Below are 56,967 nucleotides of genomic sequence, written 5' to 3' on the forward strand. Positions count from 1 at the left end.
CGCGATCGTGAAATCGCCGGGGAGCACCGCGCCGGGCAGCGCCACGACGACCAGGTCGCCCTCGGCGAAGTTGCGCGCGCCGCAGATGATGCCCTGGGGCTGGGCGTTGCCGACGTCGACCAGGCAGTACCGGATGGGCTTCTTCAGCCCGGTGAGCTCCTCGATGTTCTCGACCCGGCCGACCACCAGCGGCCCGGTGACGCTCGCGGCGGCGTCGGTCAGCTCCTCGACCTCCAGGCCGACCTTGACCAGGGCCTTCTCGAGGCCGTCGGCGTCGAGGTCGGCCGGCAGTTCGACGTGCTCGCGCAGCCAGGAAAGCGAAACGCGCACCTCAGGCCTCCCATCCGAACGCCCGCGCGTACCGCACGTCGCCCTCCACCATGTCGCGCATGTCGCCGGCCTCGTTGCGGAACATCAGCGCCCGCTCGATGCCCATGCCGAACGCGAAGCCGGAGTACTCCTCCGGGTCGATCCCGCACGCGCGCAGCACCCGCGGGTTGACCATGCCGCAGCCGCCCCACTCGACCCAGCGCGGGCCGTCGCGGTGCTGCGGGAACCACAGGTCGATCTCGGCGCCCGGCTCGACGAACGGGAAGTACGACGGGCGCAGCCGGGTGCGGGCCTGGTCGCCGAAGAGCCCCTTGACGAAGTTGTCCAGGGTGCCCTTGAGGTGGCCCATCGTGATGCCCTTGTCCACGACCAGGCCCTCGACCTGGTGGAAGACCGGGGTGTGGGTGGCGTCGAGCTCGTCGGTGCGATACGTGCGGCCCGGGCAGACGATGTAGATCGGCGGCTTGCGGCTCGTCATCGTGCGCGCCTGCACCGGTGAGGTGTGGGTGCGCAGGACGATCCGCGAGTCCTCCTGCTCGTGCGGCGCTCCGGCCTTGACGAAGAAGGTGTCCATCATCGAGCGCGCCGGGTGGTCCGGGTGCATGTTGAGGGCGTCGAAGTTGTACCACTCCCACTCGACCTCGGGACCCTCGGCGACCTCGTAGCCCATGCTCACGAACAGGTCGCCGACCCGCTCCATGATCTTGGTCAGCGGGTGCTGGGCGCCGAGCGGGCGGCGGGCGGTCGGCAGCGTGACGTCGACCGCCTCCTCGACCAGCACGCGCTGCTCGCGCTCGGCGGTCAGGGCGGCCAGGCGGGCGTCGAACGCGGTCTGGACGGCCACGCGGGCGAGGTTGACGCGCTTGCCGGCGTCGGCCTTGCCGGCCGGGGGCAGCGAGCCGATCTCCCGGCGGGCCAGCGACACCGGGGCGCGGTCGCCCAGGTGCTGGTGCTTCAGCGCGGCGAGCGCGTCGAGGTCGCCCGCTCCGGCGAACGCCTTGTCGGCCGCGGCGACCGCGTCGTCGAGCGCGCCCTGGTCGAGCAGCGCGGCCTGTTTCGGATCGTACGGATCATTGCGGTACGTCATCGGACTCTTCCCACGGGAGATTGGCCACGGACAGTGTAGAGAGGTCCGCCCGCCGGTCGTGGGAAGGTGTCAGGAGGTCGTGCGTCCTGTCCGCCCACCGTCACCGGCGGGCCGCATAAACAGGCTCATCACGTCACTCCCTCATCGCTTTCGCGGAAGAGTACAAGCATACCGCCGCGGCCGCAGCCAGATTCAGGCTCTCGGCGCCGCCGTAGAGCGGCACCCGCACGCGCAGATCGGCGTCGAGCTCCTTGGGCAGCCCGTGCGCCTCGGACCCGAACAACCAGGCACTTGGCTCACCCAAGGTCGGCACCTCGAACAGATCCGCGTCGCCGTAGCCGTCGGCGGCCAGGACCTGCAGGCCCGCCGCTTGCAACGCGGTGACCGTGGCGGCCGTGTCGCGGGCCCGGACGATGTCGACGTGGAACAGGCTGCCGGCGGACGAGCGCACGGCCTTGCCGTTGTACGGGTCGACGGAGTCGCCCGCGAAGATGACGGCCTTGGCGCCGGCGGCGTCGGCGGTGCGCAGAACGGTGCCGGCGTTGCCGGGATCGCGGATGTCGACGCAGACGGCGACCAGCCGGGGCTGCGAAGCAAGCGCTTGTTCGAGCGGCACGTCGCGCTGCCGGCAGACGGCCACCACGCCTTGCGGCTGCACCGTGTCGGCGAGCGCCTGCAGCGCGGCGTCATCAACCAGGGAGGCGTCCCACTCCGGGTGGCGCTTCGAAAAGTCGGCCGTCGCGAACAGCTCGGTCACCACGCCGGCCTTCAGGGCCTCGCGGACGGCCTGCGGGCCCTCGGCCAGGAAGCGGCCGGTCTCGTCGCGGTCCCGGCGGCGGTGCAGGCGCCGAGCGGCAACGACCCGGGGCGTTCGAACGGTGAACACCCCGGGTCGCGACCGATCGTCGTCAGGCGGCGGCAACGGCCGTCTTCGCCACCTGGACCAGGCCGCTGAAGGCCTTCTCGTCGCTCACGGCGAGCTCGGCCAGGATCTTGCGGTCCACCTCGACACCGGCGAGGCGAAGGCCCTGGATCAGGCGGTTGTACGTCATGCCGTTCGCGCGGGCCGCGGCGTTGATGCGGGTGATCCACAGCTGGCGGAAGTCGCCCTTGCGGTCGCGCCGGTCCCGGTAGGCGTACTGCATCGAGTGCAGCACCTGCTCCTTGGCCTTGCGGTACAGCCGCGAGCGCTGCCCGCGGTAGCCGCTGGCGGTCTCCAGGACGGTGCGGCGCTTCTTCTGGGCGTTGACCGCCCGCTTTACGCGTGCCACGGTTCTTTACTCCTCAGGCAAGACCGGCCTCGGGGGCGGTGCCCCGTCACAGGCCGGTCGAAAGTCAAGAAAGGTCAGGGGGAGAGCGCCGCTGGTTACCGGCCGAGGAGCTTCTTGATCCTGCGGGTCTCCGTCTTGGCAAGCTCGACGTTGCCGCTCAGGCGCCGCGTCTGCTTGCTCGCCTTGACCTCGAGGTGGTGGCGCTTGCCGGCCGGCTCGGCGAGGAACTTGCCCTTGCCGGTGACCTTGACGCGCTTCCTCATCCCGGAGTGCGGTTTGAACTTCGGCATGCTGATGTTGCCCTTCAGTAGCTCCGGCGCACAGCCAGGCATCCGCATGGTGCGGAGCCGCCCGCACGACGCGGTGGTGGACATGATGGTGCGACGCCCCGGGCCGCTCGTCGCGGCCCGGGCGTTATGGCACCCCCGGATCCTTGGTGCGATCCGGGGCGCCGGGGCGGCCCTGGTCAGGCCGTAAGTATCAACCCTGGTCGGCGGTGACCGGCTCGGGCAGGTCGGCGACTGGTTCGCCCTCCGGACCCGCGCTGCCGTCCGCCTTGCCATCGCGACGCTCGGTCGCGGCGGCCTTCACGTTGCGGTGCGGTGCCAAGACCATGATCATGTTGCGGCCGTCCTGCTTCGGCGCGGCCTCGACGAAGCCCAGCTCCGAGATCTCCTCCGAGAGCTTGCGCAGCAGCCGGAAACCAAGCTCCGGGCGGCTCTGCTCGCGGCCACGGAACATGATCGTTACCTTGACCTTGTCGCCCGCCTTGAGGAACCGCACCACGTGACCCTTTTTGGTCTCGTAGTCGTGCGGATCGATCTTCGGGCGGAGCTTCATCTCCTTGATGACGGTCTGCTGCTGGTTACGCCGGGCTTCCCGGGCCTTGAGCGCGCTCTCGTACTTGAACTTGCCGAAGTCCATGAGCTTGCAGACGGGCGGGCGTGCCATGGGCGCAACTTCGACCAGGTCCAGGTCCACGTCGGCGGCCAGCTGGAGTGCGCGCTCGAGCGGGACGATGCCCACCTGCTCACCCTCCGGGCCGACCAGCCGGACCTCACGTGCCCGGATCTGCTCGTTGACGCGTGGCTCGACGCTGATGTGGCCTCCTCGATAGGTATTTCAACTCTGCGGTCGTCCGCACCCCAGGTCCGGCGGGGAACGCCAAAAACCCCCGCCGCGCATGCGCAGGCGAGGGCCGTTCGATCGCCGCGGCCGGTGGAGGCCACTGCGATCGGACCGGACCCGGCCGCCGTGTCAGCTGCGCGGGTGGGGGCTAACGCCCCGCTTCGGACATCCCGTTGTGGGCGGGATGCGGTCGACGAGAACTACTCTACCACGCTCGGTGTCAAGCTCGCCGTGTGCAGGGCCCGCAGCCGCTTGGCCGCCTTCACGGCGTACTGCTTGTCGGACATCTGCACCGCCATGACCGCGACCTTCTCGTCGTCGTGCAGGTCCAGGGTCAGCCAGGGCGCCCCGCGGCCGAAGGTGACCGCCCGCACGACCTCCCACGGCAGGTCGTAGCTGCCGATGATGTTGCGCACCCGCACGCCCTGCGCGTCGGCCTCGACCTTGGGCCGGGTCATCAGCAGGATGCCGGCGGCCGCGCACAGCCCGAGGCCGATCATGGCCGCCTGGTCACCGCGCTGGAAGTAGCCGGGACCGTCGCCGGTCTTGCCGTGCAGCCCGAACGCGATGAGCGTGAAGACGACCACCACGACGGCCGCCAGAACGTACGCGATGACCCGGGCCCGCTGGGGCCGGGCGACGACAGGGGCCGTGACCGCTGCTGGTGTGCTGCTCACGGCCCCCAGTCTGCCACTACAGCCGGCAGGCGTGGATTCCGGTCACCAGGATGGCGCGGGCGCCGACCTCGTAGAGCTCGTCCATGATCCGGTGCACCTCGGCCTGGCGGACCATGGCCTGCACGGCCAGCCAGCCCTCGCGGTGCAGCTTGGAGATGGTGGGCGACTCGATGCCCGGGGTGAGCGCGACCGCCGCGTCGAGGGCGTCCTCGCGCACGTCGTAGGCGAGCATCACGTACTGGCGGGCCACGAGCACGCCCTGCAGCCGGCGCAGCAGCTGGGCCATCCCGGCCGGCTCCTCACCCGCGCGGCGGATGAGCAGCGCCGAGGACTTGAGGATCGGCTCGCCGAGCGTCTCCAGCCCGGCCTGGCGCAGCGTCTTGCCGGTCTCCACCACGTCGGCGATGACGTCGGCCACGCCGAGGCGGATGGCGTTCTCCACGGCGCCGTCGAGCCGGATGACCTCGGCCCGCACGCCGTGCTCGGCGAAGTAGCGCTCCATGACGCCCGGGTAGGCGGTGGCGATCCGCAGCCCCTCCAGGTCGGACGGGGCGGAGCCCTTCACCGAGCCGGGCACGGCGGCGAAGCGGAAGGTCGCGCGGCCGAAGTCGAGGTCGAGCACCTCCACGGCCGGGCTGCCCGCGTCGATGAGCAGGTCGCCGCCGGTGATGCCGAGGTCGAGGTCGCCCGAGCCGACGTAGGTGGCGATGTCGCGGGGCCGCAGGTAGAAGAACTCGACGCCGTTGGGCTCGTCGCGGCAGAGCAGGTCCTTGGGGTCGGAGCGCTGGCGGTAGCCGGCCTCCTGGAGCATCTGGGTGGCGGGCAGGGCGAGGGTGCCCTTGTTGGGCACGGCGATGCGAAGCATGTGCGCTGGTCTCCTGGCTTTCGAGTGGTCGCTACGGGAAGGACGGGACCGAACTACAGATGTCGGTAGACGTCTTCCAGCGACAGCCCTGTCGCCAGCATCAGGCATTGCACCTGGTACAGCAGCTGCGAGAGCTCCTCCGCGGTGCGCTCCGGCCCCTCGTGCTCGGCGGCCATCCAGCTCTCGGCGGCCTCCTCCACGACCTTCTTGCCGATGAAATGCACACCCTTCTCCAGCGCCGCCACGGTGCCGGATCCCGGGGTGCCGGCCGCCGCCTTGTCGCTCAGCTCGGCGAACAGCTCGTCGAAGGTCTTCACGGGCAGGGATTCTCGCAGGCCTGGGGCCGGAAACGGAATCGCTTTGATGACAGGCGTGTCGCCGGTCACCCAAAAAGAGCCGGTCACCCGACGGAGAACTCGTGATCGTCCACCCATTGGACGCTGCCGTCCTTCTCAGAGACGAAAAACGCCTCCACGGTGTACCGCCCTGAGGGCAGCGAAATCTGCACGCGCGCCTCACCCAAGGATGGGGCACCGGCGGTGAGCTGCACGGACTGGTCGTAGACGATCGCGCCGGCGGCGTCGCGGACCCGCACGCGGACGGTGCCCTCGAAGACCACTCCGGCGACGTACGCCGTGAAGGTCTTCCCCACCACCGCCCCCTGGTCCGGCTCGATGACCCAGACCGGCGCCTGCAGCTCGGACAGCGTCCCCTGCCGCAGCAGCCCGCTGGTGTCGACCGTCCCCCACAGCCGGGCCACGGGCTGCCCGTCGACGAGCAGCCGCACCCCGTCGCTGTGCCCCATCGAGGTGTACCGCGCGGCGGCCAGAACGGTGTACACGAGCTGCTGGACGGCGAGCTTGGCCTCCGCCGGGGCGGTGCCGACCCCGCCGAGGTCCACGGTGACCTGGCTGCCGGAGATCGCGACCCCGTGCACCTCGACGGTGGCCGGCCAGAGGCTCTTGTAGTCGGGATCCTTGGCCTTGCCCTGCAGGGAGAGCGTCACGGCGGCCTTGAGGCGGCCCGCGTCGTCACCGGCGGTGGCGGGGAGGAACTCGCGGTACAAGCGGCCGTTGCGGGTGAAATAGGCGGGCAGGTCGACCTCCTGCGGCGCCGTCCCGCTCGGCGGCCGCACGCTGGGGCTGGTGGGCGGCTCGGACCGCGACGGGCTCTGGGAGGACCCGGGCGGCAGGGTGCGGTGCTCGTCCCCGGAGGTCTGGACGACCACCACGCCGATCGCGATCGCGGCGGCCACCGCGGCGGCCGCGGCCAGAGCCGTGCGCAGGCTGCGCTGCCAGGTGCCGGCCGCGGTGCGCCGCCGGATGTTCGGCAGCGCGTCCGGCGACGTCTCCACCTCGTCGGCCCGCGCCCGCAGCGCCTCCCGCAACCGATCTTCGGCGCTCTGCCCGGGCCTCACAGCGCCGCCTCCAGGCTCTGCCGCAGGGCCTGCATGCCGCGGGAGGCGTGGCTCTTGACCGCGCCGCGGCTGACCCCCATCGCGTCGGCGATCTCGGCCTCGGAGAGCTCGGCGTAGTACCGCAGCACGATCGCCTCGCGCTGGCGGGTGGGCAGGCGCCGTACCGCCTCCAGGACCTCCCGGTGCCGCAGCAGGCTCAGCGCGCCGGTCTCCGCGCTCGCCACGATCAGGGGTCCGTCCGGGCCGCGGGCGATGTGCCGCTCGGCCACGCCCCGCTTGCGCAGCGCCGACCGGGCCCCGTTGAGCACGCTGGTGCGCAGGTACGCCAGCGCCTTGTCCGCATCGCGCAGCCGCCGCCACCGGCGGTGCAGCGCGACGTACGCGTCCTGGACCACGTCCTCCGCGACCCCCTCGTCGTGCAGGAGCAGCACCGCGAGGCGCACCAGCCCCCGGTAGTGCGCGGTGAACAGCGCCCCGATCGCGTCGTCGGCGCTCCACCGGCGCGCGTCGTCCTCGCGCGTCGATTCGTCTGGGGTCGCTGCCCGCACCCGATTACCGTCCCATGCCGCGGCGGTGGCTTCGGCCATCACACCCAGACGACGCGCGGGTCCGCCCATCGGTTTACCGGGCTGATCACCTGGTTACCCTGAGCGTCGTGGATACGGAGCCGAAGTACACCGACGAAGAGTGGGGCCTGCTCGTCGGGCTCCCCCAGTCCGTCCTGATCGCCGCGTCCCAGGCCGAGGCCGACGGCACCCGGCGGACCCGCGAGGAGTGGACGGCGGGCATGACCGCGATCGCCGACGGCCGCGGCTCGTCCAGCGAGCTCGTCAAGACCGTCGCCGCCGAGGTGGTCAGCCGCCAGGGTGACGTCACCGACGGCGAGGACCCGCCGGTCATCCAGTTCCCCGACCGCGACGCGGGCCTGGCCGACGTGATCTCGCGGGCCCGGGAGGCCCACGAACTGCTGGCGGGCAAGGCCGAGCACGCCGACGCCGAGGCGTACCGCTACTGGGTCGTCACCGTGGCCGACGTGGTGGTCGGCGCGGCCAGCACCGGCGGCGTGCTGGGCATCGGCGGCGAGCAGGTCACCCCGGCCGAGCGCAGCTTCCGCGACGAGCTGGCGGCCGCGCTCGAGGTCTGAACGACGCCAAGGAGGCCGGGAGCGCGCGCTCCCGGCCCCCTCTGCGCATCAGTTCAGGACTTGGCGACCAGGCGCAGCGCGACCGCCGCGTCCAGGGCGGCGATCGAGGCCGCGTAGCCCTTGTCCTCGGCGGAGTCGGCGAACCCGGCCCGGGCCCGCGCCTGCTCGTAGCTGTCGACCGTGAGCACCCCGTGCGCGACCGGCGTCGCGCAGTCCAGGGCGACCCGGGTCAGGCCGTCGGTGACCGACTGGCAGACGTACTCGAAGTGCGCCGTGTCGCCCCGGATGACCACGCCGAGCGCGACCACCGCGTCGAAGCGGTGGGCCAGGCCCTGCGCCAGCACCGGCAGCTCGACCGCGCCGTCGACCCGGGCCACCGTGATGTGGTCCACGTTCGACGCCTCGCCGGCCTCGATCGCCCGGTTCAGCATGTGGTCGACGAGCTCGCCGTGCCACCGGGTGGCCACGATGCCCAGCGTCAGCCCGCTGCCGTCCACCCGCTGCAGCACGGGCGCCCCACTTCCAGCCATTACGCCAGTCCCTCCGCGACCTCGTCGAGCTCGTCCAGCAGGTGCCCCATGCGGTCCCGCTTGGTGCGCAGGTAGCGCACGTTCTCGGGATGCGGCCGGGTGGGCAGGGGCACGCGACCCAGCACGGACAGACCGTACCCTTCCAGACCGGCGCGCTTGGCCGGATTGTTCGTGAGCAGCCGCATGGTTTTGATCCCGAGGTCGACCAGGATCTGGGCGCCGGTGCCGTAGTCGCGCGCGTCGGCGGGCAGGCCGAGGTCCAGGTTGGCGTCGACGGTGTCCCGGCCGAGGTCCTGCAGCTGGTACGCCTGCAGCTTGTGGATGAGGCCGATGCCCCGCCCCTCGTGGCCGCGCATGTAGAGCACCACGCCGCGGCCCTCGGCGGCCACCATCTTCAGCGACGCCTCCAGCTGGGGGCCGCAGTCGCAGCGCACCGAGCTGAACACGTCGCCGGTCAGGCACTCGGAGTGCACCCGGACCAGGATGTCCTCGCCGTCGCCGAGGTCGCCGTAGACGAGCGCGATGTGCTCGCCGTTGCCGAACTGCTGGGTGTAGCCGACCGCCCGGAAGACCCCGTGCTCGGTGGGCAGCCGGGTCTCCGCGACCCGCTCGATCTGCTGCTCGGTGTGCCGGCGGTAGGCGATGAGGTCCGCGATGCTGATGAGGGCCAGGTCGTGCTCGGCGGCGAACGCGCGCAGGTCCGGCAGGCGCATCATGGTGCCGTCGTCGTTGACCATCTCGCACAGCACCCCGGCCGGGCGCAGGCCGGCCATGGTGGCCAGGTCGACCGCGGCCTCGGTGTGCCCGGCCCGGCGCAGCACCCCGCCGTCCTTGGCCCGCAGCGGCACGATGTGCCCGGGGCGGCTCAGGTCGTGCGGCTCGGTGGACTCGGCGGAGAGCAGCTTGATGGTGCGGGCCCGGTCGGCGGCCGAGATGCCGGTGGTGCCGCCGAAGCGGGCGTCGACGGTCACGGTGTACGCGGTGCCGCGGCGGTCCTGGTTGGTGCGGTACATCGGCGGGAGGTCGAGCCGGTCGGCCTCGGCCTCGGTGATCGGCACGCAGATGTAGCCCGACGTGTAGCGGACCATGAACGCGACGAGCTCGGGGGTGGCGAACTCGGCCGCGAAGATCAGGTCGCCCTCGTTCTCGCGGTCCTCGTCGTCCACCACGATCACCGGGCGGCCGTCCGCGATCTCCTTGATCGCCCGCTCGATCGGGTCGAGGTTGGTGATGGGGGCGCTCATGACCGGGCCTTGCCCAGGAGCTTCTCCACGTACTTGGCCATGATGTCGACCTCCAGGTTGACGCGCTCGCCGACGCCCTTGGCGCCGAGCGTGGTGAGCTTGAGCGTGGTCGGGATCAGCCCGACCGAGAACGTGTCCTCCGTGACGGCCATGACGGTCAGCGAGATGCCGTCGACCGTGATGGAACCCTTCTCCACGACGTACCGCCCCAGCCCCTCGGGCAGCGCGAACGTCACCGTCTCCCACTGGTCGCCGGACTCCCGGGAGAGGATCTCCCCGACGCCGTCGACGTGGCCCTGCACGATGTGCCCGCCGAGCCGGGTGGCCATGGTCGCCGCGCGCTCGAGGTTCACCGCCGACCCGGACCGCAGCGCGCCGAGCGTCGAGCGCTTGAGCGACTCCCCCATCACGTCGGCCGTGAAGACCCCGTCGGCGTTGTCGACCACGGTCAGGCAGACCCCGTTGACCGAGATCGAGTCGCCGTGGGCGGCGTCGGCGGTGACGGTCGCGCCGCGGATCGCGAGGCGGGCGGAGTCGCCCAGCTCGTCGATCCCCACGACGGTCCCGAGCTCTTCGATGATGCCGGTGAACACTGCTCACGCACCTTTCACAGTCGCCGTCAGGCGCACATCGGGCCCGATCCGGGCTAGGTCGACAACGTCGAGCGTCAAGGCCTCGGCGATGCTGGAGATGCCCGCGAAGCCCAGGGCGGCCGGACCGGCCCCGAGCAGCTTGGGCGCGAGATAGGCGACGACCCGGTCGACCAGGCCGGCCGCCAGGAACGCCCCCGCGAGGGTCGGGCCGCCCTCCAGCAGCGCCACCCGCACCCCGCGCGCATAGAGTTCGCGCAGCATGGCGCTCAGGTCGGCACCGGGCGTGACCCAGGTGGCGGCCGAGCGGTCCAGGATGCGGAAGGTGCCGCCGTCGAGCTCGGCGCCCCGCCTGCCGGTGACGACCACCCGCAGCGGCTGGCGCTCGGCGGGCACGCCCTGCGGTGAGCGGACGGTGAGCTGGGGATCGTCGGCCAGGACGGTGCCGATGCCGGCGATGATCGCGTCGACGCCGGCCCGCAGGCGGTGCACGTCGGCCCGGGCGTCCGGGGACGTGATCCACTTGCTGGTGCCGTCGGCGGCGGCCGAGCGGCCGTCCATGGTGGCGGCGAACTTCCAGATGACGTAAGGGGTGCCGCGGGACACCGCGGTGAGCCAGCCCTCCATCGCGTCGTGGGCGGCTTCGTGCAGTACAAGACCGATTTCGACGACGACCCCGGCGGCGCGCAACGTCTCGGCTCCCCCGGCGGCGACCGGATTGGGGTCGGCCACCCCGACCACGACCCGGGCCACCCCGGCCTCGACCAGGGCGCGCGAGCAGGGGCCGGTGCGGCCCGTGTGGTTGCAGGGCTCCAGGGTGACGTAGGCCGTGGCGCCGCGGGCCCGCTCGCCCGCCGCCAGCAGCGCCCGGACCTCGGCGTGCGGCCCGCCGGCCGGCGCCGTGCGCCCCTCGCCGACGATCTCGCCGCCGGGCGCGACCAGCACGCAGCCGACGTTGGGGTTGGGGCTGGTCTCGCCGAGGCTCAGGCGCGCCAGTTCGATGGCGCGTCGCATGAACGTCTCGTCGTCTGCCATGGCCCTCTCCCGCGTGGTCCGTGATCACACGCGGGGGGACGCCGACGACACCCGGGAAAAGCGCCCAGGAAGCGCGCAGCGACCCTCCGGAATCCCCCGAAAACGGGTGACACCGGATCCCGCGCGCTGAACTCCCATCCGGACTTTGACCGTCGGCCCTGGACTCACACCAGGTCCACCGGTCGATGGCTTCGACCGGGTCGCGGGCTTCCGCCCCCGTCAGGGGCGGTTACCGCCGGTTCGGAATTTCACCGAGCCCCGCCAGCGCGTGGTGGGTACTTAAGCTGAGTCTGACACACATCCGCCGGTCCTTACCTTCTCCGTTGCGGGATATGTGTCACAACCCGGCGGCGCTGCGCCGGTCGACGGCCACGTAGTTGCCGTTGTGCTTCTTGGCCACCTTCTTCATCTCGGTGGCGATCGAGATGACCTCGCGGGGGTCGGTGAACTTGCCGCTCTCGGGGGTCGCGACGGCCACCCCGATCGACAGGGTGACCAGGTTCGGCTGCTGGACCTCGCCGGTGCGGGAGACGACCTCGATGTAGCCGCGCTCGGCGTCCACCGGGTCGTAGAGCGCGTCCGCGGCCTCCTCGAAGGCCAGGATCGCGTTGGTGGTGAGGTCCTTGAGCTGTTCCGGGGTGCACACGACGAGGAAGTCGTCGCCCCCGATGTGGCCCAGGAACGCCGGGGGCAGCCCGATGTCGACCACGGCCCGGTGCAGCGCCCGGGCCAGCGCGATGATGAACTCGTCGCCGCGCTGGAAGCCGTACACGTCGTTGACCGGCTTGAACCGGTCGATGTCGACGTGCGAGACGGCGAAGTCGGTGCCGGCCCGGGCCCGGTCGGTGATCTCGCGCAGGATGCGGCTGTTGCCGGGGAGCCCGGTCAGCGGCGACACCTCGCGGTTCTCCTTGTTGCGCCGCAGCGTGGAGTGCACCCGGGCGACGAGCTCGGTGGTGTCGAACGGCTTGACCAGGTAGTCGTCGGCCCCGGCCTGCAGGCCGATCACCTTGTCGGCGGTCTGCCCGCGGGCGGTCAGCAGGATCACCGGCATCGAGGCGGTCATCGGGTCGGCCCGCAGCTTGCGGGTCAGCTCCAGCCCGTCCAGCTGCGGCATCATCCAGTCCACGACCGCCAGGGCGGGCTTGTGCTCATGGATGAGGCCGAGCGCGGTCGCCCCGTCGTTGGCCACCAGCACCTCGAAGCCCTCGAGGTCGAGGTTCACCTTGATGAACCGGGCGATGTCGACGTCGTCGTCGACCACGAGGATCACGTCGCGTTCGCCCACTGCCGTCCCGTCTGTCAGGTCATCCGTTCGTGTCGCGGCGCTCAGCCGCCGGCGGCGAGCCCGCGCAGCTTGCGCACGGCCGCGGCCGGGTCGTCCGCCGCGTAGACGGCGGTTCCGGCCACGAACGTGTCCGCCCCCGCCTGCGCACACGCCGCGATCGTATCTTCGGCCACGCCGCCGTCGACTTCAATGCGCAATTCGAGATGACCGGTGTCGATGTGGCGGCGGGCCGTGCGGACCTTGTCCAACAGCTCGGGCAGGAAGGCCTGGCCGCCGAAGCCGGCCTTGATGGTCATGATCAGCAGCAGGTCGAAGTGCGGCAGCAGCTCCAGGTACCCCTCGACCGGCGTGTCGCGGTCGATCGCCAGCCCGGCGCGGCTGCCGGCCGAGCGCAGGTCCTTGGCGATCGCGACCGGGTCGGTGGCCGCCTCGGCGTGGAACGTCACGTTGTAGGCCCCGGCCTCGGCGTAGTCGGTCGCCCAGCGGGCCGGGTCGGCGATCATCAGGTGGCAGTCGAACGGCAGCGTGGTCGCCGCGCGCAGGCTCTTGACCACCGGCAGCCCGATCGTGAGGTTCGGGACGAAGTGGTAGTCCATGACGTCCACGTGCAGCCAGTCCGCGGCCCCCTCGACGGCGCGGGCCTCCTCGCCCAGCCGAGCGAAGTCCGCAGCGAGAATCGAGGGCGCGATCACCAGGTTGTCCGACACAGGCGTGATGCTATCGGCGAACTTGGCCCGCCCGCCGCGAACCCCGGGGCATTCCTGCGAGAATGTCAGGTATGGATGTCGTCGAGGCCATCATCAGCGATCACGTCCGGTTCGAGCAGTTGCTGCGCACGCTGCGGGCCCGCGACACCGACCCCGAGGGGGTGCGGGCCCGGCGCACGGCGGTCCGGGCCGAGCTGGCGGACCTGCTCGTCGGGCACGCGACGGCGGAGGAGTCGGAGGTGTACCCGAAGCTGCGCGAGCTCTTCGGCGGCGGCGACCACGTCGAGCACGGGGCCGACGAGCACGTCGAGGGGCACGTCAAGCTGCTCGTCCTGCTCGACGTCGACGACGTGCTCGCGCCGGAGTTCGACCGGGCGCTGGGCAAGCTGTCCAACTCCCTCGCCCACCACCTCGACGAGGAGGAGCGCACGCTGCTCAACGACGCCCGGCTGCAGCTGGACGCCGCGACCCGGGCGGCGCTCGGGCAGGCCTGGCTCGCCGAGCGGGACCGGCTCATCGCCGCCGGCTGCGGCTCACGTTCCAGCGTGGCCGCGCTGATCCCGCACCAGCGCTCCAGCTCTTTCTCTTAGGCCTTTCGCTTCAGAAGAGCCACGAACATCGCATCGGTACCGTGCCGGTGCGGCCACAGCTGGACCGTCGGGCCCGTACCGACCTCGGGCAGGCCCGGCGGCAGGTAGGGGCGCGCGTCCATCAGGTCCATGTCGATCGACGAGCGGCGGGCCGCCTCCGTCACCGACACCTCGGTCTCGGCCTGGTGCGGCGAGCACGTGACGTACGCCACGACCCCGCCCGGCCGCACCGCCCGGAACGCCGACTGCAGCAGCTCCCGCTGCAGCCGGGTCAGCGGCGGCAGGTCCGACGGCTGGCGGCGCCAGCGCGCCTCGGGCCGGCGGCGCAGGGCTCCCAGGCCGGTGCACGGGGCGTCCACGAGCACCCGGTCGAACCCACCCTCGGGCAGGTCCTGGTCCTTGCCGACGTCGCGGCCGTCGGCGTTGATCGTGTAGACCGGCAGCCGCTCCGTGGCCTTGGCCACCAGCGCGGCGCGGTGGTGGGCGACCTCGACCGCGGTCACGTGCGCGTCCCGCTCGGCGGCCAGCGCGCCGAGCAGGCCCGCCTTGCCGCCGGGGCCCGCGCACAGGTCGAGCCAGCGCTCGTCCGGCCCGGCGAGCTCGGCGTTGGCGAGCACGGCGGCGACGAGCTGGCTGCCCTCGTCCTGCACGTGGGCGCGCCCGTCGCGGACGGCCGCGATGCCGCCGGGGTCGCCGCCGCCGGACAGCACCACGGTGAACGGCGAGTACCGCCCGACGGTCGCCCCGCGCAGCGAGCCGGCCAGGTCGGCCGCGCCGAGCAGGCCGGGCCGGGCGCACAGGTGCACCGGCGGCGGCAGGTTGTCCGCGTCCAGCGCCAGCTCGGCCTCGTCGAGGGAGCCCAGCGCGTCGGCGAAGGCGTTGACGATCCACGCCGGGTGGGCGTGAGCGAGCGCGGCCCGGCCGATCGGGTCGGCGGGCGCCAGGCGCTCGATCCAGGCCGCGCGGTCGGACTCGGCGACCCGGCGCAGCACCGCGTTGGAGAAGCCGGCCGCGCCCGGGACCAGCGAGCGGACCAGGTCCACGGTGGTGGCCACGGCCGCGTGGGCGCCGACGCGCATGTGCAGCAGCTGGTACGCCCCGATCCGCAGCGCGTCGCGCACCGGCGGGTCGATGCGCTCCATCGCCCGGTCGGCCGCGGCGGCCACGATCGCGTCGAGGGTGCCGGTCTGGCGCAGCGTGCCGTAGGTCAGCTCGGTCGCGAACGCCGCGTCGCGCCCCGACACCCCGCTCTCGCGCAGGATGCCGGGCAGGACGAGGTTGGCGTAGGCGTCGTCGCGGTGCACGGCGGCCACGGCCTCGTACGCGGCCTCGCGGGCCGGGTCGATCGCGGGCCGTCCGCCGCGCGGGGGCCGGGCGAGCCGGTCGTCGCGCCCACCGGCGGGCCGCTGACCGGGGCCCCGCCGAGGAGCCGAGCGCATCAAGACACGAGCTCCCCGGACTCGACCCGGGCGCCGCGGGCCCACGCGTCGGCCGGCATCGCCTTCTTGCCGGGCGCGGTGACGGTGCCGAGCACCACGGGGACGGTGCCGGTGCCGACCAGCACCCGGTTGCGCTCGACGACGAGCTCGCCGGGGCCGGGCGTGGGCGCGGGCGTCTGGCCGGCGATCACGGTCGCGGCCGTGAGCGGGGTCACGGGGCCGAGCTTGAGCCGGTCGCCGCGGAACGTCGTCCACGCGCTCGGGGCGGGGGTGCAGGCGCGCACCCGCCGGTCGACCGCGAACGCCGGGTCGGCCCACCGCACCTGCGCGTCCTCGACGGTCAGCTTGGGGGCGGTCGAAATGCCTTCATGCGGCTGCGGTACCGCCGACAGGGTCCCCGCCTCGATCCCGTCCAGGACGCGCACGAGCAGCTCCGCCCCCGACACGGCGAGCCGCTCCAGCAGGTCGCCGGAGGTGTCGCGGGCACCGACGGCCTCGGTCAGCGTGCCGTAGACCGGGCCGGTGTCCAGCCCCTCCTCCAGCAGGAACACGCTCGCGCCGGTGACCTCGTCGCCGTGCAGGACCGCGTGCTGGACCGGGGCCGCGCCGCGCCACGCCGGCAGCAGCGAGAAGTGCAGGTTCACCCAGCCGTACCGCGGGATGTCCAGCGCGCTGCGCGGGACCAGGGCGCCGTAGGCGACGACCGGCGCGCAGTCGGGCTCCAGCTCGCGCAGCCGCTCCTGGAACTCGGGCTCGCGCGGCTTGGCCGGGGTGAGGACGGGGATCTCCCGCTCCGTGGCCCAGGCGCTGACCGGCGACGGGACCAGGTTGCGGCCGCGGCCCGAGGGCGCGTCCGGGCGCGTGACGACCGCCACGAGCTCGTGCTTCGAGTCGGCGATCGCGTCGAGGGCGGGCAGGGCCACCTGGGGCGTGCCCGCGAAGACCAGCCTCATCGGATGCCGAACAGCCCGTGCGGGCTCGCCTTGACCACCGGCGGCGCTTCGGGGTTGTACCACTCCGCTGCCCGGATCTCCTTCATGGCCTGCTTCCGTCGCTCGGGATCGAGGCGGTCCACGAACAGCACCCCGTCGAGGTGGTCGGTCTCGTGCTGGGCACAGCGGGCCATCAGCCCGGTGCCGACGATCTGGATCGGGTCGCCGTGCTGATTGAACCCCTTGGCGATGACGTTCTGCCGCCGCTTGGTGTCGACGTACACCCCGGGGATGGACAGGCAGCCCTCGGGGCCGTCCTGCTCCTCCTCGTCGGGGAACTCCAGCACCGGGTTGACCAGGTGCCCGACGACGTCGTCGACGTCGAAGGAGAACACCCGCAGCCCGACCCCGATCTGCGGCGCGGCGAGCCCGGTGCCGTTCTGCTGGTGCATCGTCTCCAGCAGGTCGCTGACCAGCTTGCGCAGCTCCTTGTCGAAGTCGACGACGGGGTCGGCCTCGGTGCGCAGCACTGGATCGCCGAACAGGCGGACGGACTGGACGGTCAAGCGGCACCCCAACTGAAGATCGGACTGAAGGTCAGTCGAATTCGAGCCTGTCAAGTCTAGAACCCGCGCCGCGGTCGGACTCATCGCCCCAGTGCGGACTCGAGCACGGCCGGCAGCGGCGGTGCCCCCTCGCGGTTGTCCACCTCGACGTGCGGCACCGCGGGCGGCCGGTCCGGCGGGATGGCGGCCAGGAACTCCGGCCACCGCGCCAGCTTCTGCCCGTCCCGGTGCGACCCGCGCGCCAGCAGCCGGCGGCGCAGGGTGGCCGGGTCGGAGCGGACCCAGACCAGCGTCACCGGGTCGCCGCCCAGCGCCTCCACGAACGAGGCCCACCGCGAGGGGTCCGAGATCTGCCCGGTGAACGGCCCCGAGAGCAGCACCGGGCAGCCGTGCGAGCGGATCTCCCGGGCGGTCGCGGCCAGCCCGCCGTACTCGTGGACCTTGATGTTGGTGTCGTACCAGGGGCCCTCGCGCTCGCCCGGCGGACGCCCCGCGGCCTGCAGGGTGGCCGCCACGAAGTCGCCGTACAGGGTGTCCTTGTCCAGCAGGGCCGGGGTCGGGGCGAGCAGCCGCAGCAGCAGGCTCGCGACCGTGGACTTGCCGGCGCCCGGCGGGCCGGCGACCACCCAGGCCGGGGCGGTCATGCGACGAGCAGCTGGTTCGTGGCCAGCTCGCGGTACAGCGGGCTGGTCTCCAGCAGCTCCTCGTGCCGGCCCACGGCGGCGACCCGGCCCGCCTCCAGGACCACGATCTGGTCCGCGTCGACGACGGTGGACAGGCGGTGGGCCACCACGATCATGGTGCGGTCGCGGGCCACGGTGTCGATCGCCTCGCGCAGGGCCACCTCGTTGCGGGCGTCCAGGTTGGAGGTCGGCTCGTCCAGCAGCAGGATCGGCGGCGCGGCCAGCAGCGTACGGGCGATGGCCAGCCGCTGCCGCTCGCCGCCGGACAGCAGCACGCCGCCCTCGCCGACCTGGGCGTCCAGGCCCTCCGGGGTGCGGCCGACGATCTCCGTCAGGTTCACCGCGGCCAGCACCGAGAGCATCTGGGCCTCGGACGCGCCGGGCATGGTGAGGCGGAGGTTCTCGCGCAGGCTGCCGGCGAGGACGGGGGCCTCCTGCTCGACGTACCCGAGCTGGGCGCGCAGGGCCGTGCGGGGCAGGTCGCGCACGTCGACGCCGGCCACCCGGACGGTGCCCTCGGTCACGTCGTAGAAGCGCTCGACCAGCTGCAGCAGGGTCGACTTGCCGGCGCCGGACGGGCCGACGAGCGCCGTCCGGGTCCCGAAGGGCACCGTGAACGACACGTCCCGCAGGATCGTCTCCGGCGAGGCGGCGTAGCCGAACGTGACGCGCTCGAAGACCACCGCCGCCGGTCCGCCGGCCGGGGTCGCGGTGCCGGTGTCGGCCTCCAGCGGCACGGCCAGGATGTCCTCCATCCGCTGCAGCGCGCCGAGGCCGGTCTGCAGCTGGGTGTACGCGTGCAGCGCCTGCCCCAGCGGCATGACCAGGAAGAACAGGTAGAGGACGAACGCGACGAGATCGCCGACGCTGATCGTGCCGGCGGCGACCCGGGCGCCCCCGACGCCGAGCAGCAGCAGGAACGCGCCCTGGATGGCGGCGATGCTGGCCGGGCCGACGAGGGCCTGCAGGCGGGCGATGCGCACGCCGGCGCGGTACGCCTCCTCGGCGCTCGTCTCGACGGCCGCGATCTCCCGGTCCTCGGCGTTGCTGGCCCGGATCGTGCGGGCGGCCGACAGCGCGCGCTCCACGGCGCTGGTCATCTCGCCGATGCGCTCCTGCGCCGCCTCGGAGGCGGGCCGGACCCGGCGGGAGAAGATCACCGCGATCGACAGGCCGACGGCGAGGCCGAGCCCGGCGGTGAGGAACAGGATCGGGTCGAGCAGCAGCATCGCCACCGCCGCGCCGACCACCATCACCGCGCCGGTGACGGTCTCGAACAGCCCGGAGGTGACCACGGCGCGCAGCAGCGTGGTGTCGGCCCCGACCCGGGAGAGCAGGTCGCCGGTGCGGCGCGCGTCGTACTCGCTGATCGGCAGCCGCAGCAGGTGCCGGGTCAGCCGCCGGCGCGAGCTGAGCACCAGCCCCTCGGCGGTGCGCTGCAGCAGGTAGTCGCGGATGGCGTTGATCACGGCGACCGCGGCCAGCACCACCACGAGCAACGCGACGGTGCCCCAGACGGTGCGCGAGGCCTGCAGCCCGTCGAGCACCTGCCGGGTCAGCAGCGGCTGGGCGAGCGTGGTGACGGACCCGAGGAGGGAGAGGACCCCGACGACGACGAGGGTGGCCCGATGATCACGGAGGTAGGGCAGCAACGACCGCAACGAGACGCGTGGCGAGGCGGACACGAGTTCAAAAGTAGCCGGTCGCGCCAGAGCGTCCCGCCGCATGAGGTCGAGCGGGCTCGGGCGGCCTCGCGCGAGTGGCCGGCCACGTCATGGCGTCCCCGTCACACGAGGTCGAGCGCGTTGGGCGGCCTCGCGCGAGGAGTCGGCCGCGTCATAGCGTCCCGGCCACACGAGGTCGAGCGGGGCCGGGCGGCCTCGCGCGAGGAGCCGGCCGCGTCATGGCGTCCCCGCCACACGAGGTCGAACGGGGCCGGGCGGCCTCGCGCGCGTGGCCGGCCGCGTCATGGCGTCCCCGCCACACGAGGTCGAACGGGGCCGGGCGGCCTTGCGCGAGGAGCCGGCCGCGTCATGGCGTCCCCGTCACACGAGGTCGAGCGGGTCGACCTGGATGCGGACCGGGTCGGCGGCCTTGCGCACCGAGCGCGCCCCCGCGGCCGCCTTCAGCGCGTGCGCCAGCGCCTTTCCCGCCGAGCGAGCGGTGCGGACGAGCATCCGCTCCTGCCCCTCGGTGGCCGGCACGGGGCCGAGCACCTCCGCCCCCGGCGGCAGCTCGGCCAGCGCCAGCAGCTCCGCCACCGCCGCGGGCGCGCCGGTCAGGGCCGCGATCCGCGCCGCCGGGGGAAAGCCCAGCTCCCGCCGGTCCGCCAGCTCCCGCGCGGCCAGCCACGCCGGGTCGAAGCGCAGGAGCGCCTGCACCGCCGCCAGTCCCCCGTCGGCGACCACCACCACCGGCGCGCCCGGGCGGGCCAGCGCCGCCGCGGCGAACCAGCGGCGCAGCGCCTCCTCGGTGCCCCGCAGGTCGGCCCGGGTCAGGAAGGCCCACGTGTCGAGCAGCAGGACCGCGCCGTAGCCGCCCTCGGCGAGCGGTTCGGCGCCGGGCGTGGAGACGACCAGCGAGGCCTCCCCCGGCACCGACGTCAGGATCTCGTCGCGGCCCGACGTGCGCACCGGCGTGTCCGGGAACGCGCGGGCCAGCTCCTCCGCGGTACGCCGGGCGCCGATGACCGCCGCGCGCAGGCGGTGGCTGCCGCACTCGGGGCAGGCGTGGCCGGCGTCCGGGCGCCCGCACCAGCGGCAGACCGGCACCCCGTCGGCGGCCGGCAGCGCGAGCGGGCCGGCACAGTGCGCGCACCGCGCCGGGGTGAAGCAGTCGGCGCACGCGACCGCCGGCAGATAGCCGCGCCGGGGCACCTGGATGAGCACCGGGGCGCCGCCGGCCAGCGCCTCGCGGGCCGCGCGCCAGGCCACGGTGGGCAGCCGGGCGGCCGCGGCCTGCGGGTCCCGGCTGCGCTCGTGCTCGCCGACGAACACCACGCGCGGCATGGCCCGCCGCAGCTCGTCCCGGGTCGCGCCGACCTCGATCGCCCAGCGGGTCTCCACAAGCTGTTGAGCCTCCGCGGTACGCCCGAAGCCCCCGACAATCGCCGCACACCCCTCCTGCTCGGCGCGGGCCAACAACACCTGCCGGGCGTGCGGATACGGCGCCCGCTGCTCGGCGTGCAGGTCGTCCCCGTCGTCCCAGATGGCAACCAGGCCCAGCCCGGCGACGGGGGCGAACGCGGCGGCGCGGGTGCCGATCACGATCCGCGCCGTACCGCGGGCGGCAGCGAGGAACCGCCGGTACCGCTCGGCCGGGCCGACCGCCGCCGACAGCGCCACGTGATGCCCCGGCCCGCCGAGCACCCGCAGCAGCGCGGCGTCGAGCCGGTCGAGGTCCCGGGCGTCGGCCACCACCACGAGCGCACCGCGCCCGGCGGCGAGACTGGTCGCGGCCGCCTCGGCCAGCCGCGCCGGCCAGTCCTCGCCGGGCAGCGCCGTCCACACCGCGCGGGGCTTCCGGTCGTCGGCGATGGCCCGCAACAGCGCACTCCCGGCGTGGTACCGCGCCCAGCCCGCTCCGTCGTGTCCCGTGTCCGGGCGTGTCACGACGTCCGTGCCATCGGCAGCGACCGGCGCGGTCAAGGCCGCGAGCCACGGCGGCGCGACGAACGGTTCGGGCGCGGGCGCGGGTGGCGCTGACTCGACCCGCTGGTGGCGGGGCGGGATGGCGAGGCGGAGGACGTCGGAGAGGGTGCCCGCGTACCGGTCGGCGATCTCCCGGGCCAGCCGCTCCACCTCCGGCATCAGCACCCGCTCCGGGGAGACGACCTTCTCGAGGTACGACAGCCGCCCTTCGTGCGTCGTCTCGGACCCCCGGGCCAGCACGAACCCGTCCACGACCTGCCCCGAGAAGCGCACCTTGACGCGCGTCCCGGGCTGCGCGGCGGCCGCGGCCTCGGCGGGGACCAGGTAGTCGAAGGGGCGGTCCAGGTGCGGCAGCGGGCTGTCGACGCAGACCCGCGCGATGGGCGAATCGTCGGCCGCGCGTTTCGGCGGGGCGGCCTTGCGAGCGGCGCGCGCCTTCCCGCCGGCGTTTCCGGCAATGCGCTCGGCGGCCGCCCGCGGCTTCAGTTCCGACTCGGGGAACAACGCCGATTCAATAGGCTCCGATGGATCTGTTGAGCGCTCGACATCAACAGGTGAAGCTGAATGAATAGACTCACCTGGATTGGCGCCAGGTGGCGGAAATGACGGAGGCCGATCAATCCGGGATCCGGGCTGATCGGCCAACGTCGGAAACTGTTTCGAAAACGTCAGGCGCCGGCGGCGGACTTCAGCTCGGCCGTGCGCGAGGCCTGCTCCCACGAGAAGCCAGGCAGCTCGCGACCGAAGTGCCCGTAGGCCGCCGTCTGCTGGTAGACCGGCTTGAGCAGGTCCAGGTCGCGGATGATGGCGGCCGGGCGCAGGTCGAAGACCTCGTTGATGGCCTTCTCGATCCGCTCGACCGGCACGACCTCGGTGCCGAAGGTCTCGACGAACAGCGAGACCGGGTGCGCCTTGCCGATGGCGTAGGCGACCTGCACCTCGCAGCGCTCGGCCAGGCCCGCGGCCACGACGTTCTTGGCGACCCAGCGCATGGCGTAGGCGGCCGAGCGGTCGACCTTCGACGGGTCCTTGCCGGAGAACGCGCCGCCGCCGTGGCGGGCGTAGCCGCCGTAGGTGTCGACGATGATCTTGCGGCCGGTGAGGCCGGCGTCGCCCATGGGGCCGCCGATCTCGAAGCGGCCGGTCGGGTTGACCAGCAGGCGGTAGCCCTCGGTGTCCAGGCCCAGGCCCTCGAGCTCGGGGGCGATGACGTGCTCGCGCACGTCCGGGGTCAGCAGCGAGTCGAGCGAGATGTCGGGCGCGTGCTGGCTGGACACCACGACGGTGTGCAGGCGCACCGGGCGCAGGCCGTCGTACTCGATGGTGACCTGGGTCTTGCCGTCCGGGCGCAGGTAGGGGATGGTGCCGTCCTTGCGCACCGCCGAGAGCCGCCGGGCCAGGCGGTGGGCCAGCGCGATCGGCAGCGGCATGAGCTCGGGGGTCTCGCTGCAGGCGAAGCCGAACATCATGCCCTGGTCGCCGGCGCCCTGCAGGTCGAGGGCGTCGCCGCCGGCACCCTCGCGGACCTCGATGGCCGAGTCGACACCCTGGGCGATGTCGGGCGACTGCGAGCCGATGGAGACGCTCACGCCGCAGGACGCGCCGTCGAAGCCCTTCTTGGACGAGTCGTAGCCGATGCCGAGGATGGTCTCCCGGACGATCTTGGCGATGTCGGCGTAGGCGCTGGTGGTCACCTCGCCCGCGACGTGGACCTGGCCGGTCGTGATGAGCGTCTCGACGGCCACGCGGCTGCGCGCGTCCTGGGTGAGGAGTGCATCGAGGACGCCGTCACTGATCTGATCGGCGATCTTGTCCGGGTGGCCTTCGGTGACCGACTCCGACGTGAACAGGCGGCGTGCCAATGGTGCTCCTCAGGGGGATGCGGCGGACGACTACTAAGTTTCGCCAGAGTGTACGACCAAGCATTGGCGCTTCGGTCGACCCTCTGGCAGGTTACGCGGCGCTGCGCTGCGCCGCTCACCTCGGCCATCAGGCAAGACGGGCGGCGACGCGATCCAAAATCCTATCCGCCAGCTCGTCTTTGGGCATCTCCGACAGTGCGTCGCGACTGCCGTCCGCCCCGAGGATCACGGCCTGGTTGTGCTCGGCCCCGAACGTCTTGTCCACGCCGACCTCGTTGACCACGATCAGGTCGGCCTTCTTGCGCAGCAGCTTCTCCTGGCCCGCGGCCAGCGCCCGGTCCAGGTCGGCGGTCTCGGCCGCGAAGGCGACCAGGACCTGGCCGGGCCGCTTGGCCGCGCCCAGCTCGGCCGCGATGTCGGGGTTAGTGACCAGCTCCAGCGCGGGCGCGGCGCCGTCCACCTTCTTGATCTTCGTCGCGGAGAGGCTCGCGGGCCGGAAGTCGGCGGGCGCGGCGGCCATGATCACCGCGTCGGCCGAGGTCGCGGCGGCGACGGCGGCCGTGCGCAGCTGCTCGGTGGTCTCGACGCGAACGAGGTCCGCACCCGCCGGGTCCGGGAGTGTGACGTTCGCCGCGATGAGCGTGACCCGGGCGCCGCGGGCGACGGCCGCGCGGGCGATCGCGTACCCCTGCTTGCCCGACGACCGGTTGCCGATGAACCGGACCGGGTCGATCGGCTCGCGGGTGCCCCCGGCGGTCACCACGATGTGCCGCCCGGCCAGGTCGTGCTCGGAAGCGCCCCGGCGCAGCAGGCGGGTGGCGACGGCGAAGATCTCCGACGGCTCGGGCAGCCGGCCCTTGCCGGTGTCGGCGCCGGTGAGCCGCCCGACGGCGGGCTCCAGCACGATCGCGCCGCGGGCCCGCAGCGTGGCCACGTTGGCCTGGGTGGCGGGGTGCTCCCACATCTCGGTGTGCATGGCGGGCGCGAACAGCACCGGGCACCGGGCGGTGAGCAGCGTGTTGGTCAGCAGGTCGCCGGCCAGCCCGTGCGCGGCCTTGGCCAGCACGTCGGCGGTGGCCGGGGCGATGACGACGAGTTCGGCCTCGCGGCCGAGCCGGACGTGCGGCACCTCGTGGGCGCCGGTCCAGACGTCGGTGCTCACCGGCTGCCCCGACAGGGCGGCCCAGGTGGCCTCGCCGACGAAGGTGAGCGCGGCGGCGGTGGGGACGACCCGCACCCGGTGACCGGACTCGGTCAGCAGCCGCAGCAGCTCGCAGGCCTTGTAGGCGGCGATACCGCCGGCCACGCCGAGGACGACCCGAGGGCGTCCCTCGGCGGGCTGGTCAGGCATTGCAGGCTCAGGCGACTTCTTCGATGCGCTCGGCGGTCAGCAGCCCGCTGTTGATCTCGCGCAGGGCGATGGAGAGCGGCTTCTCCTGCGGCGTCGTCTCCACGAGGGGGCCGACGTACTCGAGGAGCCCCTCGCCCAGCTGGCTGTAGTAGGCGTTGACCTGGCGGGCACGCTTCGCCGCGAAAATCACCAAGGCGTACTTCGACGTCGTCTTCTCGAGCAGCTCGTCGATCGGCGGGTTGGTGATCCCCTGCGGGTCTGCCACGGTTCCGGCCACTGAAAAAACCTCAAAACTTTCGGTATTGACGGCTCTCGCGCGCTTGCCAGCACACGAACCTGCCCACCTTACCAGAGCAGGAAGAACGCCGACGCGCCCGGACCGAAGAGGTCCGGGCGCGTCGAGATGTTTGCACCGGTCCGGGGGGACCGCAGGCGGCTCACTTGCCGCCGGCGAACTCCCCGAGCAGGGCCTTGCGCTGCTGGTCGCCCAGGCCGCGCAGGCGGCGGCTCTCGGCGATCTTCAGCTTCTCCATGATCTGCGTTGCACGGATCTTGCCGATGCCGGGCATCGCCTGGAGAACGGCCGAGACCTTGAGCTTGCCGACGACATCGTCGGACTCCGCACGGTCGATCACGGCAGCAAGCGTCGTCTTGCCCTGCTTGAGTTGCTCCTTCAGCTCAGCGCGAGCCTTACGGATCTCAGCCGCCTTTTCCAAAGCGGCAGCGCGCTGTTCCGGGCTCAGTGACGGGAGCGGCACCAGGTCTCCTCAGGTCCCTTGAAAAAAGTGTTGATGGTCTAGCGCCGGGAAAACTAGCGGTCAGAAGCCATTTCGGCAACGTCAGAAGGCAAGATCGACGCCTTGTGAAGATTCAGTGATCACGCAGTGATCGCAATTGCGGACGCACAGGAATCCCGCGCGCGGTCCGCAGCGGCCCGCAAAGCGCCCTCGTCCGGACCCGCCGAGAGGACTTCGCGCGACCACGAGGGCAGAACGAGACCGAGCGCGTTCCCGAATACGGCGCGCAGATCCTCCGCCTTGCCGCCCTGCGCCCCGAGACCCGGCGCGAGGATCGGTCCATTGAGATCGGTGAGCCTGTGTCCGGTCGGCCCGACCGTCGCCCCGACCACCACGCCGATGTCACCCATAGGGCTCACACCCGCGTTGACCTGCGCAATCTCGTCGATCACGGTCTGCGCCACGGTCCGCCCGTCGGCCGCCACGGCCCGCTGGACCGCCGCGCCTTCGGGGTTCGAGGTCAGGGCCAGCACGAACGCGCCGAGGCCGTTTTCGCGGGCTTTGTCGACGATCGGGCGCAACGCACCGAAGCCGAGGTACGGACTGACGGTGATCGCGTCGGCGCACAGCGGAGAGGCCGGATCGAGGTACGCGTCGGCGTACGCGGCGGCCGTGGAACCGATGTCACCCCGCTTGACGTCGAGGATGACCAGGCTGCCCGAGCCCTTCAACTGTCGGATAACCGACTCGAGCACCGCTATGCCCCTGGAGCCGAAACGCTCAAAAAAGGCGGACTGGGGCTTGATCGCCGCAACCCGTCCGGCCAGGGCGTCTCCAACCGTCCGACCGAACGCTTCCAGGCCCTTGACATCGTCGGAGAGGCCCCAACTCGCCAGGAGGGAGGGGTGTGGGTCGATCCCGACGCACAGGGGTCCCAGCGTGTCCATGGCGGCCCGCAGGCGGGCTCCGAACGCCTCCGTCACAAGCTGCTCCTCGTCGCTGCGACGGACCCGCGCACGAGGCCGGGCCCGTGGTAGATGAAGCCGGTGTAGAGCTGGATCAGGCTGGCGCCCGCGTCGAGCATCCGCTGGGCGTCCTCGGGGCGGGTGATGCCGCCCACGCCGACGACCGGCAGCCCGCTCTCCTTGGTGACGAACCGCACGACCTCCAGGGCCCGCGGGGCGAGCGGCCGCCCGGACAGCCCGCCCGCCTCCGGGGTGGAGACCCCGGGGCGCTCGACGGTCGTGTTGGTCGCGATGAGCCCGGCCACGCCCAGGCCGAGGCAGACGTCCAGCAGGTCGCCCAGGGCGGCGTCGGTCAGGTCCGGGGCCACCTTGACCAGGATCGGCACCGGGCCGCCGAGCGTCTGCGCCTCGGCGCGCAGGGCGCCCAGGATCGCCGACAGGTGCGCCTTGTCCTGCAGCTGGCGCAGGCCCGGGGTGTTCGGCGAGCTGACGTTCACGGCGAAGTAGGAGCCCAGGCCGTACAACTGGCGGAAACTGTGCACGTAGTCCTCGACGGCGCCGGTGAGCGGGGTCACCTTCGACTTGCCGAGGCTGATGCCCAGCGGGACCGGGAGGGGCCCCAGCGCGCGCAGCCGGGCGGCCAGGGCATCGGCGCCCGCGTTGTTGAAGCCCATCCGGTTGACGATCGCCTCGTGCTCCGGCAGGCGGAACAGCCGCGGCCGCTCGTTGCCGGGCTGGGCGTGCCGGGTGACGGTGCCGACCTCGACGAAGCCGAAGCCCAGCCGGGGCCAGGCGCCCAGCGCCCGGCCGTCCTTGTCCATGCCGGCGGCCAGCCCGACCGGGTTGGGGAAGTCCACCCCGAACACGGTCCGGCGCGCCCCGGGCGGGCTGAACGCCCGCCGCGCCCGGGGCACGCGCGCCAGCATCCGCAGGGTCCGCTCGTGCACCGACTCGGCGTCGCCGCCGCCCAGCCGGAACAGCACCGGCCGGACCGCCCGCGTGTAGAGCGTCACCGCGCTTCCCGCAGGGCCGCGTGCAGCTCCTGCAGCGGCCGCACGGTCATCTCGCCGCGGATGAGCGCCTCGACGCCCATGACCGCGGCCGCCGCGCCCGGCAGCGTGGTGATGCACGGGATGTCGGCGACGACGGCCGCGCTGCGGATCTCGTAGCCGTCCTGCCGCCCGCTGGAGCCCTGCGGCGTGTTGATCACCAGGTCGACCTCGCCGCCCGCGATCAGCGACACGGCGTTGCGGCCGCCGCCCTCCTCGAAGTGCTTGGGCACGATCTCGCACGCCACGCCGTAGCGGCGCAGCACCTCCCCCGTCCCGGAGGTGGCCACGATCGCGAAGCCCAGGTCGGCGAGGCGCTTGACCGGGAAGACGATCCCGCGCTTGTCCCGGTTGGCCACGGTGACGAGCACGGTGCCGGAGGTCGGCAGCGAGCCGTACGCGGCCGCCTGCGACTTGGCGAACGCGTGCCCGAAGGACGGGTCGATGCCCATCACCTCGCCGGTCGACTTCATCTCCGGGCCGAGCAGGTTGTCCACGCCCTTGCCCTCGGTGGTGCGGAACCGCTTGAACGGCAGCACCGCCTCCTTGACCGCGATCGGCGCGTGCTCGGGCAGCATCCCGCCGTCGCCCTCGGCCGGGAGCAGGCCCTCGGCCCGCAGCTCGGCGACGGTGGCCCCGAGCGCGATCCGGGCGGCCGCCTTGGCCAGCGGCACCGCGGTCGCCTTGGACACGAACGGCACGGTGCGCGAGGCGCGCGGGTTGGCCTCCAGGACGTACAGCACGTCGTCCTTGAGCGCGTACTGCACGTTGAGCAACCCCCGCACCCCGACCCCGCGCGCGATGGCGGTCGTGTAGCGGCGCACCTCGGCCAGGTGCACCCCGGCCAGGGTGATCGGCGGCAGCGCGCAGGACGAGTCGCCGGAGTGGATGCCGGCCTCCTCGATGTGCTCCATCACGCCGCCGAGGTACACCTCGCCGGTCGCGTCGCACAGCGCGTCGACGTCGATCTCGATCGCGTCGTCCAGGAACCGGTCCACGAGCACCGGGTGGGCGGGCGAGATCTCGGTGGCCCGGCCGATGTAGTCGCGCAGCGTCGGCTCGTCGTAGACGATCTCCATGCCCCGGCCGCCGAGCACGTAGGACGGGCGGACCAGCACCGGGTAGCCGATCTCGTCGGCGATCCGCTTGGCCTCCGGGAACGTGGTCGCGGTGCCGTGCGCGGGCGAGCGCAGGCCGGCCTCGGTCAGCAACTGCCCGAAGAGGCCGCGGTCCTCGGCGAGGTCGATGGCGGCGGGCGAGGTACCGACGATCGGAACCCCGGCCCGCTCCAGCTGCTCGGCCAGCCCGAGCGGGGTCTGCCCGCCCAGCTGCACGATCACCCCGACGACGCCCGGGCCGCCGGCGGCCCGCCCCGACTCGTTCTCGGCGTGCACCACCTCGAGGACGTCCTCGAACGTCAGCGGCTCGAAGTACAGCCGGTCGGCGGTGTCGTAGTCGGTCGACACCGTCTCCGGGTTGCAGTTGACCATGACGGTCTCGTAGCCCTTGGCCCGCAGCGCCATGACCGCGTGCACGCACGAGTAGTCGAACTCGATGCCCTGCCCGATGCGGTTCGGCCCGGAGCCCAGGATGATCACCTTCGGCCGGTCGGACGGGCTGACCTCGGTCTCGTCCTCGTAGGTGCTGTAGTGGTACGGCGTGCCCGCGGCGAACTCGGCGGCGCAGGTGTCGACCGTCTTGTAGACCGGCCGCAGCCCGAGGCGGTGGCGCAGCGAGCGCACCCCGTCCTCGCCGGCGAACTCGGGGCGCAGCGCGGCGACCTGCCGGTCGGAGAGCCCGGCGCGCTTGGCCCGGCGCAGCAGCGGCAGGTCGAGCACGGCCGCGTCGACGATCTCGGCGCGCAGCTCCACGAGGGCGGCGAGCTGGTCGACGAACCACGGATCGAAGCCGGAGGCCTCGGACACCTCGGCAACGCTGTGTCCCTGCCGCAGGGCCAGTTCCGCCGTGTACAGGCGGCCGTCGTGCGGCACACGCAGGTCACCCAGCAGCGATTTGTCGGGAATTGTCCAGAAGCCGGCGGCCTTCGTCTCCATGGAGCGCATCGCCTTGCCGAGCGCCTCGGCGAACGTACGGCCGAGGGACATCGCCTCCCCCACCGACTTCATCGTGGTGGTGAGCTCCGCGTCGGCGCCGGGGAACTTCTCGAAGGCGAACCGCGGGATCTTCACCACGACGTAGTCCAGCGACGGCTCGAACGCGGCCGGCGTCTTCAGCGTGATGTCGTTCGGGATCTCGTCCAGCGTGTAGCCGATGGCGAGCTTCGCCGCGATCTTCGCGATCGGGAAGCCGGTCGCCTTCGACGCCAGCGCGCTGGACCGCGACACCCGCGGGTTCATCTCGATCACCACGAGGCGCCCGTTCGCCGGGTTGACCGCGAACTGGATGTTGCAGCCGCCGGTGTCGACGCCGACCTCGCGAAGAACGGCAATGCCAAGATCCCGGAGCCGCTGGTACTCCACGTCGGTGAGCGTCATCGCCGGCGCCACGGTCACCGAGTCGCCGGTGTGCACGCCCATCGCGTCGACGTTCTCGATCGAGCACACGACGACCACGTTGTCGTGCTTGTCGCGCATGAGCTCGAGCTCGTACTCCTTCCAGCCGAGCACGCTCTCCTCGATGAGCACCTCGTGCACCGGGGACGCGGCCAGGCCGCCGCCCGCGAGGCGGTCGAGGTCGGCCGTGTTGTGGGCCATGCCGGAGCCGAGGCCGCCCATGGTGAACGAGGGGCGGATGACGACCGGCAGGCCGAGCTCGGCGACGGTCGCGTGCACCTCGTCCATCGAGTGGCAGACCCGCGAGCGGGGCGTGTCGCCGCCGGCCCGGGCCACGATGTCCTTGAACAGCTGGCGGTCCTCGCCGCGGCGGATGGCGTCGATGTCGGCGCCGATGAGCTCCACGCCGTACTTCTCGAGCACGCCCGCCTCGTGCAGGGCCACCGCGGTGTTGAGCGCGGTCTGCCCGCCGAGCGTGGCCAGCAGCGCGTCGGGGCGCTCCTTGGCGATCACCTGCTCGACGAACTCGGGCGTGATCGGCTCGACGTAGGTCGCGTCGGCGAACTCGGGGTCGGTCATGATGGTCGCCGGGTTGCTGTTCACCAGGCTGACCCGCAGGCCCTCGGCCCGCAGCACGCGGCAGGCCTGGGTGCCGGAGTAGTCGAACTCGCACGCCTGGCCGATGACGATCGGGCCGGAGCCGATGACGAGGACGTGCCGGAGGTCGGTGCGCTTAGGCATTGGTCTGCATCAGCTCCGCGAATCGATCGAACAGGTAATCCGCGTCGTGCGGCCCCGCTGCCGCCTCCGGGTGGTACTGCACGGTGAAGGCCGGGGTGTCCAGGCAGCGCAGACCCTCGACCACGTTGTCGTTGAGGCAGACGTGGCTCACCTCGACGGCCCCGAACTCGGTGCCGACCCTCTCGTCCAGCGGCGCGTCCACGGCGAACCCGTGGTTGTGGCTGGTCACCTCGACCTTGCCGGTGGTGCGGTCGAGCACCGGCTGGTTGATGCCGCGGTGTCCGTACCCCAGCTTGTAGGTGCCGAACCCGAGCGCGCGGCCCAGGATCTGGCTGCCGAAGCAGATGCCGAACAGCGGGATGCGGGCGGACATGACCGCGCGGGCGAGGTTCACCGGGGCGTCGGCGGTGGCCGGGTCCCCCGGGCCGGGCGAGAAGAAGACCGCGTCGGCCCCGAGGGCGCGGATGTCCTCCAGCGTCGCCGAGGCGGGCAGGACGTGGGTGGTGACCCCGCGGGCGGCGAGCCGGCGCGGGACGTTGCGCTTGATGCCCAGGTCGATCGCGGCGACCGTCAGGCGGTGCTCGCCCTGGGCCTGCACGGTGTACACCTGCGGCGTGCTGACCTCCGCGGAGAGGTCGGCGCCGAGCATCTCCGGCTGCTGCCGCACGCGCTCGAGCAGCGCCTCGGGATCGTCGTCGACGCTCGACACGCCGACCCGCATGGCGCCCCGCTCGCGCAGGTGCCGGGTGAGGGCCCGGGTGTCGATGCCGCTGATGCCGACGATGTTCTCGGCCGCGAGCCGGTCCTCCAGGCTGCCGGTGGCGCGCCAGTTGGAGTAGGTGCGGGACGGGTCGCGCAGGACGTAGCCCGCCACCCAGATCCGGTCGGACTCGTCGTCCTCGCCGTTGATCCCGGTGTTGCCGATCTGCGGCGCGGTCTGCACGACCACCTGGCGGTGGTAGGACGGGTCGGTGAGGGTCTCCTGGTAGCCGGTCATGCCGGTGTTGAAGACGGCCTCGCCGAACGTCTCGCCGACGCCGCCGAACGCCTCGCCCCGGAATGTGCGCCCGTCCTCCAGGACGAGCAGGGCCTCTCTGCGCCTCACCGTGTTGCCTTTCCGTTCAGCACCGTCGGTTCGCCGCGCAGGTAGGTCGCCTCGATGCGGCCGCGCAGCTCCATTCCGGCGTAAGGGGTGTTGCGGGAGCGGCTGGCCAGCGCCGTCGGGTCGACGGTCCAGCGCACGCTCGGGTCGAAGATCGCGATGTTGGCCGGCTGCCCGACCTCCAGCGGGGTGCCGTGCCCGGAGAGCCCGGCGATGCGGGCGGGCGCGGCCGACATCCACTCGGCGATGCGGTCCCAGCGCGGGCCCATGGTCTGCACCACGATCGCGAGCGCCGTCTCCAGCCCGAGCATGCCGGGCCGGGCGTTGGCCCACTCGCACTCCTTGTCCTCCACGCTGTGCGGGGCGTGGTCGGTGGCGACGATGTCGATCGTGCCGTCGGCCAGCCCCTCGCGCAGGGCCAGCACGTCGGCCTCGGTGCGCAGCGGCGGGTTGACCTTGAAGACCGGGTCGTACTGCGTGGCGCGGTCCTCGGTCAGCAGCAGGTGGTGCGGGGTGACCTCGGCGGTGACCCGCCAGCCCTTGGACTTGGCCCAGCGGATCAGCTCGACGCTGCCGGCGGTGGAGACGTGGCAGATGTGCAGCCGGGCCCCGACGTGCCCGGCCAGCAGCACGTCGCGGGCGATGATCGCCTCCTCGGCCACGGCCGGCCAGCCGGTCAGCCCGAGCCGGGCGGCGACCGCGCCCTCGTTCATCTGCGCGCCGGTGGTCAGCCGCGGCTCCTCGGCGTGCTGGGCGATCACCCCGTCGAAGGCCTTCACGTACTCCAGCGCCCGCCGCATGAGCCGCGGGTCGGAGACGCAGTGCCCGTCGTCGGAGAAGACCCGGACCCGGGCGGCGGAGTCGGCCATCGCGCCGAGTTCGGCCAGCTGCTCGCCGGCCAGGCCGACGGTGACGGCGCCGATCGGCTGCACGTCGACCAGGCCGGCCTCGCGGCCCAGGCGCCACACCTGCTCCACGACGCCGGCGGTGTCGGCGACCGGGGAGGTGTTGGCCATCGCGCAGACCGCCGTGAAGCCGCCCAGCGCCGCGGCCCGCGAGCCGGACTCCACGGTCTCGGCGTCCTCGCGGCCCGGCTCGCGCAGGTGCGTGTGCAGGTCGACCAGGCCGGGCAGGGCGATATTTTGGCCCTTTTTGTCCGGATTTATCGCGACAATGACGCCGTTTTCGACGACGATCTCGCCGATGTGGGTGCCTTCGATCTTCACGACTTGCCTCCGAGCAGCAGGTAGAGGACGGCCATCCGCACGGAGACGCCGTTGGCGACCTGTTCGACGATCGTGGAGCGGGCGGAGTCGGCCACCTCGGGCGCGATCTCCATGCCGCGGTTCATCGGGCCGGGGTGCATGACGATCGCGTGCTCCGGCAGGCGGCGCATGCGCGGGACGTCGAAGCCGTACCGGCGGGAGTACTCGCGCTCGGAGGGGAAGTAGGCCTGGTTCATCCGCTCGCGCTGGACCCGCAGCATCATGACCACGTCCGAGTCGGGGACCACGGCGTCGAGGTCGTAGCAGGTGCGGGCCGGCCACTCCTCGACCCCGACGGGCAGCAGGGTCGGCGGTGCGACGAGCGTCACCTTGGCCCCGAGCGTGTGCAGCAGCTGCACGTTGGAGCGCGCGACCCGGGAGTGCAGCACGTCGCCGACGATCGTGACGTTGAGCCCGGCGAGGCGGCGCAGGCGGCTGCGCATGGTGAAGGCGTCCAGCAGCGCCTGCGTCGGGTGCTCGTGGGTGCCGTCGCCGGCGTTGACCACGCTGCCCTCGACCCAGTTGGCCAGCCGGTGCGGGGCGCCGCTGGCCGGGTGGCGCACCACGACCGCGTCGGCGCCCATGGCCTGCAGGGTCAGCGCGGTGTCCTTGAGACTTTCGCCCTTGGAGACGCTGGAGCCCTTGGCCGAGAAGTTGATCACGTCGGCGGACAGGCGCTTGGCGGCGGCCTCGAAGGAGATCCGGGTCCGCGTGGAGTCCTCGTAGAAGAGGTTCACCACGGTCCGCCCGCGCAGCGCCGGCAGCTTCTTGACCTCGCGCGCGGCCAGGCTGGCCATCTCCTCCGCGGTGTCCAGCACCAGGGTGGCGGTGGGCGCGTCGAGGTCGCCCGCGCTCAGCAGGTGCTTGATCATGCCCGGTCCCCCTTGCTCTTGATCAGGACGGCGTCGCTGCCGTCGATCTCGGCGGTCAGCACCCGCACGCTCTCGTCCATGGAGGTCGGGATGTTCTTGCCCACGTAGTCGGCCCGGATGGGCAGCTCGCGGTGGCCGCGGTCGACGAGGACCGCGAGCTGGACGGCGCGCGGCCGGCCGAGGTCCTTCAGGGCGTCGAGGGCGGCGCGGACGGTACGCCCGGAGAAGAGCACGTCGTCGACGAGGATCACGCGGCGCCCGTCGAGGCCGCCGGGAGGGATCTCGGTGTGACCCACAGCACGCGTGGCGTGCAGTCGCAGATCATCGCGATACAGCGTGATGTCCAACACACCCACCGGGACATCAAAGCCCTCGAAGGTCGCGATCCGGGCGGCCAGGCGGCGAGCCAGCGGGACGCCGCGGGTAGGTATGCCCAGCAGTACCGTTTCGGCCGCGCCGGACGTCTTTTCCAGAATCTGATGGGCAATCCGGTCCACCACACGGGCGACATCCGCCGCCGTTAGGATGGTTTTACCCAGCTCAGTGCCGGTTGTCGGGGACGACAAAACCAGACCTCCTTCCCCGCCTCTCCGGACGGGTCGTTAAAGGACGTCGAACGTCAACTACCCTAACAACCGCCCTGACCAGGGCAACGGAAGGGTCTCGACCACTTGACCGCGCGTCGCGCGCCAGTTACGGTCACGCTCCGTAGCGATCGCTGGGGAAACCCCTCAGGCCAGTGACTGGGAGTGTCCGTATGCCGTCTGAGTACGCCAAGTCTCTTGGTGCTCGCCTGCGCTCCATCCGACAGCAGCAGGGGCTGTCTCTGCAGGGTGTCGAGGAGAAGTCGGCCGGGCGCTGGAAGGCCGTCGTCGTCGGGTCCTACGAGCGTGGTGACCGTGCTGTCACCGTCTCGCGCCTGGCCGAACTGGCGGAGTTCTACCGGGTGCCCGTCGCCGAGCTGCTGCCCGAGGGCAGCGGCGTGCGCCACGAGCCCACTAACAAGATCGTCCTCGACCTGGAGCGCCTCTACGACGCCGGCGCCGAGGACCTCGCCTACGTCGCCCGCTATGCCCGGGCCATCCAGCAGCAGCGGGGCGACTACAACGGCCGCGTGCTGTCCATCCGCGCCGACGACCTCCGCGCCCTGGCGATCGTGTACGACGCCTCGCCGTCGGGCCTGGTCGAGCGCCTCAACGAGCACGGCGTCCTGGTCACGGACCCCCGGAGCCTGTTCCAGAGCTGACGAACCCACGAAGAAGGGCCGCACCCCTGGGGTGCGGCCCTTTCTCGCGTCTGCGGCCCGATCAGCGGGCTACGGCCCCGATCTTGAGGCGGTGATCAGGTGGCGTAGTCGGCGATCCGGCCCAGAATGCCGTTGAGGAAGCGCGGCGAGTCGTCGGTGGACAGCGTCTCGGCCAGCTCCACCGCCTCGGTGATGGCCACCGGGTTGTCGATCTCGTCGTTGTACAGCAGCTCGTACACCGCGATGCGGGCCAGGTTGCGGTCGACCACCGGCATCCGCTCCAGCGTCCACCCCTCGGCGTAGCTGGACAGCAGCTCGTCGATGCGCGCGGAGTGATCCTCGACGCCCTCGACCAGCCGGACCGTGTACGGCAGGTAGCCCGGCTTCGGCTCCTCCAGGTTGGCCACGTAGGCCGACAGCACCCTGCCGCGCGGCTCCCCGCGCAGGTCGGCCTGGTACAGCACGTCCAAGGCCCGCTTGCGGGCCTTGCGCCGGGCGGTCATCTGCGCGGTGACGTCACCGCCCAGGAACGAGCCACCGGACGAAACGTTCGTCACGGTGCCGTCGACGTAGTCCCGATCGTTCACGCCCGGCCCAGGTAACGGCTGTCGCGGGTGTCGACCTTGATCTTCTCGCCGGTGGAGATGAACAGCGGCACGTTGACGGTCGCGCCGGTCTCCATGGTGGCGGGCTTGGTGCCGCCCGTGGAGCGGTCGCCCTGCAGGCCCGGCTCCGTGTAGGTCACCTCGAGGATCACCGAGGTCGGCAGCTCGACGTAGAGCGGCGCCTCCTCGTGCGTGGCCACGGTCACCTCGGCCTCGGGGAGCAGGAACTTGCTCGCCTCGCCGACGACACCACCGGGGACCGTGATCTGGTCGTAGGTGTCGAGGTCCATGAACACGAAGTCGTCGCCGTCGGCGTAGAGGTACTGCATCGTGCGCTTGTCGACGGTGGCGGTGTCGACCTTGGTCCCGGCGTTGAACGTGCGGTCGACCACCTTGCCGGAGAGCACGTTCTTGAGGGTGGTCCGCACGAACGCGCCGCCCTTGCCCGGCTTGACATGCTGGAACTCAACGACGGTCCAGAGGTCGCCGTCGAGGTTGAGCACCAGGCCGTTCTTCAGGTCGTTCGTGGATGCCATGTGTTTTGACGTCGCTTTCGTCGCTGCCGGCCTGCAGACCGGGAAAGATTCGATCCCGAGCGGCGCGGGTCACACCGGACGGGAAAAGGCCCGGTGAAGTGTACCGGGAGGGCAGAAATGGCCCGAAGCAGTGTACCGGTTCCCAGCCGCTTCCCGGGGCCGAGTTCACCGGCCGTTAACCATCGAGACACCTGACTCTGCCAGCGTGCCGGGGTGGGAAGACCGGACCTCCTCAACCGTACCCTGGGCTTCGCCGGATCCATCGCGATCGCCCTGGGTGGCTTGACCGTCGGCGCGCTTCCCGACAAGGCCGAGGATCCCCTCGTGCATTGGCCGGTCATCCGCGAGCTCCGGCACTTCCCACTGCTGGCGATCGCGGTCTCCTACGTCGGCATCGCCCTGCTCTGCGGCGCCTGGCTCCGGCTGCGGCGCACCCTGGACGAGCACAGCCCCGGCGACCTCGTGCGCACCCTGCTGTGCTGGGCCGGCCCCCTGGTGCTCGTCCCGCCGATGTTCTCCCAGGACGTGTACTCGTACCTGGCCCAGGGCGCGATGGTGCACGAGGGCCTGGACGCGTACAAGTTCGGCCCCTCGGCCCTCGGCGGGCAGTTCGCCGCGGAGGTCCCCGCGATCTGGCAGAACACCCCGGCCCCCTACGGCCCGCTGTTCCTGCGCGCGGCGTCCGCCGTGGTCAACGTCACTGGTGAACACATCATGGTGGGCGTCTTCGCCTTCCGCCTGATCGCGCTGATCGGCGTGGCCCTGGTCGTGCTGTGCCTGCCCGGCATCGCCGCCCGCTTCGGCGTGCCACCGCAGCGGGCCCTGTGGTTCGGCGCCCTGAACCCGCTGCTCCTGCTGCACCTGGTCGCCGGCATGCACAACGACGCCATCATGGTCGGCCTGATGACCGCCGGCATCTACGCCGCCGTGCGCCAGCACCCCGCCCTCGGCGCCGTCCTGATCAGCGCGGCCGCCCTGATCAAGGCCCCGGCCGCCCTGGCCCTGCTCACGATCGTGGTCCTGTGCCCCAAGGCCTGGCTGCGCATCGGCGCGGCGGCGGGCGCCTCGGCGCTGGGCCTGCAACTCGCCTCGGGCCTGGGCACCGGCTGGATCGGCGCGATGCAGACGCCGACGTCGGTACGCAACGGCCTCTCCTTCAGCACCGACCTGGGCCTGCTGCTGGGCGCCCTGGGCTGGCCGGAGCCGATGCAGATCATCCGCACCCTGGCCGCGGTGGCCGGCTGCCTGCTGGCCGGGTGGGCCCTGCTGCGAGCGCCCAACCCGGTGGCGGGCCTGGGCCTGGCGCTGAGCTCGATCATCCTGCTCGGGCCCGTGGTCCATCCCTGGTACCTGCTGTGGGCCTTCATCCCGCTCGCGGCCGGCCTGCAGCGGGTGCCGCAGGCTGCTGTGTGGGCTTCGGTGGGGCTGTCGCTGTTCCTGCTGCCGACGGGTGCTCCGGGGTACCCGCAGGCGGTCCTGGCAGCGACGGTGGGCACTGTGGCGGGCCTGCTCTACCTGCGGATGCGGCCGCCGGTTCCCGCTCCGCTGGCTGTTCCGGCCACCACCTAGCCCTTTTGGGGGCGATCCCGACATGTCGGGCGCTGGCGCGCCGCGACATGTCGGATTTATACCCCGTCAGGCGATAAAGGCGATAAGTCGCGGCGCGTCAGCGCCCGACTTATCGCCTTAAGGCTTTATGCGAGCTAGCGGGCGACGGCGTCGTAAGCCGCCCTCAGCAGCTCGTCCGACGGACCTTCCAAGGTCCCCGGCGAACCCAGCCCGTCCAGCACGATGAAGCGCAGCATCGACCCCCGCGCCTTCTTGTCGACCCGCATCGCCGCGTGCAGCTCCGCCCAGGCCTCCGCCGGGTACGCCACCGGCAGCCCCAGCCGCTCCAGGATCGCCCGGTGCCGCGCCGCCACGTCGGCGTCCAGCCGCCCCGAGAGGCGCCCGAGCTCCGCCGCGTACACGAGACCGACGCTGATCGCGTGCCCGTGCCGCCAGCGGAAGTGCTCCCGCCGCTCGATCGCGTGCCCCAGCGTGTGCCCGTAGTTGAGGATCTCGCGCAGGCCGCCCTCGCGCAGGTCCTCGGTGACCACGCGAGCCTTGATCGCCACCGAGCGCTCGATCAGCTCGGCCAGCACGGCCCCGCGCGGGTCCAGCGCCGCCTCCGGGTCCGCCTCGATCAGCTCCAGGATCACCGGGTCGGCGATGAAGCCGCACTTGACGATCTCGGCCATGCCCGCCAGCAGGTCCTCGCGCGACAACGTGTCGAGCGCGGCCAGGTCGCACAGCACGCCGACCGGCTCGTAGAAGGCGCCCACGAGATTCTTGCCGGCCGCGGTGTTGATGCCGGTCTTGCCGCCCACGGCCGCGTCGACCATGCCCAACAGACTCGTCGGTACCGTCACCAGCCGCACCCCCCGCAGCCAGCACGCGGCCACGAAGCCGGCCAGGTCGGTCACCGCGCCGCCGCCGACCCCGATCACGGCGTCGGAGCGGGTGAACGCGGCCGCGCCGAGCTCGTCCCAGCACCGGGCGGCGACGGCGAGGTCCTTGCCGGCCTCGGCGTCGGGCACCTCGATGGCCAGCACCCGGGCCCCGCCCTGCTCCAGCGCGGCCCCAATCCGCTCCGCGTGCGCGCGCACCGGCCCGGCGAAGATCACGGCGACCTGCGCGGCCCCCTTGACCAGGTCGGCCACGCCGTCACTGGCGCCGCGGCCGATCCGCACCGCGTACTCGTTCACGTCCACGAGCTTCACAGCGCCGCCGCCAGCTCGTCGGCGATCTCCTCGGGCGTGCGGCCGTCGGTCACCACGGTCACGGTGGCCACCTCCTCGTACAGCGGCCGGCGCTGATCCAGCAGATGCTTGAGCGTCGCGCGGGGGTTGAGCGCGAGCAGCGGCCGCCCGGCGCCCAGGCCCACCCGGGACAGGGCGTCGGCGAACTGGACCGACAGGTAGACGACGGCATGCCCGGCCAGGGCCTTGCGGGTCTCCTCGGCGAGGATCGCGCCCCCGCCCAGCGCCAGCACGCCGTCGAACTCCTCCAGCGCCGCCCGGATCGTCGCACGCTCCAGGGCGCGGAAGTGGTCCTCGCCCTCGTCGAAGAAGATCTCCGGGATCGGCTTGCCGGCGGCGGCCTCGATCAGGGCGTCGGCGTCGCGGAACTCGACGCCCAGGCGCTGCGCGAGCAACTCCCCCACCGTGCTCTTGCCCGCACCCGGCGCGCCCACGAGCACCGCGCGCGGGCTCACCGCGCCACCGCCGCGTCACGGCGCGACACTGCGGGGCGTGCGCTGCGGGCGCGGCCGAGGCGCACCACCACCTCGTCACGGCGCGACGCTGCGGGGCGTGCGCTGCGGGCGTGACCCGGGTCGACTCGCGCGGGCGCGGGTCGCGGACTCACCGGATGACCAGGTTGTCGAGGTAGCCGGCGAGGTTGCGGCGAATCTCCGGTACCGAATCGCCGCCGAACTTTTCAAGCGCCGCCTCGGCCAGCACCAGGGCCACCATCGACTCCGCCACCACCGCCGCCGCGGGCACGGCGCAGACGTCGGAGCGCTGGTTGATGGCCGTCGCCGGCTCGCCGGTGGTGACGTCGACGGTCTGCAACGCCCGGTTGAGCGACGAGATCGGCTTCATCGCGGCGCGCACCCGCAGCGGCTCGCCCGTCGTCATGCCGCCCTCCAGGCCGCCCGCGCGGTCCGTGACCCGCTTGACGCCGTCCGGGGTGTTGACGATCTCGTCGTGCGCCACCGAGCCGCGGGAGCGGGCCTGGGTGAAGGCGTCGCCGATCTCCACGCCCTTGATGGCCTGGATCGACATCAGGGCGGTCGCGAGGCGGGCGTCGAGCTTGCGGTCCCACTGCACGTGGCTGCCAAGACCCGGCGGCACGTGGTACGCGAGGACCTCCACGATCCCGCCCAGCGTGTCGGCGTCCTTCTTGGCCGCGTCGACCTCCTCCACCATCCGCGCGCTCGCGTCCGGGTCGAGGCAGCGCAGCGGGTCGGCGTCGATGCGCTCGAAGTCGTCGGGGGTCGGCAGCAGGCCCGGCTTGGCCGCGACCGATCCGAGCTCGATGACGTGCGACACGATCTCGATCCCGAGCGCCTGACGCAGGAGGGCCTTCGCGACGGTACCCACGGCAACCCGCGCCGCCGTCTCCCGCGCACTGGCCCGCTCGAGAATCGGGCGCGCGTCCGTATGCCCGTACTTCTGCATGCCGGCCAGATCCGCGTGGCCGGGCCGGGGCCGGGTCAGCGGGGCGTTGCGGGCCTGCGCGGCGAGCAGCTCGGGGTCGACCGGGTCGGCGGCCATGACCGTCTCCCACTTGGGCCACTCGCTGTTGGCGACCCGGATCGCGACCGGGCTGCCGATGGTGAGCCCGTGCCGGAGGCCGCCGATGAACTCGACGACGTCCTGCTCGAAGCTCATCCGCGCACCGCGGCCGTAGCCGAGGCGTCGGCGGGCCAGCTCGGCCGTCACGGACGCGCTCGTCAGCTCGACCCCGGCGGGAACGCCCTCGAGGATCGCGACGAGCGCCGGGCCATGGGATTCCCCAGCAGTCAACCAGCGCAGCACGCCCGCAAGTTTGTCACGCGCGCGTCACCGCCCAGTCGCCCGGGCGCACGCATCTCACGCAGCGGACGGCAAGACGAACGCCGCGAAAATCCGACAATCCGCGCATATACGAAAAATCCGATATGTCGCGGCGCGCCAGCGCCCGACATATCGAGCCACGATCACGCCCCGCGGGTCGCGGTGCGCGGGCCTAAGCCAGCGCCGCCCGCATCGCGCCGACCGGCGCCTTGCACGATCACGCCCGCGGGTCGCGGTGCGCGGGCCTAAGCCAGCGCCGCCCGCATCGCGCCGACCGGCGCCTTGGTGGACGTGAACAGCTCGAACTGGTCCACCGCCTGCCACAGCAGCAGATCCAGCCCGGACACGATCGCGCAGCCGGCGTCCCGCGCCGCCGCGGCCAAGGGCGTCGGCCACGGGTCGTAGATGGCGTCGAACACCACCGGCCGCGCCGAGAAGTCCGCCACCGCCAGGTGATCGGCCGCGCCCTTCGGCACCGTCGAGATCACCACCGGGGCGGCGAACGCGTCCGCCGCCGCGCTCCACGGCGCCGCCGTCAGGTCCACGTCCAGCGCGTCCGCGACCGGCCGCAGCTCCTCCGCGGCCTCGGGGCGGCGCGTGTACACGGTCACGTCGGCGGCCAGGCTCGCCGCGGCCGCGATCGCCGCCCGAGCCGTCCCGCCCGCGCCGAGCAGCGCGAGCCGTGGGGTGCGGGAGATCCCCGCCTCCAGCAGGGCGCGCACCATGCCAGGGGCGTCCGTGTTGTACGCGTGCCAGCCGTACGACCGCCGCACGAGCGTGTTGGCCGCGCCGATCGCCGCCGCGAAGGGGTCGACCAGGCTCGCGACCTGGAGGGCGACCTCCTTGAGCGGCATGGTCAGCGACAGCCCGGCCCACTCGGGGCCGAGCGAGCCGACCAGCCCCGCCAGCCCCTCTTCATCGCATTCGATCGCGTTGTACGTCCAGTCAGTCAGGCCGGCCGCGGTGTATCCGGCGTTGTGGATCGCCGGTGAGCGCGAGTGGCCCACCGGCTTGCCGAGGACCGCGGCCCGCACCTACTTCACGCCGTTCTTCTGGGCCTGCGTCCAGAGGGTCTGGAACTCCGAGTACGTCTTGGCGTACGCGGTGTTGCCCTGGGTGTCGATGGCCAGGAAGAAGTAGTAGTCCGACTTCGGCGCGTTCATCGCCGCCGACAGCGCGCTCGTGCCGGGGCTGCTGATCGGGCCGATCGGCATGCCGGGCTTGTCGTGCGTGTTGTACGGGTTCTTCGGGTTGTGGATCTCGGAGTTGAGCAGCTCCGTGGACGGCTTGGCGCCCTTGTTGGTGATCCGCAGGTAGTAGTTCACCGTGCTGTCCACCTGCAGGCAGTTGCACGGGAACTTGCCGCTGTAGACGCGGTTGTACAGCACCCGCACGATCCCGGGCTGGTCCTTGTCCAGGCCCTCGACCTGCGCGATCGACGCGGCCACGAGCGCCTCGAACGGCGAGATGTGCATGTTGTTCGTCGTCGAGTCGATGAACCCGATCTTCTCGATCTCCTGGTTGAAGCGCGCGACGATGATCTTCAGGATCGCGGTCGCGTCGACGTTCGGCGGGAAGTCGTAGGTCGCCGGGAACAGGAAGCCCTCGATGCCCGGCGCGCGCTCGATCTTGTCCTGGCGGGTGTACCAGACGTCGCCGACGCCGAGCGCCTTCGGATCCTTGGCCGCGTTCTCGAAGTCCGCGTACGGGATCTTCGTGACCTCTTCGAGCTTGCGGAACGAGTCCTGCCAGGTCAGGCCCTCGGGCAGGGTCACCTTGTTGACCAGGCGGCTGCGCGGGTCGAGCAGCAGCGACAGCGCGGCCGTGGCCTTCATCTGCTTGCGCAGGTTGTAGAAGCCCGGCTGCAGCTTGCGGCTGCGGTCGTCGTTCTTGGCCGCCTCGACGAACGCCTTGGCGCTCTTGACGACGTCCTTCTCCTGCAGCGTGGTCGCGATGTCCGCGGCGAGCTGGCCGGAGAGAATCTCGACCGTCACCTCGCCGGTGCCGCCGCCGTTGTAGTCGGGGGCGCTGAACATGCCCTTGACGCGGTCGATCCCGACGTACACGCCGAGGGCGAGGCCGCCGAAGACGATCAGAATGAGGAAGAACGCGAGGAACGTCTTGCCGCCGCGCCCCTTCTTGCGTTTCTTGGCCGGGGCGGAGGAAGCGCGGCGCCGGTGACTCTGTGGGCGCTGCTGCTCCTCGTCCTCCCAGGCCAGGTTCAGCTCGTCCATCTGCACTCTGCCTCCTGGGCGCTCAGCCACGAACTGCTCCGGCACGTCTGGCGTCGAGCCAACCCTGCAGGATCTCCACGGCGGCCGCCTGGTCGACGACCGCGCGCTGTCGGCGGCCTCGTACGCCGCGCTCCGACAGCCTACGTGCTGCCGTCGCGGTGGACATCCTCTCGTCCGTCAGCACGACCGGCCGCGGAGCGGCCACTTCGGCCAGCCGGTCCGCGTATTGCCTGATCAGGACGGCGGCCGGACCTTCCCGCCCGGCGAGGTTGATCGGCAGGCCGACGACGAGCTCCACTGCCTCGTATTCATCGGCGTACCGCAGGATCTCCGCCATGTCCGCCGGGACCTTGTCCGGTTCGGGCTTCTGGTCACGCGGGACGGTGGCCACCGGGCTGGCGAGAATGCCGTCCGGGTCGCACGCGGCCACGCCGACGCGGACCGATCCCACGTCGATGCCGAGGCGGCGCCCCCGGGTCCACTGCTCCACACGCGCACCATAGCCGTTTCGGGCGACCCGGCGCGCCACCCCCCGCTCGTGCGGGTGCAATGTGGGGTGTGCGTAAACCGTTGGCCCATCACGGTTTTCCGGCCCGTGCGCGCCCTGTCACCGTCCGACACGCCGAACGCGAAGTCTGTCACCCACAAGCGTGACAAATCGGATTTATCCGATTCGCGGGAAAACACACATTGCGCAAAGAACCGGGGCCGGCTGATACCGGCCCCGGTCCTTTTCAGCTAGAGCGCCTTCTCCACCGCGGTGAGCAGGTTCGGCGCCTCCGCGGCCGGGACGCCGCCGCCCTGGGCGAGGTCGGCGTTGCCGCCGCCGCGGCCGGACAGCGCGCCCTTGACCAGGTCGCCCGCCTTGAGCCCGCGCTCCTTGCCGGCCGCGTTGACGCCGACGACCAGCGAGGCCTTGCCACCCGCGCGGGACGTCACGGCGACGACCGCCGGGCGGTCCGCCGCGATGCGGCCGCGGATCTCCTGGACCAGCGTGCGCACCTCGTTGGCCGACGTGCCCTCGGGGGCCTCGGTGCCGACGAACGCGACGCCGTGGATGTCCCGGGCCGCCTCGGCCAGCGCGCCCGCGCCGGCCAGGACGACCTGCGTGCGCAGCTTCTCCAGCTCGCGCTCGGCGTCGCGCAGCTGGGCCACGGTCTGCTCCACGCGGTCGGCGACCTGGTCGCCGGGGACCCGGAACAGCTCGGCCAGGCGGGACACGAGCACGTGCTCGCGGGCCAGGTGGCTGAACGCGTCCAGGCCGACGAGGGCCTCGACACGCCGTACACCCGAACCCACCGAAGCCTCGGAAAGGATCTTGACGAGGCCGAGCTGCGACGAGCGCTCGACGTGCGTGCCGCCGCACAGTTCGCGGGCGTAGTCGCCGACCTCGACGACGCGGACCTCGTCGCCGTACTTCTCGCCGAACAGGGCCATGGCCCCGATCCGCCGCGCCTCGTCCTGCGTGGTGATGAACGCGTGCACCAGCAGGTCGCGCAGCAGTACCTCGTTGACCTGCTGCTCCACGTCGTGCAGGACGCTCGCGGGCACGGCCGACGGGGTGTTGAAGTCGAAGCGCAGCCGGCCCGGGGCGTTGAGCGAGCCCGCCTGGGTCGCCGACTCCCCGAGGAAGTTGCGCATCGTCTGGTGGATCAGGTGGGTGGCCGTGTGCGCGCGGGAGACGGCCCGGCGCCGGTTCACGTCGATCTCGGCGAACGCGGTGTCGCCGGGGTGGACCTCGCCCGCCACGACGCGCGTGCGGTGCACGATCAGCCCCGGAAGCGGCGACTGTACGTCCAGCACCTCCACCCGCCCGCTGCCCAGCGTGATGAACCCGGAGTCGGCGAGCTGCCCGCCGCTCTCGGCGTAGAACGGGGTCGCGTCGAGGACCAGCGAGACCTCCTCGCCCTCCCCCGCGACCTTGGCCCCGAGCAGCGAGCGGACGCGCGACTCGCGGGCGATCTCGCGGTACCCGGTGAACTCGACCGGGCCGCCCTCCTCCAGCGCCGCGCGGTACACCGAAAGGTCCGCATGCCCGGTCTTGCGGGCCTGGGCGTCGGCCTTGGCGTTGGCGCGCTGCTCGGCCATGAGCCGCCGGAAGCCGTCCTGGTCGACCTGCAGGCCCTGCTCGGCCGCGATCTCCAGGGTCAGGTCGATCGGGAAGCCGTAGGTGTCGTGCAGCTGGAACGCCTTGTCGCCGGAGAGCTGCGTCTTCTTCGAGGACTTCGTCTCGGTGATCGCGAGGTCGAGGATCGTCGTACCGGCGTTGAGCGTCTGCAGGAAGCGCTCCTCCTCGCCGTACGCGTACTGCGAGATCCGGTCGTACTCGCTCGCGACCTCGGGGTACGACGGGGCCATGCAGTCCCGCGCGATCGGCAGCAGCAGCGGCAGGGCCGGCCCCTCCTGCCAGCCGAGCAGCCGCATCGAGCGGATGGCGCGGCGCAGGATCCGGCGCAGCACGTAGCCGCGGCCCTCGTTGGACGGGATGACCCCGTCGGAGATGACCATCAGCGCGGTGCGCACGTGGTCGGCGATCACGCGCAGGCGGACGTCGTCCGGGTGGCTCTCGGCGGCCACGTGGGAGACCGCCTGGCCGTACCGCTTCCCGGTCAGCTCGGCCGCCTTGGCCAGGACCGGCTTGACCTCGTCGATCTCGTACAGGTTGTCGACGCCCTGCAGGATCGAGGCGATGCGCTCGAGGCCCATGCCCGTGTCGATGTTCTTGTTGGGCAGGTCACCGACGATGTCGAAGATCTCCTTCGACTTCACGTTGGTGATCTCGTGCTGCATGAAGACGAGGTTCCAGTACTCCAGGTAGCGGTCCTCGTCGACCTCCGGCCCGCCGGACTTGCCGTAGGCGTCGCCGCGGTCGTAGTACAGCTCGGAACACGGGCCGGCCGGGCCCGGGATGCCCATCGACCAGAAGTTGTCCTTCTTGCCGCGGCGCACGATCCGCTCGGCCGGCATCCCGGTGCGCCGCCAGATGTCGATGGCCTCTTCGTCGTCGAGGTACACCGTGGCCCAGATGCGCTCGGGGTCCAGCCCGAAGCCGCCCTGCTCGACCGACTTGGTCGAGAGCTCCCAGGCCAGCTTGATGGCGCCTTCCTTGAAGTAGTCGCCGAAGCTGAAGTTGCCGTTCATCTGGAAGAACGTGCCGTGCCGGCTGGTCTTGCCGACCTCTTCGATGTCGGGCGTGCGGATGCACTTCTGCACGCTCGTGGCCCGGTCGTACGGCGGGGTCCGCTGGCCGAGGAAGAACGGCACGAACTGCACCATGCCGGCGTTGATGAACAGCAGGTTCGGGTCGTCGACCGCCGGCAGCGGGGCCGAGGGCACGACCGTGTGCCCGTTGCCCTCGAAGTGGGCGAGGAAGCGGCGCTTGATCTCGGCGGTTCTCATCGGTGCTGCGGGCCTTCCGGGTAGAGGTCTTCGTCCAGGGTCAAGCCATCCGCGAACGCGGCGTGGATCTCGGCCTCGCGCTCGGCCATGCCGTCGCGGACGTCGCCGACGAACCCGCGCACCCCGGCCGCGATCCCCATCGCCGAGTCACGCGCCGAAGCGGCGATGCCCTGCGGGGTGAAGGCCTGGGCCTTCTTGGTGACCGCCCGCACCACCAGCGCCCCGACGGCGAGTCCGATTCCGAGCCACAGCAGACGCCGCATGGCTCAACCCTTCCCTCTCAATGTTTGTTTGGTACCGCTTGTGCCGAGCTCAGCCGCGCTTGCGCCGCTGCTTGACCTGCTCGCGGACCTCGGCCTCGTCCGCGTCACGGCGCCGGTTGGCCGCGGCCTTGCGCACGCCGTAGCCGAACGCGGCGACCTTCACCAACGGGTTGGCCGCGGCCGCACTGACCACCGTGGACAGGTTCGCAACGTTCGCGCTGACGTGCGACACGTTTTCCGTAATCGTGTCGATCCGCGCGAGCTGCATGTTGACCCCGTCGAGCGTCGTGTGCACCTGCGTCAGCGCGGTGTTCACGTTGTCGATCGTCATGTTGACCCGCTCCAGCATGGGCGTGGTCTGATTCGCGGCGTCCTGCAGGGCCCCCGTGGCCGCATCGATCGTGTGCCGGACCCGCAGGATCGGCACGGCCAGCACCAGTACGAGCACGAAGAACCCACCCGACGCCACCAGCGCCGCGATTCCGCCCAGGGACACGGTCACGCCATTCCTCCTCAACCCGCATGAATGCGTGATTCCAACGGAGGAACCCTACCCTCCGTGATGCATTGCCGCGCTTCGACCGGCGCATGATGTGCGCTTTCGCTTGCGCGTGTCACGGGCCGGGTTGCCCACCGCCGCCCGGGTCGTAACTGATGCGGTTGAAAACTTTGATCGTCGTAACCGCCAACGGGCAGATCGTAGTCGGCGCGCTCGCGTCCTGACCGTCGTCCACCGGCGGTACCGACGGCGGCGCACTACTGGCCGCCTTGGTCGGCGTCTTCGCCCCTCCGGTCGGTGCCGGCGGCGCCGCACTGATCGTCGGCCGCGCCCCCTTCACATCGCACACGGCCGCCCGGACCCACAGATCCAGCACGTACTCGTCCCGCTGCCAGCACGTCTCGATCCCGTCCACGCCCTCGGCCTGGCAATCCGGAATGTCCCACTCGACCCACCCGGCATCGCGCAGCTTCCCGACGAACGCCCGATTGGTCTCCTCAGGCCCGCGCGCCGATTCCCACGTCCGCTGCCGCGACCGGCACTCCCGAATGCACCACCGGCTGCCGACGGCCCCATCGGTCGGATTCCGCGCCGCCCATTCGGGCAGATTCAACTCGTCGAGCTCCGCGAACACCGGGTCCCGGGAAAGCTCCCGAATGACGAAGAACGCGGCAGGCGCACTGACCACGGCGAGGACGAGCAGAATGACGGTCGCGTACCGCAACTGCCGAACCCGCTTGACCTGCGCCCGCTGCAAAAGCCCGAACGGCGCGATCTGCGTCGTGGACTCCCAGTCGAACGCGGCCGGCGAGCTGGCCGTCCCCCGGTACGTCGTGGGACCCGGATTCGGATCGAACCGCGCCAGATCCACGAACGGCTTCCCCGGCGGCCCGTCGCCAGGCCCACGCCCACCGGGCCCACGCCCGTTGCCTCCACCGGGACCGCGCTGCCCACCGGGCCCGCCACGCCCACCGGGACCGCGTCGCCCATCGCCCTGACCGCCACGGCCGCGCAGGCTCTCGGGATCGTTCTGACCACCACGCCCGCGCAGGGCCTCGGGCTCGTTCTGCGCGCCACGTCCGCGCACGTCACCGGTTTCACCCGGCCCACCGCGACCGCGCAGGGCCTCGGGCTCGTTCTGCCCGCCACGGCCGCGCTGGTTGTCGGCATCGCCCTGGCCGCCGCGACCGCGCTGGTTGTCGGCATCGCCCTGGCCACCGCGACCGCGCTGGTTGTCGGGCCCGGGTTCGCCGGCGAAGCCACGCTCGGCGCCAGGCCCACGCTGATCGTCGCCGCCCGGACCACGGCCGCGCTTGTCGACACCATGCCGTCCACCGGCCGCCTCGGGTCCCCCCTGGCCGCCCGGTCCACGTGAGCCGCGCTGTCCGCCCTGGCCGCCGGGCCCCTGCTGCGTGCCGGGACCACTCTGAGCGCCGCCAGGGCCACGTTCACCACCGGAACTCCCAGCACCGCGACGGCCGGGAGCGTCCGGCCCACCCTGCGTAACCGCCGGCCCAGCCCGCATCTCGGCCGACCGCGCTTCCCCACCGCGAACGTCACCACCGCGGGGATCGCCGCCACGGACGTCACCACCGCGCGCGTCACCGCCGCGGACGTCACCACTGCGCGGGTCACCGCCGCGGACGTCACCACTGCGCGGGTCACCGCCGCGGACCTCACCACTGCGGGGATCGCCACCGCGCGGATCGCCACCGCCACGCACGTCTCCACCGCGGACATCGCCGGTGCGGGCATCGCCACCGCGGATGTCACCACTGCGCGGATCGGCGTTGCGCGGGTCGGGAATCTGCCCACCGTTGAAGGCCGCCGGCTCATCGGGCTCGGCCGCATGCCGCCGCCCACCCGACGAACGGCGAGCGTTCGGCGACTCCCCCTGCCGCGGCTCGGGCAACGCATGCGCCGCCCGCCGGCCGGCGGTCGGCGACTCCTGCTCAGCATCCGGGGCACGCCGCCGCCCACCACCGGCGGGCGGCCCACCGGTGCCGGCCGGGTCCAGCGTCGCGGCGGCGGTGGCCTCCCAGGACGCGGCCATCTCACGGGCGGTACGCCGTCCCCGGGACCGCGACTTCGACTCAGCCGGCAGCTCCTCGGACGCCTCCCGCCAAGGTTCCGCGGGCCGAGACCCAGAACCGGACTCCCGCCACGGCTCACTCGAACGCGCCCCCGGCTCACCCGGATTCGCCGCCCGAGACCCGGACGTCGACTCCCGCCAAGGCTCATCCCCACGCGACGACGAACCCCGCGCCTCGCCTGGATTCGCCGGACGCGACCCGGAGGTGGACTCCCGCCACGGCTCGTCCCCACGCGAACCCGCCGACGACCCACCACGCGGGTCACCAGGATTCGCCGGCCGCGACCCGGAGGTGGACTCCCGCCACGGCTCGGACGGATGCGCCGGCCGCGAGTCCGAAGTGGACTCACGACGAAGGTCCCCGGGACCGGCCGGACGCGAACCTGACGGCGACTCCCGCCACGGCTCCGACGGATTCGCCGGCCGCGACCCGGAACTCGACTCACGCCTCGGATCAACCGGAGCCGCCGGACGCGAACCAGACTGCGACTCACGGCGCGGATCGACCGGAGCGGCGGGACGCGACCCGGAAGTGGACTCACGGCGCGGATCAACCGGAGCGGCGGGACGCGACCCGGACGTGGACTCGCGCCGCGGATCGACGGGACCAGACGGGCGCGAACCAGACGGCGACTCCCGCCACGGCTCCGACGGATTCGCCGGCCGCGACCCCGAACTCGACTCACGCCGCGGATCAACTGGAGCCGCCGGACGGGAACCCGAGTTCGACTCGCGGCGCCAGGTCTGCGTCGCGTCCGGGTTGGCCGGAGGAGCGGGCGGCGCGGCGGCCGCAGAGTCGGACTCGCGCAACACGTCACGCGGCGGTCGCCACGTCGGCATGGCCTCCGTCGACGGCCCTCCGCCCGAGTCGCGCGGCAGTCGCCACGCCTCGGTCGGTTCGGCCGGAGGAGGAGCCGCCGGAGCGTTGCCCGACTTCGACCGCCGCGACCGCGAACGGCCCGGAGCCTCAGCGCCCGCCGAACCAGCCGCGGCCGGACCGTCGGACGCGAACCCACCGCCACCCGCGCCGCCGGAGCCGCCCTGGCCGCGACCGCCGGACGAGCCCGGACCGGAACCCGCCGCGCCGGGACCGAAGCCACCAGCGCCGCCGGAACCACTCTGGCCGCGACCGCCTGACGAGCCCGAGCCGGAACCCGCCGCGCCGGGACCAAACCCGCCGCCGGGAGCGCCGGGTGAGCCCTGACCGGGGGCGCCCGAGCCTGATGCGGGGCCGTACGAAGGGACCAGCGGCGGCTCGTCGCCGCGGGACTGGGGTGGGACGCCGCGGCGGGGATTCATGCCATCGAGGACGTCGGACGGGGGTGCGGGCGGGGCCGCGAAGGCGTCGGCGTCGTTGCCCGCGCTGCGCAGTTCGGCCAGCCAGCCGAGTTCCTCGTCGCCGCTCGGGCCTGGGTCGGCCTTGCCGCGGCCGCGCCGCTTCTTGGCCTCGTCTCGACCCGATGTCACCGGTGTCGCTCCTCCATGCTGTTCGGCTCCGGAGCGTCACCCGCCCCCGAGGACGACGTACCGGTCCCCCGCACGATACGCCGCAGTTTCGGCAATCGTTCCGCCACCGCGCGCTCGGCGCCATGGCCCGTCGGGCGGTAGTACTCCCGGTCGCGAACCCCCTCCGGGGCGTACTCCTGCTGGACCACGCCCCGCGGGTCGTCGTGGGGGTATTTGTACCCCTTCCCGTGCCCGACCCGGCTCGCCCCCTTGTAGTGCGAATCGCGTAAATGCGCAGGAACTGCACCACCATGTCCGGCGCGCACGTCGGCCATCGCCGCTCCGATGGCCGCGACCACCGCGTTCGACTTCGGGGCGAGGGCGAGGTGGATCACCGCCTGGGCGAGGACGATCTGGACCTCGGGCAGCCCGACGTACTCCACGGCGTGCGCGGCGGCCGTCGCGATCGGCAGGGCGGTCGGGTCGGCCAGGCCGATGTCCTCGCTGGCCGAGATGACCATGCGCCGCGCGATGAACCGGGCGTCCTCCCCCGCGGTGATCATGCGGGCCAGGTAGTGCAGGGCGGCGTCGACATCGGAGCCGCGGATGCTCTTGATGAAGGCGCTGACCACGTCGTAGTGCTCGTCGCCGTCGCGGTCGTACCGCAGCGCCGCCACGTCCACGGCCTTCTCCGCGGTGGCGAGGTCCACGCTGCCCATGCCCTGCGCGACCGCGGCACCGGCGGCCGCCTCGAGGGCGGTGAGCGCCTTGCGGACGTCGCCACCTGCCAGCCGTACCAGATGAGCCTCTGCATCGGCATCCAGCTGCACGGCGCTGTCAAGCCCGCGACCGTCCGTGACCGCCCGGCGCAGCAGCGTGCGCACGTCGTCGTCGGTGAGGGGCTGCAGGGTCAGCAGCACGCAGCGGGACAGCAGCGGCGAGATGACCGAGAAGTAGGGGTTCTCCGTGGTCGCCGCGAGCAGCGTCACGGTGCGGTCCTCGACCGCGGCCAGCAGCGAGTCCTGCTGGGTCTTGCTGAAGCGGTGGACCTCGTCGATGAACAGGACGGTCGGCGGCCCGCCGCGGCGGCGCTCCTTGCGCGCGGTGTCGATCACCGCGCGGACGTCCTTCACGCCGGCCGACAGCGCCGAGAGCGCCACGAAGTTACGGTCCGTAGCGCCGGCGACCAGATGCGCGATCGTGGTCTTGCCGGAGCCGGGCGGGCCCCACAGGATCACCGACATCGGCGAGGAGCCGCCGACGAGCTGGCGCAGCGGGGCGCCCGGGGCGAGCAGGTGCTGCTGGCCGACGAGCTCGTCGAGGCTGACCGGGCGCATCCGGACCGCGAGCGGCGCGTCGGCCGCCACGTCGGTGAAACCACCGGTGACGGCGGGATCGCCGCCGTCACCGGTTGGTTGAACCTCAAACAAGCCGTCCACGGCCCCCGACCCTACAGGCCGGTCATCAGTTGGAGCGCTCCACCGGGACCTGGTCGGTGGCGGACACCGGCGCTGCGGCCTTCGGCTTGGCGTCGACGCCGGCCTCGGCCCGCTGCTCCTTGGTGATCGGGGTCGGCGCGCCGGTCAGCGGGTCGAAGCCGCCGCCGGTCTTCGGGAACGCGATCACCTCGCGGATCGAGTCCGCGCCCGCGAGCAGCATGCAGATGCGGTCCCAGCCGAACGCGATGCCGGCGTGCGGCGGCGGGCCGTACTTGAACGCCTCCAGCAGGAAGCCGAACTTGTCCGCGGCGTCGTCGGGCGTGATGCCGAGGATGTCGAAGACCCGCCGCTGCACGTCGCCGCGGTGGATACGGACCGAGCCGCCGCCGATCTCGTTGCCGTTGCAGACGATGTCGTACGCGTAGGCGAGCGCCTCGCCCGGCGCCTCCTCGAACCGGTCGATCCAGTCGCGGTTCGGCGAGGTGAACGGGTGGTGCACGGCCGTCCAGCCCTTGGCCCCGCCGCCCGTGCCGCCGGCCTCGGGGTCGGTGGGCTCGAACATCGGCGCGTCGACGATCCAGCAGAACGCCCAGGCGCTCTCGTCGATCAGGCCGGCCCGCTTGGCGATCTCGATGCGGGCCGCGCCCAGCAGCTCCTGGGCCTCGCGCCGCTCGGTCGAGGCGGCGAAGAAGACCGCGTCGCCGGGCTTGGCCCCGACCGCGTCGGCCAGGCCGCCCAGGTGGTCGGCGGAGAGGTTCTTGGCCACCGGGCCGCGGGCCTCGCCGGTCTCGGCGTCGAGCACCACGTAGGCCAGGCCCTTGGCGCCGCGCGCCTTGGCCCAGTCCTGCCAGCCGTCGAGCTCCTTGCGGGTCTGCGCGGCGCCGCCGGGCATCACGACCGCGCCCACATAGCCACCCGCGTCGATCGCGCCGGCGAACACGCGGAATTCCGTGCCGCGGAGGTACTTCGTGAGCTCCGTCAGCTCCACCGAGTACCGCAGGTCGGGCTTGTCGGAGCCGTACCGCGACATGGCGTCGTGCCAGGTGAGGTGCGGGATGTCGCCGGCGATCTCGTGCCCGGCGAGGTCCGACCAGAGCGAGCGGACGATCGACTCGCCCAGCTCGATGATGTCCTCCTGGGTGACGAAGGACATCTCGATGTCGAGCTGCGTGAACTCCGGCTGGCGGTCGGCCCGGAAGCCCTCGTCGCGGTAGCAGCGGGCGATCTGGTAGTACCGCTCCAGGCCGCCGACCATGAGCAGCTGCTTGAACAGCTGGGGCGACTGGGGCAGCGCGTACCAGGTGCCGGGCTGCAGCCGGACCGGCACCAGGAAGTCGCGGGCGCCCTCCGGCGTCGAGCGGGTCAGCGTCGGCGTCTCCACCTCGACGAAGTCCCGGTCGGCGAGCAGGTTGCGGGCGATCTGGTTGGCCCGGCTGCGCAGCTTCATCGCCTTGTGCGGGCCGGAGCGGCGCAGGTCGAGATAGCGGTACCGGTAGCGCACGTCGTCGCTGGCCGCCTCCCCGTCGTCGACGGGCAGCGGCAGCGGCGCGGCCTCGGAGAGCACCTCGAGCGCCGTGGCCACGACCTCGACGGCGCCGGTGGGCAGGTCGGGGTTCTCGTTGCCCTCGGGACGGGCGCGGACCTCGCCGGTGACGAGCACGCAGTACTCGTTGCGCAGCGCGTGCGCCGCCTGCATCTCCTCGCGGAAGACCACCTGGACCACGCCGGAGGCGTCGCGCAGGTCGACGAAGATGACCCCGCCGTGGTCGCGGCGGCGGGCCACCCAGCCGGCCAGCGTCACGGTCGTTCCGGCGTCGGCGCCGCGCAGGGTGCCGGACTCATGGGATCGGATCACGGGATCTCCTTCGGCGAACTACGCAAAGACTCCCTATTGTTTCACTGCAGCCGCGGCGCCATGTCCTCGGCCGGGGGGATCCACTCTGCGCTGGAGGCGGGCACCTGCTCGCCGGAGCGGATGTCCTTGACCTGATCGCCGCCCTCGGCCGACGCGCTGGCCGGGAACCAGACGAACGGGATGCCCCGGCGCTCGGCGTACCGGATCTGCTTGCCGAGTTTTGCCGGTACCGGCGCGACTTCTGCAGCGATCCCGCGGGCGCGCAGGTCGGCGGCGATCCGGTTGCCGGCCGCCCGCTCCTCTTCACTCCACAGCGCGACGAGCACCGCGGTCGGGGTCGGCCGGCTGACCGCCAGCTGCCCGGCGTCGAACAGCAGCCCGAGGAGGCGGGAGACGCCGATGGAGATGCCCACGCCGGGGAAGACGTCCTTGCCGGCACTGGCGAGGTTGTCGTACCGGCCGCCGGAGCAGATGGAGCCGTACTGCTCGTAGCCGACCAGCTCGGTCTCGTACACGGTGCCGGTGTAGTAGTCGAGCCCGCGGGCGATCTTCAGCGTGGCCTCGACCAGCCCCGGGCTGTGCTCCCGGGCCGTCTCCACGACCGCCGTGAGCTCGGCGATGCCCTCGTCCAGCAGCTCGTGCTCGACGCCGAGGGCGCGCACGGCGTCGGCGAAGGAGGCATCCTGGGCCCGGATCTCGGCCAGCGCGAGACACGCTTTGGCCTGCGCTTCGGTACCGCCGGCAAGCACGATCTGCGCCGCGACGGCATTCGGTCCGATCTTGTCCAGTTTGTCGACTATTCTGAGGATTTCCTCGGGATCCGCCAGGCCCAGGCCACGGTAGAAGCCCTCGCAGAGCTTGCGGTTGTTCACCATGATCTTGACGGGCGGAATCGGCAGCGAGCGCAGCGCGTCGCCGATGACCAGGGGAATCTCGGCCTCATAGTGGGGCGGGAGGGTGTCCCGGTCGACGATGTCGATGTCGGCCTGCAGGAACTCGCGATAGCGACCGGCCTGCGGCTTCTCCCCCCGCCACACCTTCTGGATCTGGTACCGCCGGAAGGGGAACTGCAACTTACCGGCGTTTTCAAGGACATAGCGGGCGAACGGAACGGTCAGGTCGAAGTGCAACCCCAGGCTCAGCTCCTCCTCGCCCTCCGCGGCCTGGAGGCGGCGCAGGACGTACACCTCCTTGGAGGTCTCGCCCTTGCGCAGCAGCTGGTCGAGGGGCTCGACGGCCCGGGTCTCCAGCGAGGCGAAGCCGTAGAGCTCGAAGGTGCGGCGCAGCCGGTCGAGCACCTGCTGCTCGGCGATGCGCTGGCCGGGCAGCCACTCCGGGAAGCCGGACAGCGGCATGGGTCGGGTCATGGGTGTCTACCAGCCTTTACGCGGCGCCTCGAGCGCCTCACGGAGATAAGGGTTGCGGGCCCGCTCGCGGCCGATGGTGGTCTCGGGGCCGTGCCCCGGCAGGACCACGGTCTCGTCGGGCAGGGTGAGGACCTTGTCCCGCAGGCTGGCCAGCATCTGCTCCATGCTGCCGCCGGGCAGGTCCGTGCGGCCGATGGAATCCCGGAACAGCACATCGCCGGAAAAGCAGAGATCCTCGCCGCGGAACATCACGGAGCCGCGGGTGTGGCCGGGCGCGTGGTCCACGACCAGCTCCAGCCCGGCGATCTTGAGCACCAGGCCGTCCTCGAGCGGCGCCACGTCCTCCGGCTCGGTCCACGTCAGCCGGCCGCCGAACAGCGCGGTGAGGTCGGTGCTCAGGCCCTTGGTCGGGTCGGCCAGCATCTCGCCGTCGTCCGGGTGGATGTACGCGGTGATCCCGCGCGCGCCGCAGACCGGCGTCACGGAGAACGTATGGTCGAGGTGACCATGGGTCAGCAGTACCGCCGCGGGTTGGAGACGATGCTCGGCGAGCACCTCGTCCAGACGGTCGATCACCCCGATGCCGGGGTCGATGACCACGCACTGCTCGCCGGGCGCTGGGGCCACGACGAAGCAGTTGGTCCCGAACGCCTCGGCCGGGAATCCGGCAACCAGCACGGCGGCGCTCCTCCCTGTCGATGTCCTGCCTTAGACCAGGTAGACCCTATCCGGAGCTCAGGCACAGCGAACCGTGACCGGGCGGCGACCCGCATTCCGGGTTCTACCCGTACACTCTGGCGGGCGTGTGACGTGGCACCCAAATGTATTTTCCTGGAGGGGAGCGCAGGTGGCTTCCAGTAAGAGCCGGCAGCGTGCACTGGCGCGGGCCAAGACCGAGCGGCAGATCGCCCGGAGGGCGGCCCAAGCACGGCGGCGCCGGCAGTGGCAGGCGGGCATCGGCACGGCCGTGGTGCTCGCGTTGCTGGTCGTGGTCGTGATCTGGAAGACCGGTGGCTTCTCCCCCGCCCCGGCCGCCGCCGCGGACTGTGCGTACACGCCGGTCGACGTGGCCAGCGGGATCACGGACGTCGGCAAGCCGCCGACCAAGGACGTCATCAAGAACGGCGTCGAGACGATGACGATCGCGCTGGGTCAGGGCAACGTCACCGTCAAGCTCGACCCGAGCAAGGCGCCGTGCACGGTGAACAGCTTCCGGTACCTGGCGGAGAAGAAGTTCTTCGACAACACCACGTGCCACCGGCTGGGCGACACGTTCCTGCAGTGCGGGGACCCGTCGGGCACCGGCAGCGGCGGCCCGGCGTACCGGTTCCCGGACGAGAACCTGCCGACCGCCAGCGCGCCGTCGGCCGACCCGAGCGCCGACCCGTCGGCCGCGCCGGCCTCGACCGCGCTGTACCCCGCCGGCACGATCGCCATGGCGAACTCCGGCGTGAACACCAACAGCAGCCAGTTCTTCCTGGTCTTCAAGGACCAGCAGTTCCCGCCGAACTACACGGTCTTCGGCACCATCACGGGCGGCCTCGACGTGCTGCAGAAGATCGGTGCGGCCGGCAACGACAGCTCCGGCGGGGACGGCACCGGCAAGCCGAACCAGGAGGCGAAGATCAGCTCGCTGACCGTCACCGACACCGAGCCGCCGGCCGCCGAGCCCGTCCCCACGACGAGCGCGTCGGTCCCCGCCTCGGCCCCGGCGTCCACCGCGCCGTCGGCGAGCACGCCCAGCAAGTCGTAGCC

The 56,967-nt window shown here is 72.1% G+C and carries 55 protein-coding genes and 1 riboswitch (1 of these 56 cut by a window edge); of the genes, 5 read left to right on the top strand and 50 right to left on the bottom strand.

Annotated features, from left to right (window positions below; genetic code table 11):
• From pheT to ACQPZ4_RS40145, 11 genes are all read right to left on the bottom strand, one after another.
• Positions 1 to 330, bottom strand: partial view of a phenylalanine--tRNA ligase subunit beta gene (gene pheT, locus ACQPZ4_RS40095; protein ID WP_433048258.1) — the 5' end (the start) only. 2,145 nt of this gene lie to the left of the window's left edge; only the first 330 of its 2,475 coding nucleotides appear in the window; it begins with the start codon at positions 328 to 330; the stop codon falls past the left edge of the window.
• Position 331: 1 nt separating this feature from the next.
• A complete protein-coding gene (gene pheS, locus ACQPZ4_RS40100; protein ID WP_433048260.1) occupies positions 332 to 1,417 on the bottom strand; it encodes a phenylalanine--tRNA ligase subunit alpha in 1,086 nt (361 codons plus the stop codon).
• Between the two features lie 133 nt (positions 1,418 to 1,550).
• Positions 1,551 to 2,303: a TrmH family RNA methyltransferase gene (locus ACQPZ4_RS40105; protein ID WP_433048263.1), complete on the bottom strand. Its 753-nt coding sequence runs from the start codon at positions 2,301 to 2,303 to the stop codon at positions 1,551 to 1,553.
• A gap of 22 nt (positions 2,304 to 2,325) precedes the next feature.
• Positions 2,326 to 2,688, bottom strand: a complete 363-nt coding sequence (gene rplT, locus ACQPZ4_RS40110; RefSeq protein ID WP_432837158.1) for a 50S ribosomal protein L20 — start codon at positions 2,686 to 2,688, stop codon at positions 2,326 to 2,328.
• A gap of 95 nt (positions 2,689 to 2,783) precedes the next feature.
• The gene (rpmI, locus tag ACQPZ4_RS40115; RefSeq protein ID WP_433066849.1) at positions 2,784 to 2,978 is read right to left on the bottom strand and encodes a 50S ribosomal protein L35; all 195 of its coding nucleotides are present in this window, start codon (positions 2,976 to 2,978) and stop codon (positions 2,784 to 2,786) included.
• 190 nt (positions 2,979 to 3,168) lie between these two features.
• Positions 3,169 to 3,789, bottom strand: a complete 621-nt coding sequence (gene infC / locus ACQPZ4_RS40120) for a translation initiation factor IF-3 (protein ID WP_433066852.1) — start codon at positions 3,787 to 3,789, stop codon at positions 3,169 to 3,171.
• Positions 3,790 to 4,016: 227 nt separating this feature from the next.
• Entirely contained in the window at positions 4,017 to 4,493 is a 477-nt protein-coding gene (locus ACQPZ4_RS40125) for a PH domain-containing protein (RefSeq protein WP_433048266.1), read from the bottom strand.
• 16 nt (positions 4,494 to 4,509) lie between these two features.
• Complete coding sequence (hisG, locus tag ACQPZ4_RS40130) at positions 4,510 to 5,358, bottom strand: ATP phosphoribosyltransferase (protein ID WP_433048269.1); 849 nt, start codon at positions 5,356 to 5,358, stop codon at positions 4,510 to 4,512.
• 53 nt (positions 5,359 to 5,411) lie between these two features.
• Positions 5,412 to 5,675 carry a phosphoribosyl-ATP diphosphatase gene (locus ACQPZ4_RS40135; protein ID WP_433048272.1) on the bottom strand — a complete coding sequence of 88 codons (264 nt, stop codon included), beginning with the start codon at positions 5,673 to 5,675 and terminating at the stop codon, positions 5,412 to 5,414.
• Between the two features lie 83 nt (positions 5,676 to 5,758).
• Complete coding sequence (locus ACQPZ4_RS40140; protein WP_433048275.1) at positions 5,759 to 6,775, bottom strand: Gmad2 immunoglobulin-like domain-containing protein; 1,017 nt, start codon at positions 6,773 to 6,775, stop codon at positions 5,759 to 5,761.
• On the bottom strand, positions 6,772 to 7,323 hold the full coding sequence (locus ACQPZ4_RS40145; protein WP_433048278.1) for a SigE family RNA polymerase sigma factor: 552 nt from the start codon (positions 7,321 to 7,323) through the stop codon (positions 6,772 to 6,774). The genes ACQPZ4_RS40140 and ACQPZ4_RS40145 overlap by 4 nt, the downstream gene beginning before the upstream one ends.
• A gap of 107 nt (positions 7,324 to 7,430) precedes the next feature.
• On the opposite strand from ACQPZ4_RS40145, the gene ACQPZ4_RS40150 reads away from it, so the two are divergent.
• Positions 7,431 to 7,919 carry a hypothetical protein gene (locus ACQPZ4_RS40150; protein WP_433048281.1) on the top strand — a complete coding sequence of 163 codons (489 nt, stop codon included), beginning with the start codon at positions 7,431 to 7,433 and terminating at the stop codon, positions 7,917 to 7,919.
• Positions 7,920 to 7,972: 53 nt separating this feature from the next.
• On the opposite strand, the gene ribH is transcribed toward ACQPZ4_RS40150, so the two are convergent.
• The 6 genes from ribH to rpe all read right to left on the bottom strand — a co-directional run bounded on the left by ribH (position 7,973) and on the right by rpe (position 13,313).
• Positions 7,973 to 8,449 carry a 6,7-dimethyl-8-ribityllumazine synthase gene (ribH, locus tag ACQPZ4_RS40155; protein ID WP_433048284.1) on the bottom strand — a complete coding sequence of 159 codons (477 nt, stop codon included), beginning with the start codon at positions 8,447 to 8,449 and terminating at the stop codon, positions 7,973 to 7,975.
• Complete coding sequence (locus tag ACQPZ4_RS40160) at positions 8,449 to 9,693, bottom strand: bifunctional 3,4-dihydroxy-2-butanone-4-phosphate synthase/GTP cyclohydrolase II (RefSeq protein WP_433048287.1); 1,245 nt, start codon at positions 9,691 to 9,693, stop codon at positions 8,449 to 8,451. Before ACQPZ4_RS40160 ends, ribH begins: the two co-directional genes overlap by 1 nt.
• Positions 9,690 to 10,286 carry a riboflavin synthase gene (locus tag ACQPZ4_RS40165; protein ID WP_433048290.1) on the bottom strand — a complete coding sequence of 199 codons (597 nt, stop codon included), beginning with the start codon at positions 10,284 to 10,286 and terminating at the stop codon, positions 9,690 to 9,692. Before ACQPZ4_RS40165 ends, ACQPZ4_RS40160 begins: the two co-directional genes overlap by 4 nt.
• A gap of 3 nt (positions 10,287 to 10,289) precedes the next feature.
• Positions 10,290 to 11,318 (bottom strand): bifunctional diaminohydroxyphosphoribosylaminopyrimidine deaminase/5-amino-6-(5-phosphoribosylamino)uracil reductase RibD, encoded by a 1,029-nt coding sequence (gene ribD / locus ACQPZ4_RS40170; RefSeq protein ID WP_433048293.1) that lies wholly within the window; start codon positions 11,316 to 11,318, stop codon positions 10,290 to 10,292.
• Between the two features lie 121 nt (positions 11,319 to 11,439).
• A riboswitch (FMN riboswitch) is annotated at positions 11,440 to 11,588 on the bottom strand.
• A 67-nt stretch (positions 11,589 to 11,655) separates the two neighbouring features.
• Entirely contained in the window at positions 11,656 to 12,606 is a 951-nt protein-coding gene (locus tag ACQPZ4_RS40175; protein WP_433048295.1) for a GGDEF domain-containing response regulator, read from the bottom strand.
• A gap of 41 nt (positions 12,607 to 12,647) precedes the next feature.
• Positions 12,648 to 13,313, bottom strand: a complete 666-nt coding sequence (gene rpe / locus ACQPZ4_RS40180; RefSeq protein WP_433048298.1) for a ribulose-phosphate 3-epimerase — start codon at positions 13,311 to 13,313, stop codon at positions 12,648 to 12,650.
• A 71-nt stretch (positions 13,314 to 13,384) separates the two neighbouring features.
• Between rpe and ACQPZ4_RS40185 the strand changes: the two genes are divergently transcribed.
• Positions 13,385 to 13,903 (top strand): hemerythrin domain-containing protein, encoded by a 519-nt coding sequence (locus ACQPZ4_RS40185; protein WP_433048301.1) that lies wholly within the window; start codon positions 13,385 to 13,387, stop codon positions 13,901 to 13,903.
• On the opposite strand, the gene ACQPZ4_RS40190 is transcribed toward ACQPZ4_RS40185, so the two are convergent.
• The 17 genes from ACQPZ4_RS40190 to pyrR form a co-directional block, all read right to left on the bottom strand.
• Complete coding sequence (locus ACQPZ4_RS40190) at positions 13,900 to 15,342, bottom strand: RsmB/NOP family class I SAM-dependent RNA methyltransferase (protein ID WP_433048304.1); 1,443 nt, start codon at positions 15,340 to 15,342, stop codon at positions 13,900 to 13,902. The genes ACQPZ4_RS40185 and ACQPZ4_RS40190 overlap by 4 nt on opposite strands.
• Positions 15,342 to 16,295, bottom strand: coding sequence for a methionyl-tRNA formyltransferase (gene fmt, locus ACQPZ4_RS40195; protein WP_433048307.1), 954 nt, complete (start codon positions 16,293 to 16,295; stop codon positions 15,342 to 15,344). Before fmt ends, ACQPZ4_RS40190 begins: the two co-directional genes overlap by 1 nt.
• On the bottom strand, positions 16,292 to 16,840 hold the full coding sequence (def, locus tag ACQPZ4_RS40200) for a peptide deformylase (RefSeq protein ID WP_433048310.1): 549 nt from the start codon (positions 16,838 to 16,840) through the stop codon (positions 16,292 to 16,294). Before def ends, fmt begins: the two co-directional genes overlap by 4 nt.
• Positions 16,841 to 16,920: 80 nt before the next feature.
• Positions 16,921 to 17,484, bottom strand: coding sequence for an AAA family ATPase (locus tag ACQPZ4_RS40205; RefSeq protein WP_433048313.1), 564 nt, complete (start codon positions 17,482 to 17,484; stop codon positions 16,921 to 16,923).
• Complete coding sequence (locus tag ACQPZ4_RS40210) at positions 17,481 to 19,208, bottom strand: ABC transporter ATP-binding protein (RefSeq protein ID WP_433048316.1); 1,728 nt, start codon at positions 19,206 to 19,208, stop codon at positions 17,481 to 17,483. The genes ACQPZ4_RS40205 and ACQPZ4_RS40210 overlap by 4 nt, the downstream gene beginning before the upstream one ends.
• 360 nt (positions 19,209 to 19,568) lie before the next feature.
• Positions 19,569 to 21,554: a primosomal protein N' gene (locus ACQPZ4_RS40215; protein ID WP_433066855.1), complete on the bottom strand. Its 1,986-nt coding sequence runs from the start codon at positions 21,552 to 21,554 to the stop codon at positions 19,569 to 19,571.
• Between the two features lie 287 nt (positions 21,555 to 21,841).
• The gene (metK, locus tag ACQPZ4_RS40220; RefSeq protein WP_433048319.1) at positions 21,842 to 23,035 is read right to left on the bottom strand and encodes a methionine adenosyltransferase; all 1,194 of its coding nucleotides are present in this window, start codon (positions 23,033 to 23,035) and stop codon (positions 21,842 to 21,844) included.
• Positions 23,036 to 23,162: 127 nt separating this feature from the next.
• Positions 23,163 to 24,386 carry a bifunctional phosphopantothenoylcysteine decarboxylase/phosphopantothenate--cysteine ligase CoaBC gene (gene coaBC / locus ACQPZ4_RS40225; protein WP_433048322.1) on the bottom strand — a complete coding sequence of 408 codons (1,224 nt, stop codon included), beginning with the start codon at positions 24,384 to 24,386 and terminating at the stop codon, positions 23,163 to 23,165.
• A gap of 7 nt (positions 24,387 to 24,393) precedes the next feature.
• Positions 24,394 to 24,663, bottom strand: coding sequence for a DNA-directed RNA polymerase subunit omega (gene rpoZ, locus ACQPZ4_RS40230; protein WP_223095917.1), 270 nt, complete (start codon positions 24,661 to 24,663; stop codon positions 24,394 to 24,396).
• A gap of 160 nt (positions 24,664 to 24,823) precedes the next feature.
• On the bottom strand, positions 24,824 to 25,144 hold the full coding sequence (gene mihF / locus ACQPZ4_RS40235; protein ID WP_190253177.1) for an integration host factor, actinobacterial type: 321 nt from the start codon (positions 25,142 to 25,144) through the stop codon (positions 24,824 to 24,826).
• Positions 25,145 to 25,263: 119 nt separating this feature from the next.
• A complete protein-coding gene (gene pyrF, locus ACQPZ4_RS40240) occupies positions 25,264 to 26,070 on the bottom strand; it encodes an orotidine-5'-phosphate decarboxylase (RefSeq protein ID WP_433066858.1) in 807 nt (268 codons plus the stop codon).
• A gap of 32 nt (positions 26,071 to 26,102) precedes the next feature.
• The gene (locus ACQPZ4_RS40245; protein WP_433048326.1) at positions 26,103 to 27,101 is read right to left on the bottom strand and encodes a quinone-dependent dihydroorotate dehydrogenase; all 999 of its coding nucleotides are present in this window, start codon (positions 27,099 to 27,101) and stop codon (positions 26,103 to 26,105) included.
• A complete protein-coding gene (carB, locus tag ACQPZ4_RS40250) occupies positions 27,098 to 30,391 on the bottom strand; it encodes a carbamoyl-phosphate synthase large subunit (RefSeq protein WP_433048329.1) in 3,294 nt (1,097 codons plus the stop codon). The genes ACQPZ4_RS40245 and carB overlap by 4 nt, the downstream gene beginning before the upstream one ends.
• Entirely contained in the window at positions 30,384 to 31,496 is a 1,113-nt protein-coding gene (gene carA, locus ACQPZ4_RS40255) for a glutamine-hydrolyzing carbamoyl-phosphate synthase small subunit (protein WP_433048332.1), read from the bottom strand. The genes carB and carA overlap by 8 nt, the downstream gene beginning before the upstream one ends.
• Positions 31,493 to 32,689 (bottom strand): dihydroorotase, encoded by a 1,197-nt coding sequence (locus ACQPZ4_RS40260; RefSeq protein WP_433066861.1) that lies wholly within the window; start codon positions 32,687 to 32,689, stop codon positions 31,493 to 31,495. Before ACQPZ4_RS40260 ends, carA begins: the two co-directional genes overlap by 4 nt.
• Before the next feature lie 26 nt (positions 32,690 to 32,715).
• A complete protein-coding gene (locus ACQPZ4_RS40265) occupies positions 32,716 to 33,630 on the bottom strand; it encodes an aspartate carbamoyltransferase catalytic subunit (protein WP_433048335.1) in 915 nt (304 codons plus the stop codon).
• Positions 33,627 to 34,196: a bifunctional pyr operon transcriptional regulator/uracil phosphoribosyltransferase PyrR gene (gene pyrR, locus ACQPZ4_RS40270; RefSeq protein ID WP_433048338.1), complete on the bottom strand. Its 570-nt coding sequence runs from the start codon at positions 34,194 to 34,196 to the stop codon at positions 33,627 to 33,629. Before pyrR ends, ACQPZ4_RS40265 begins: the two co-directional genes overlap by 4 nt.
• Positions 34,197 to 34,387: 191 nt before the next feature.
• Here pyrR and bldD point away from each other — a divergent pair, with 191 nt between their 5' ends.
• Positions 34,388 to 34,876, top strand: coding sequence for a transcriptional regulator BldD (gene bldD / locus ACQPZ4_RS40275; RefSeq protein ID WP_033356835.1), 489 nt, complete (start codon positions 34,388 to 34,390; stop codon positions 34,874 to 34,876).
• A gap of 95 nt (positions 34,877 to 34,971) precedes the next feature.
• Here the strand turns inward: bldD and nusB are convergent, their stop codons facing one another.
• Together nusB and efp are read right to left on the bottom strand one after the other, a co-directional pair.
• Entirely contained in the window at positions 34,972 to 35,379 is a 408-nt protein-coding gene (gene nusB, locus ACQPZ4_RS40280; protein WP_433066864.1) for a transcription antitermination factor NusB, read from the bottom strand.
• 80 nt (positions 35,380 to 35,459) lie between these two features.
• Entirely contained in the window at positions 35,460 to 36,017 is a 558-nt protein-coding gene (efp, locus tag ACQPZ4_RS40285; RefSeq protein ID WP_433048343.1) for an elongation factor P, read from the bottom strand.
• 213 nt (positions 36,018 to 36,230) lie between these two features.
• On the opposite strand from efp, the gene mptB reads away from it, so the two are divergent.
• The gene (gene mptB, locus ACQPZ4_RS40290) at positions 36,231 to 37,586 is read left to right on the top strand and encodes a polyprenol phosphomannose-dependent alpha 1,6 mannosyltransferase MptB (RefSeq protein WP_433048346.1); all 1,356 of its coding nucleotides are present in this window, start codon (positions 36,231 to 36,233) and stop codon (positions 37,584 to 37,586) included.
• A 134-nt stretch (positions 37,587 to 37,720) separates the two neighbouring features.
• Here the strand turns inward: mptB and aroB are convergent, their stop codons facing one another.
• The 14 genes from aroB to ACQPZ4_RS40360 form a co-directional block, all read right to left on the bottom strand.
• Positions 37,721 to 38,764 (bottom strand): 3-dehydroquinate synthase, encoded by a 1,044-nt coding sequence (gene aroB / locus ACQPZ4_RS40295; RefSeq protein WP_433048348.1) that lies wholly within the window; start codon positions 38,762 to 38,764, stop codon positions 37,721 to 37,723.
• A gap of 11 nt (positions 38,765 to 38,775) precedes the next feature.
• A complete protein-coding gene (locus tag ACQPZ4_RS40300; RefSeq protein WP_433048351.1) occupies positions 38,776 to 39,273 on the bottom strand; it encodes a shikimate kinase in 498 nt (165 codons plus the stop codon).
• Positions 39,274 to 39,421: 148 nt separating this feature from the next.
• Positions 39,422 to 40,600, bottom strand: a complete 1,179-nt coding sequence (gene aroC, locus ACQPZ4_RS40305; RefSeq protein WP_433048354.1) for a chorismate synthase — start codon at positions 40,598 to 40,600, stop codon at positions 39,422 to 39,424.
• A gap of 263 nt (positions 40,601 to 40,863) precedes the next feature.
• Positions 40,864 to 41,652, bottom strand: coding sequence for a shikimate dehydrogenase (locus ACQPZ4_RS40310; RefSeq protein ID WP_433048357.1), 789 nt, complete (start codon positions 41,650 to 41,652; stop codon positions 40,864 to 40,866).
• Positions 41,653 to 42,852, bottom strand: a complete 1,200-nt coding sequence (gene mltG / locus ACQPZ4_RS40315; protein ID WP_433048360.1) for an endolytic transglycosylase MltG — start codon at positions 42,850 to 42,852, stop codon at positions 41,653 to 41,655.
• Positions 42,853 to 42,874: 22 nt separating this feature from the next.
• The gene (ruvX, locus tag ACQPZ4_RS40320) at positions 42,875 to 43,342 is read right to left on the bottom strand and encodes a Holliday junction resolvase RuvX (protein WP_433048363.1); all 468 of its coding nucleotides are present in this window, start codon (positions 43,340 to 43,342) and stop codon (positions 42,875 to 42,877) included.
• Positions 43,343 to 43,590: 248 nt separating this feature from the next.
• Entirely contained in the window at positions 43,591 to 46,251 is a 2,661-nt protein-coding gene (gene alaS / locus ACQPZ4_RS40325; protein ID WP_433048366.1) for an alanine--tRNA ligase, read from the bottom strand.
• Positions 46,248 to 46,514, bottom strand: coding sequence for a hypothetical protein (locus ACQPZ4_RS40330; RefSeq protein ID WP_433048369.1), 267 nt, complete (start codon positions 46,512 to 46,514; stop codon positions 46,248 to 46,250). The genes alaS and ACQPZ4_RS40330 overlap by 4 nt, the downstream gene beginning before the upstream one ends.
• A gap of 49 nt (positions 46,515 to 46,563) precedes the next feature.
• Entirely contained in the window at positions 46,564 to 47,010 is a 447-nt protein-coding gene (locus ACQPZ4_RS40335; protein ID WP_433066866.1) for a DUF948 domain-containing protein, read from the bottom strand.
• 118 nt (positions 47,011 to 47,128) lie between these two features.
• A complete protein-coding gene (locus tag ACQPZ4_RS40340) occupies positions 47,129 to 49,066 on the bottom strand; it encodes a hypothetical protein (RefSeq protein ID WP_433048372.1) in 1,938 nt (645 codons plus the stop codon).
• Positions 49,067 to 50,568: 1,502 nt separating this feature from the next.
• The gene (locus ACQPZ4_RS40345) at positions 50,569 to 51,990 is read right to left on the bottom strand and encodes a replication-associated recombination protein A (protein WP_433048375.1); all 1,422 of its coding nucleotides are present in this window, start codon (positions 51,988 to 51,990) and stop codon (positions 50,569 to 50,571) included.
• Between the two features lie 25 nt (positions 51,991 to 52,015).
• Positions 52,016 to 53,845 carry an aspartate--tRNA ligase gene (gene aspS / locus ACQPZ4_RS40350; protein ID WP_433048378.1) on the bottom strand — a complete coding sequence of 610 codons (1,830 nt, stop codon included), beginning with the start codon at positions 53,843 to 53,845 and terminating at the stop codon, positions 52,016 to 52,018.
• Between the two features lie 41 nt (positions 53,846 to 53,886).
• The gene (hisS, locus tag ACQPZ4_RS40355; RefSeq protein WP_433048381.1) at positions 53,887 to 55,212 is read right to left on the bottom strand and encodes a histidine--tRNA ligase; all 1,326 of its coding nucleotides are present in this window, start codon (positions 55,210 to 55,212) and stop codon (positions 53,887 to 53,889) included.
• Between the two features lie 6 nt (positions 55,213 to 55,218).
• The gene (locus tag ACQPZ4_RS40360) at positions 55,219 to 55,890 is read right to left on the bottom strand and encodes an MBL fold metallo-hydrolase (RefSeq protein ID WP_433048384.1); all 672 of its coding nucleotides are present in this window, start codon (positions 55,888 to 55,890) and stop codon (positions 55,219 to 55,221) included.
• Between the two features lie 169 nt (positions 55,891 to 56,059).
• Between ACQPZ4_RS40360 and ACQPZ4_RS40365 the strand changes: the two genes are divergently transcribed.
• The gene (locus tag ACQPZ4_RS40365) at positions 56,060 to 56,965 is read left to right on the top strand and encodes a peptidylprolyl isomerase (protein ID WP_433048387.1); all 906 of its coding nucleotides are present in this window, start codon (positions 56,060 to 56,062) and stop codon (positions 56,963 to 56,965) included.
• Positions 56,966 to 56,967: the final 2 nt, after the last annotated feature.

Origin of the sequence: Dactylosporangium sp. CS-033363 (genome assembly GCF_050942475.1) — a bacterium.
Classification (GTDB): domain Bacteria; phylum Actinomycetota; class Actinomycetes; order Mycobacteriales; family Micromonosporaceae; genus Dactylosporangium.

What these genes read in the sequence shown, in the direction of transcription:
- pheS (WP_433048260.1), bottom strand. Translation starts at nt 1,417, where the DNA reads ATGACGTACCGCAATGATCCGTACGATCCGAAACAGGCCGCGCTGCTC.
- rpmI (WP_433066849.1), bottom strand. Translation starts at nt 2,978, where the DNA reads ATGCCGAAGTTCAAACCGCACTCCGGGATGAGGAAGCGCGTCAAGGTC.
- hisG (WP_433048269.1), bottom strand. Translation starts at nt 5,358, where the DNA reads ATGCTTCGCATCGCCGTGCCCAACAAGGGCACCCTCGCCCTGCCCGCC.
- ribH (WP_433048284.1), bottom strand. Translation starts at nt 8,449, where the DNA reads ATGGCTGGAAGTGGGGCGCCCGTGCTGCAGCGGGTGGACGGCAGCGGG.
- ACQPZ4_RS40160 (WP_433048287.1), bottom strand. Translation starts at nt 9,693, where the DNA reads ATGAGCGCCCCCATCACCAACCTCGACCCGATCGAGCGGGCGATCAAG.
- ribD (WP_433048293.1), bottom strand. Translation starts at nt 11,318, where the DNA reads ATGGCAGACGACGAGACGTTCATGCGACGCGCCATCGAACTGGCGCGC.
- ACQPZ4_RS40185 (WP_433048301.1), top strand. Translation starts at nt 13,385, where the DNA reads ATGGATGTCGTCGAGGCCATCATCAGCGATCACGTCCGGTTCGAGCAG.
- ACQPZ4_RS40190 (WP_433048304.1), bottom strand. Translation starts at nt 15,342, where the DNA reads ATGCGCTCGGCTCCTCGGCGGGGCCCCGGTCAGCGGCCCGCCGGTGGG.
- fmt (WP_433048307.1), bottom strand. Translation starts at nt 16,295, where the DNA reads ATGAGGCTGGTCTTCGCGGGCACGCCCCAGGTGGCCCTGCCCGCCCTC.
- ACQPZ4_RS40205 (WP_433048313.1), bottom strand. Translation starts at nt 17,484, where the DNA reads ATGACCGCCCCGGCCTGGGTGGTCGCCGGCCCGCCGGGCGCCGGCAAG.
- coaBC (WP_433048322.1), bottom strand. Translation starts at nt 24,386, where the DNA reads ATGCCTGACCAGCCCGCCGAGGGACGCCCTCGGGTCGTCCTCGGCGTG.
- pyrF (WP_433066858.1), bottom strand. Translation starts at nt 26,070, where the DNA reads ATGGACACGCTGGGACCCCTGTGCGTCGGGATCGACCCACACCCCTCC.
- carB (WP_433048329.1), bottom strand. Translation starts at nt 30,391, where the DNA reads ATGCCTAAGCGCACCGACCTCCGGCACGTCCTCGTCATCGGCTCCGGC.
- ACQPZ4_RS40265 (WP_433048335.1), bottom strand. Translation starts at nt 33,630, where the DNA reads ATGATCAAGCACCTGCTGAGCGCGGGCGACCTCGACGCGCCCACCGCC.
- bldD (WP_033356835.1), top strand. Translation starts at nt 34,388, where the DNA reads ATGCCGTCTGAGTACGCCAAGTCTCTTGGTGCTCGCCTGCGCTCCATC.
- nusB (WP_433066864.1), bottom strand. Translation starts at nt 35,379, where the DNA reads ATGACCGCCCGGCGCAAGGCCCGCAAGCGGGCCTTGGACGTGCTGTAC.
- efp (WP_433048343.1), bottom strand. Translation starts at nt 36,017, where the DNA reads ATGGCATCCACGAACGACCTGAAGAACGGCCTGGTGCTCAACCTCGAC.
- mltG (WP_433048360.1), bottom strand. Translation starts at nt 42,852, where the DNA reads ATGGACGAGCTGAACCTGGCCTGGGAGGACGAGGAGCAGCAGCGCCCA.
- alaS (WP_433048366.1), bottom strand. Translation starts at nt 46,251, where the DNA reads ATGAGAACCGCCGAGATCAAGCGCCGCTTCCTCGCCCACTTCGAGGGC.
- ACQPZ4_RS40330 (WP_433048369.1), bottom strand. Translation starts at nt 46,514, where the DNA reads ATGCGGCGTCTGCTGTGGCTCGGAATCGGACTCGCCGTCGGGGCGCTG.
- ACQPZ4_RS40340 (WP_433048372.1), bottom strand. Translation starts at nt 49,066, where the DNA reads ATGGCCGCGTCCTGGGAGGCCACCGCCGCCGCGACGCTGGACCCGGCC.
- hisS (WP_433048381.1), bottom strand. Translation starts at nt 55,212, where the DNA reads ATGACCCGACCCATGCCGCTGTCCGGCTTCCCGGAGTGGCTGCCCGGC.